We start from the raw sequence: 57,671 nt of genomic DNA, 5'->3' as shown, positions 1-57,671 counted from the left end.
TGGTCTAATAATTCATAGCGGTAATCACCAGTATATCCCGTAACTTCTAATTGTACTGTTCCATTTGTATCTCCAAAACACACCTGAGTAGGATCGAATGCTCTAGCTTCGATAAAATCAAACGGAGCAATGGTATATGGTGTATCAACAAAACATCCTGTACTAGTATCTGTAACTCTGAAGTTATACGTTCCAACAGCTGTTAAATCGTAATCGGCTGTTGTTGCTGTAGTAGCGGTTTGCGTACCGTTAGGGTTTCCTATTGGAAGCAATTCATAAGTATATGTTCCTGGATTCGCATCAGCAATTGTCTCTGTTACTGAGATCTGAATTTGTTCAGGGCGCGCACAGTTAATTTCTTGTGTTTGACCAATCGCTACAGTAAATTTATTAATCGGATCTAGATCAACATCAAATTGCTGCGGACAACTATTCGCATCGCGAACATAAGCTGTAATAGTTTGGTCAACACCAGTGTCAATAATTGTAAAGGTGTTACTTGTTTGATAATTTACATTATCAATACTATATAAATAAGGTCCTGTGCCTGATGGTGTTCCTGCTAGAGGGTCATTTAAAATAGAGACAGTAAGTATTGTAGAACCAAATACGTTATCTAGTGTACATGTAAATGCGGGAGCACTTGCATCAATAATTAACGGTGTTGGTTCACCAACAGTTTCATTTCTAGTCGCATCACATCCTTTAGCTGAAATTGCCCGAACTTGATAGTTTCCTGCTGGAAGTCCAGTAAATCTAGGGTCTCCTTGAGCTGCTCTAAACGCTGGTAAAATTGGCGCATTAAATGCGTCTAACTGATACAGTTCGTAGGTGTAAGGGCCGTCATTAGCTGTTGAAGCTTGTAGAACTGCTGTGATCGTTCCGTCTGTCAATCCGTTACAAGTTACGTTTACTACAATTGCCGGGTCTAAAGCAGGATTAATTGGTGCCGCAAGGTTTTGCGAAATTGTCTTGCTACATTGAGTTAAACCAGCCGCAGTTACCTGCGCATCAGTATCAGTAATAGTAAAAGTATAAGTGCCAGGAAGTGTTAAGTTAGCAAATACTCCTGTTGCATTACTTTGAGTTGATAAATCAGGAAGTAAAACCTCATAATTAAATGTTCCTGAACCACCAGTTTGTGTTACCGTAATTTCTCCTCCAACAGGAGCGGTACATGTAATTGGTTTCACAACGGTAACGGCAGGTATGATTTCATCATAAATGATGATGGAAGCTGTAGTTACAGAACAATCCCATTGATCGCTTACAACGACCTGATACGTGCCACCTCCAAGGTTACTAAATGTATCCGATGTCTGTGCTGCGCGGAAATTAACAAACGTTCCTGAGCCAGCTGGATTTTCGATTTGAAGTTGGAATGTTTCGTTTCCAACACCTGGCTGACCACCAGTAATATTGGTCACTTGGATTTCGCCTTCCTGGCCAGTACAATTTGGCTGTGTAAGAACTAGGTCAGCAGCTAGTGGAGTTGGATCTACTAATACCGCATTTGCCAATTGCTCAAAGCAACCCATACTATCGATTACCCAAATTTCATAAGTACCAACAGGTAACCCTGTTTCTCTAATATTAGAGGTATAATTAGCTGGGTTCGTCGGGTCAGGGTTCGGTGTTGTACTAATGTAGTATAGATAACCTCCGTAGCCTCCAATAAGATCTCTGATTTCGATAATACCATCATTACCATTACAAGTAAGCTGTGTTACATCTCTATCGCCAGAAATACCTGCTGGTGGTTCTGCTATGTTGAAAAGCTCTGTTTGTTCACATGTTGGCACACCTACTTGTGTAACCACCACTCTGTATTGACCCGATGCTAAAACAGTACCCGTTGTCGGAGAAGCCGAGGTCCCTGTTGGCCCTGCAATATCATCAGCTAAATTAGCCGGTGTTCCATTGGTATCAAATACCGCCCAATTATATACACCTGCATATCCTCCAATAGGATCGGTAAATGTGAAGGTTGCGCTTCCATTACTATCACCTAAACAAATTACAGGTGTGGTCGCCACCGCAATATCAAAGGTGTTTGGATTAGTTATTTGGAACGTTGTTTGGACGAAACATCCTGTAACATTATTAGTAACCGTTATGGTATAATTGGTAACTCCAGTGGTTATATCAAAACCGACGCCAGTAAATGTACTTGTTGCCGTGGTTTCGTTTTGAGAAACATTATATCCATTATTATCACCAACTACTTGATAGGTTAAATCAGGAGTATTTGGTCCTGGGTTATTAATCGTAACTCCTATTTCAACCACTGCATCATCATTTGCACAAGTTACAGGTGTTGTAATATTAACCGTTGGAGCAACAATTTCAATAAATGGTATAATCGTTTCAGTAGTGGTACCTTGACAACCATTATCATCATATACATTAATCGTAACGTCTCCTCCGGCTGGATTGCTTACAGTAAATAAGGTAGCTGATCCATCTTGTGTAATATCATCACCTGGTGCTGGAGTTCCATTGTCATAAATGAACTCATATCGAACATAATTTGAGCTACCACCTACTGCACCTGTAACGGCAATTGTAGCATTGTTCAAGTTGTTTCCTGATGTACATGCAAATTGAGTGACATCTGTTGTGATTCCATTAATAACTGCTGGCTCGGTAATAGTAGCTGTATTTGTTGCCGTACAACTGTTAGCAGCAGTAACTTCAATAGTATAGGTAATTCCTACTGCACTACCAGGTAAGTTGATAAAGGTAGCAGAAAGTGGAGTGTCCTGCACTGGGTTAGAGGCATAAGGGAATGTCAAGCCACTACCTGCACCGCCGTCTCCAGTAATTACAAAGGTATAAGGACCGATTCCGTTATCTGGTGCACTAACAGTTATTGTTCCATCATTATCACCATTACATGTAACGGGATCTGTATCATCTATATTTACTGTTGGTACAATTGGCGGTAATAACTCTTGGTCAATTGTCTTAAAACATCCTGTTCCGCCAGCATCAGTAATTGTAAAAGTATAAGTGCCCGCTGCAGTTAAACCAGTATAAATTCCAGTAGCGTCTCCTGTTGTATTGATAACGGGTCCTGCAGTTATTGCATAGGTATAAGCACCCGTTCCGCCCGCTGCAGTTATGGTAATTTGCCCTCCTGGATCAGTTGCATCACAATCGATAAGTTTAACAACCTGAGCTTGCGGTACTATTTCATCGAATATCCTTCTTTCCGGAGTATTGATTGCACAACCCCATTGATCCGTTACCACTACACGATAATTACCATCTCCTAAATTAGAGAAGGTATCGTTTGTTTGTGGTGCTCTAAGATCAACGAATGTTCCTGAACCAAGTGGTGTTTCAATTTGTAATTGGAAGGTTTCATTACCCAGTCCAGGTTGACCTCCTACGATATTAAAAACCTGAAGAATTCCTTCATTATTGGTACAGTTTTGTTGATTTATTTGAAGATCGGCAGCCAGTGGTACGGGATCACTAAGAGTAACAGGTCCAAATGGCTCTTCACAACCCCTTGAATCTCTTATTCTAATTATATAATCGCCAGCAGCCAAACCTGTAAATCTTGGGTTGGTTCCGTTAGTAGTATAATCAACAAGTATTCCTCCAACTCCATCTTCAAGCTGATATTCATATCCGCCCCATCCGCCAGCAACATTAATTGCTTGTACGATCCCATTATTTGTCGGGTTACAGGTTATGTCTTCAGTATCTAATGTAGCGGTAATTGCAGCTGGTGGGCCAGCTATAGCAAAGGTAGTTTCGGTAGCACAGAAAGGTGATGCTGTTTGTGTAATTGTTACGCGGTATTGACCTTCTGGTAATGGTATATTAGCAGTTGGGCCCGCGGTTGGAGAATTTACTGGACCTAGAACTGGGGTATCATCGCCAGTAGCAATTGTTCCTTGCGTGTCAAATATTTGATAATCAAACCCTCCTGCATAAGCGTTCACTGGATCGGACACCGTTAGACGTACTGCTCCGTCTGTTCCAATACAAACTACATCATCAATATCAGCAGCAACTTCAACATTATCAGGGTCAACGAGCTCAAATGAAGTTTGAACCTCACAACCTGTTGGAATATTTGCAATCGGATCAAAGATTGAAATGGTGACATCAAAATTACCTTGAGGGAGCCCTGTAAAATTGTTAGACGCTTGATTTACTGAAGAGAATACATTGTCCGTTCCTACAACAGAATATCGCACATTAGCAGCAGGTGGTGCAATTGGATTTTGTGTAAATGTGATGGTTACATCGCCATCATTATTGTTACAAGTTACTGCTGTGTTTATAGTTACACCAGGATCTGTTACTTGAATGTAAGGGTTAATAACAGCAAAAGCTTCAACTGTACATCCATTATCATCGATTGCAACGACACGGAAACCTCTTCCCGCTGTATCTGTTTCAATATATTGAGTGCCCAATCCTGATTGTAATAAAATATCATCTCCAGGAACTGCTGGCGTACCATTATCATCATAAAACTGATACGTATATGCTCCTGGTGTAGCTACAGTTCCTCCTGTTACTCCAGAGGCATCAACCAATGCATTTGTAAAACTATTTCCTGTTCCGACAGCACAGACAAATTGGGTTGGCGTTGCCACTAATCCCGCAACAGCGTCCGGTTGTATTATAGTTTGTGTAGCGGTATCAAAACAGCTGTTTTGACCTTCTACTCTTATAGTGTATGTTATGCCTGCTCCAGTTGCGCCTGGAAGCGCAGTGAATGTTGCAGATAAATTGTTAGCAGTCGAAGGAGCGTATGGAAATGCCAGCCCGCTACTTCCAACAGGGCTATCCGCAATTATTGTAAAGGTATATGGTGCTTGACCATTGTCTGGCACATTTACGATAATAGTACCATCATCAGCACCGTTACATGTCACATTACTGAAATTGGCAACATTTAAAATAGGATCAACAGCTGCTGGTACAACAACATCAATCGAACGCTCACAAGGGGTAGTGCCGTCTGCTTCGAATGCATTATTGTCAGTTATAGTTACCGTGTAAGTATCAGCTGCACTTACATTTAAGGTAAATGGATCGCTCGGTACTGGAGTCGATGCAATAACCGTACCTCCTCCTGAATCAAAAACTTCATAAGTATAATTTGCTAATCCTGAACCAGCTAGATTGCTAACTGTGATTTCAGCATCTGTGGGAATACAAGTTAATAAATCAGTAAGCGATGCATTAAATTGTAATGGAGGTTGTATGGTTAGTGATCCTGGAGTAGGACATCCATTACCGTCATATAAAATATAATTATAAGCGCCTGAAGTAAGGTTTGTTACTTGGAACTGGTTAGCCCCATTTAAAACAAATGTTTGTCTTGGTCCCCCATTTAGCTCAATTGAAAATGGTCCTATCGCTGTTGCAGGATTTGTTAGTTCTATTATAGCAGCAAAATTACCCTCAGTAATTCCGCAATTATTATCTAAGGTTACAGCCCAAGTAGCAAGGGGATCAGTATTTACAGTAATTGGATCAGAAGCTACACACCCAAAATCATCTCTGACATAGACTACATAATTACCTCCAGCCAATCCTGTTGCTGATGAATTTGATATCCAGCCTGCATCAGTAGCAGTAGGTGGTGGATCAGTAGCTAATAAGAACTGATAAGTATAAGGAGGAGTACCAAAACGGCCTTGTGCAGTTATAATACCAACTGGATTACAAGTTGCATTTGCAGGTGAATCCGCAATAACTTCAACTGTTCTAAGCGATTCTACAATTGTAAAATTAGGTGATGCTACGGTACATTGATCAAAAGCCCCGCCTATTTCTCTAAAAAGAATATAATAAATACCTGGGGGTAAGGCACCCGCATTGTCTATATCAAGTCCAGTACCTGGAGCAGGAGGATTTACAGGAACACTAGTAATACCACCAACCGCAGTGTTCGACTGAGAGGTGAAAATTTGATATTCTATATCAGTAGCGCCAACATCGTAATTTGTAAGTGTAAATGATACATTACCATCACCAGCACCTGTACAGCTAACATTTGCTACATCATCAACTACAGGATTCATATTTGAAGGAGAATCAATAGGTGCTGTTGCTTCTTCAAAATAATAACACTCCGTAACTGAATCATAAACAACAAAAGTGTATGTTACGCCTGGAATCAATCCAGTAAAAGTAGAAGTATATGGGTCTACTCCTGGGTTATCGGCAGGCTGATAAATTGCATTTGGAAACGGTGGTAAGGGGTTTTCGTAGATCGCAAAGAAAAATGGTCCTCCACTAACAGGGTTACCAGATGGTGGAGTTGGGTTTATGCTCACAATAGCAGTTCCGCCAAGTGCGCAATTTGCAGTGGCGGTCGAAACATCAATATCTAAATCATCTGGTGGAGATGCAACAATGTCAACTGCGTCAGAAAAACATCCATTCGCATCTTCAATAATAACTCTATATACACCAAAATTTAATATATCAAAGTCATGATCAATCCCTGCGGTTGCGGCAACAAATGTATCACTATACCCATTATTTCCAGTAATATAATATGTATACGGTGCTGTACCTCCAGCAACTGTTCTAATTTGAACTTCTCCATTAGTTGTAACAGCTCCTCCACCTCCAGGAGTACATGTAATAGGCACGACATTATTTGAAAATGTTATGGCATTGGGTTCTGTAATAGACGCTAATTCATCAGCAAAACATCCATTCGCATCAGTAACACGAACGACGTAATCATCGGCAAAAAGATTTGTTGTTTGCGTTCCAAATGAAGTTCCTGGGACTCCCCCTCCAGTATCTTCAAAGACTTCTATAGAATAAGGGGCGATACCAAAATTTGTATCAATATCAATATCTAAAACACCCGTGCTATCACCATTACATAAAACTGTATTTGGTGTAACCGTAAACTGTGGGTTCTGTGCTGGCACAACGACAATAGGATTTGAATCTACTGTACACGCCGTCGGGTTGGTACTATCAATAACTCGGAAAATATATGATGTTACTACTCCGGTTATTGGTGCATCAAATGGGAATGTACCAGCTCCATAGGGGTTAAACGTTGTTCCTCCATCGGTACTTATTTGAAATGTATAAGGTCCGGTTCCACCATTAACAGCTAAGTCAATTTGGGCAGCTTGAGGTACACTACACGTCTCAGCTTTCACTAAAGTAGCTAAAGCTGTTATTTGCGGATTAATAACCACTGTTTGTGTTGGTGTTGCCTCACAGCCATATTGATCTTTTACCTCAATTACAAAAGTCCCAGCAGGTAAATTATCAAGAGTAAACACAAAAGGAGGGGGGTTAGCACCAACCCCGTCATAAGGTCCAGATCCTGAAGGTCCAGCTGGGCTAGGTGTTAGCCACGGGTTTCCTGCTCCTCCATCATTTACTCGGTATTGAAAACCGCCATTACCATTAGTGATAGTAATAGCAATTTGTGCATCATTATTTCCTGAATAGCAAGCATCTACCGCTGCTGCCGAAAAAGCCACATCAACTGGCGGAGCAATTGTAACGGGCACGGTGTCTTCACAGCCATTTGTGTCACGAACACGTATGATGTAATCTCTTATGACTCCGTTAAGACCAAAAAAATTAGGGGAAGTTTGAAAAGCATCTACAACTGTACCGGCAGGAACTGCCTGTTCTAATTGATAGCTGTAAGGTGGTGTCCCCCCTTGAGCATTAGCGGTAATATCAGCATCTTCAATACATGTATCTATCGAATTAATATCTACCGTTAAGGCTTCTAAAATTGGAGGCTGAGTAATGGTTATAGGGAAATTAACTTCACAATTAAATGTACTAGGTCCTGGATTATAGTCGTCAAAATCACGGACGACAATATTATATGTTCCAGCAGCAAAACCTCCTCCAAAAACAGAAGATATTGTTACTGGAGAAGTTGTAATTGCTCCAGAAAATGTCGTTCCGTTATCTGTAGAAATTTGATATCCCCCTGAGCCAAAATTTTCTGCAATTATCTCAATATCTCCCGTGGATTCACCAAAGCATTCTACATTTGTTAAATTACTAAAACTAGCTCTAAATTCATTTCCAGGTTCAACAACTAAAGGTATTGTAACATCACAACTTGTTCCTAAAGCTGCAACTCCTGCACCGTAGTTTATACGAATTTGGTATGATCCAACAGGCACGTTTGCTAGTACATTATTAGTTCCCTGCGTGGCATAATCGTAAGTAACAGGTGCTGTTATTATCGTTCCTGTATTATCTTCTAATTGATATTCATAAACATCCGGTGCTATTGCTGTTGGCAATACCGTTATGTTACCTGAGCCATCACAATTGTATACTACTGTTTGAGTAAAAGTTGGTTCTGCTGGAAGCGGGTCGACAGTCACGTTAACACTAAAATCACAATCTGGAGCGTTAAAATCTCGAACACGAACGGTGTATGTTGCATCAGTTAATAACTCAGCAAACGTATAAGGTACAGTTGCAGTACCTGCCGCTGGTTGCCAATTGGCCACACCATCGATACTAAATTGATATGTACCTGAACCACCACCTACTGCGTCAATTGTAATTTGAGCTTCCGCCGCACACGTATAATCCGACGCTGATGCTGTAAGGCTTAATCCAACAGGTTCAACTACTGTTTCAACGCTTGTTGTTGTACAGCCATCGGCATCTCTAATAACAACAGTGTAGGTACCTTGAGGTAGATTGTTAAATGTTGTGTTTGTGCCATTCGTAGCAAAATCCAATCCACTAAAAACGGTTCCCGCAGGACTTTCTAATTGATACTCATAAGGTCCAGATCCTCCTGAAGGTCCTGGTGCTATAACAAAAACTGATCCTGTGCTATCTCCAGCACAATCAACATCAGTTTTATCGGTATTTAATATTAATGGTGGGTCTTGATTTACTGTTACATCAAATGTTGCTTGACAATAATCAACACCTATTGTACCTGGGTCTGGTGCATTGTTATCTCTTACATATACTCTATATACCCATGGTCCGGCTGTAGTTTCAGTAGTAACCGTCTGTGTGCTTCCTGCTGTAAATGCACCGTCAGCAGGAACTGGGTCAGTCACAAGTGCAACAGCGTATTCATAATTGGTATCTCCACCAACTGCACTAATTGTGAAGTCGATTGTATCAGTTCCTAAAACTGCACAAGTAGAGACATCAGGAGCTGTAGCAGAAACAGATAATTCTGGATCAATTATAATGGTATTTGTTGTTGCTGTACATCCATAACTATCGGTTACAACCACCGTGTAAGTTCCCGGGTTGACTGTAAAAGTGTTACTAGCCACAGCAGGTGCGCCATTTAAACTATATGTATAGGGTGGTACTGACGGGATTGCTCCATCAGTCGTTGTTACTGTAAGAATTACTCCACCTCCTGCTGTTGTGTAACAGTCGTTAGGAGTTGCGACTGCCGCAGTGAATGAAGGGTCAGGATCAACAACTACATTTGCACTTACCTCTTCGCAATTGTTTGCATCGCGTACACGCACACGGTAGGTACCAGCAGCTAGGTTAGGAAAAGTGTCATTGTTTCCATTCGTAGCAAAATCCAATCCACCAAAAACGGCGCCAGCGCCATTTTCAAGTTGATAGGTATATGGTCCTGTTCCATCACTTGCAACGGCAGTAATGGTAGCATCCGTTAAACAAGTATTAGGCGCCGTAACTGAAGCTATTATTGTAACAGGATCAGGTTGCGAAATTGTCTGTGGCAGATCGATAGCACATCCTGCTAGTGGAGTTGCCAAGGCCGCATTGTCAACATCTCTTACACTAACTGTATAGTTCTGCGATGTTAAGTTAGTTGCAATAACAATTGGCGCAGTGCTTGTTGAAGTTCCTAATATTGTGGTGAAATTATCAAGAGAATATTCAAATCCACCTGGACCAAAATTCTCCGCTTGTATGGTAATACTACCATCATTTCCTGGAGGATTACATGTTATATTAGTAAATGCAGTTATTGCCGCAGTAAACGTATTTCCTGCATCTACTGAAACCGGAATAGTTAGGTTACAGCTTGCTCCTAAGGTTGCGATTCCCGCTCCATAATTTACTCTTATGATATAATTACCAACAGCAACATTATTAAAGACATTGTTAGTTGTTTGTGTGGTGTAATCTATTAATACAGTTCCTGCCGTATCTTCTAATTGATATTCGTATACATCTGGTGCAATTGCCGTTGGGCTAATAGTAATATTTCCGCTTCCATCACAATTATAAGCAACTGCGGGCGTAAGTGTTGGTGGTGTTGGTAACGGATCGATTGTAATGGTTCTAGTAATAAAACAATCAGTATCTGCGGTATCGCGAATATCGACTGTATAAGTACCGTCATCTAAATCGATAAACGTTGTGGTGGTTCCCCATGCTCCTCCATCTATTCTATATTCAAATGACCCTGAACCAGTCGTCAAAACTGGCGTTACTGTAATTTGACCAAGCTGAGCACATGTATAATCTTGTGTAATTGCTAATGAAGCATCAAGTGTGTCTGGTTCTAGGATAATAATGGTTGCTGTTTCTTCACAATTGTTATTATCTCTTACTCGTACTTGATATTGTTCACCTGCGTTATTTGCAGCGAGATTATTAAATGTTGTTGTTGTTTGATAAGGAACTTCAATACTAAGTACGGCATTGCTACTATCAATAATTTCTAATTGATACTCGTAAGGCGCATCCCCACCAGTAACTCCAGGCGCTGTAATTGACCCTGAAGAATCCCCATTACATGTTACGTCAACTTTTGTTAAGGGATCTATGTTTATAGGCGGATCTTGGTTAATTACAAGATCAAATTGTGCTTCACAAAAATCGTCAGGCTCTGTACCGCCAGTAGGCAAATTACCGCCACGATCTCGCACATAGACATCATAATTTCCTGGAGCTGTAGCTGTTGTCGTTGTCGCAGCACTAAAGTCACCATTTGTCGGTGTTACTCCGTCTCCAACAAGTGCAAAAACGTAGTTTCCATCACCTCCAGCACCACTAAAAGTAACTAATGAGGTAGTACCACACGCCGTAATTGTAGGTGCTGAAGCCGTAACAGTTAATTCGGGATTCACTGTTAAGGTTTCCTGAGCTGTGCAATCGTTTCCGTCGATCACATCGATAACAAAAGTGCCTGGAACCAGACCTGTAAATATGTTATTCGAACTTGTTACCGCAGTCCAAGGACCAGAGTTAATTCGGTATCTATAATTTCCATCTCCACCCGATGCCGTTGCGGTAATATTTAATCCGTTGGCTATGGTATAACATGGGCTGTTTGGAACAATAGCTAATGTTGGAATATCTGGTGGTGTAAGTGTGAATGTATCCTGTGCAGTACAACCATTAACATCAGTAACTGTTACAGTATAATTACCATTAATAGTAAGTCCAGTAAAAATTGTACTTGTTTGTGTTACTGGAGTAAAACCTGCTGGACCTGTTAACTCAAATGAGTAACCTCCCCATCCGCCAGCTGGCGCTACATCGACAGTACCTTGCGCTGAACATGTTGGTTGCACCAAAGTAGCCACTACAGATAATGGCGGCGCAACCTGCACCACAACTGAAGCGGTATCTGTACAGTTGGTAACATTATCAGTTACAGTTATGGTATACGTGTCCGCTGGAAGTCCTGTTAATGAAATTGTATTCCCCGTTTCCGTTGCATTATTCTGTTCCAAGTTATTCGCTGCATCACGAACCTCATAGGCATAATCGGTTGTGAAGCCGCTTATGGTAAATGTTATCTCACCATCAGAATCGGTAGCACAAGTTGTGTTACTGTCTAATGCGCCAACTACATCAATTGGTGTAATCGGATTTACAATAAAATCTTCTCTGTAGGTACAACCTTTATCATCTGTTACCTCAAAGGTATAAGTGTCAGGGGCAAGGCTTGTAAATATTCCTGTTGTTGCACCTGTGGTATTTCCTGTTGCGCCTGCTGGAGCAACTATGGTATAAGCAAATGGTGGGTTCCCATTTCCTGTTGCTGGAACTGATACCGTAACGTCGGCTGTTACTGCGGGACAAGTTGGTGTCGATGCGGTAAATTCTAAGTCAGTTGGTTCATTTAGTGGGTCAATAATTATGGCATTCGAAGTTACCTCACAGCCAAGTGCATCCCTCACAGTAATTGAATACGTTCCATCCGTCAAGTTCGCAAAAGTTGGTGAGGATTGAAAGGTGGTTCCGTCAATACTGTATTCATAAGGAGCTGTTCCACCAGTAGCCGTTCCACCTGTTACAGTTATTGAGCCTTGTTGCAAACATGTATAGTCATCTTGAATCTCAGCGGCAAGAGTTAAGGGTGTGGGGTTATCAATTACAACTTCAAATGGGTCAGAATCACATTCAGAACCTCCTTTTCTTAGTCTAAAAATTGCTTGATATGTTCCAGCGGATAACCCTGTAAACGTTCCAGAACTTTGGAATGTAACTCCATTGTCGATACTGAAGCTTACCTGATAGCCATTTAAGGAGGACCCGGAATCCAAATTAAACGTTATAGTACCATCATTAGTGGTACAAGTAATATCAGTATGTGTAATAGTATAGGTTGCTGTTTGCTCAAAAATAATATTTACTTCATTAGAGATAGAAGTACAATTATTACGATCAGAGACAATAAATTCATAGCTTCCTGGACCCATTTCATATGGGTTTAGGGAACCGTCTCTTGAAATATCAAATATCACGCTAGTCTGCCATGCTCCTAATGGAATACTGGCGGCGTCCGCATATAAGGGTGTTCCATTAAAACTCCAAATTGCATAACTGTAAGGTGTTTGTCCTCCCGTAGCATTCACTTGGATGTTTCCTTCTCTACATGTAACATTTTGTGATACCACTGCTGTTAATGCAAGATCGGAAGTTACATCGATAGTGGCGGGCTCTGTAATATCGCACCCACGATCAGTTTGCACACGAACATCATAAGTGCCTGGATTGACATCGTTAAACGTATAATCATTTGTCGCAACAGGTCCGCTAGAAGCCACCGTGCTTGCACCACTTAATAACGTGTAGTAGTACTGAGGGCTTACATTGTTTGTCTGAACCCTAATTGAACCACGGGTGTCATCACAGGCTGCATCAGTAGTAATAATATCGATATCAATATCCCTGTCTTGTATAATGATATCATCTAATGTGTAATTACAAAGGTTTGTTACATCTAAAGTGCCTGTTGGATCAATCTGACGAACAAAAACGGTATAGTCCCCCGCTTGTGTAATATCAAATGAATTACTTGGTTGGAATGGCCCTTGAGCATCACCTTGACGTTGCAAACTAAATTCATAATCAGATGACACATTAGTTACTGTAATATTTCCTGGATCATTACATTCAATGTCTTGTGAAGTGACCATTGGGTCAAATTCATTCTTAAAAACATCGAAATAGAAAATACGGAAACACCCACCATCATAGGTTACGATTAGTCTATATTGTCCAGCATCCTGAGCAGTAAATTGATTAGCAGTAGAAATTGTGTTCCACTCTGTCGGACATGCCAGTTGTGGACAGTCAAAATCTGGATCTGGTGCCGTGCAGGTAGTTTCATCTAGCTGTTGCCATTCAATACTATCAACATTGTTAAGATTAGTAGGAATAAAACGAGAGGCATTTGCTCCACATAAATAAATTTCTGCTGTTTGGATTCCGTTATTCGGGCAAACACGAACGTCATCAGCCACATCGAGTACTGGATTTGGTACGCCGCCATCGAAAAACTCAACAACAATTGTTTCAGTAACATCAATACAAGGGTCAGGTAATGTTTTATCTATTGTATAAGTACCTGGTTGTGTTACCGTAATTTGAGGCCCAGTGCCAACCTGATTACCATTTAAAAACCAAGTGTATGTAGTATAGCCTGTGCTAGCAGTAAGCGTTAATTCCTGATCACATAAAATTTCAACACGACTTTGGTTACAATCATCAAGGTCAGTTAGGAAGTTAGTAGAACCTGAAATACCAAAATTACAAGCATCAATACTATTAAAACTAGGATCATCTGTTATGGTGTTACCGCTAATAACCCCTTGGTATGATGAGAATGCCGTGTTTTGGATGACATTATTACAGGCGTCGACGATAGTAAAACAGTCGGGAACTACCTGTACTTGAAAGTTAATTTCATATTGTGCTCCTCCTGTTGTCACAAGGCTTTCGTCGACATTAAAAATAATTTGTCGAGAAATGTCATCATAGGTCCACTCAATAAGATCGGTTGTTCCGTCGGTTGAAGGACCTATTAAACCAGGAGGGTTTGATGTAATAATTGCTGTTGCTGGGTCAAAAATTGTATTGATTGGTAAATTATCCGTAATAACATAGTTCGTTGCGGAATCGTTACCTAAATTTTGAAAAGCTAGGTTGTAAAAAATCTGCTGCCCTAATCCAACATCAGTATTATTTATATTATTGCCTAGGGCATCTTGTGATTCCTTGATTAATTGAATTTGTGGTTCAATAATTTCAATAGCGAAAGCAGTATGAAACACAAAATAAGAATCTCGATCGGTATCCAGTCGCAAAGTTACCCCTGTTTCTCTGTTACCAATACGATTATTTGAAGGGTTATCAACAGTAAAAAGATCAGAGTCAAAACCTAGTGTATTTAAACTAGCTGGGCTTCTAGTAGTGTTATAAGCTCCGTCTTCAGAAATATTACTATTAAAAAAATTGGTTGCTGGGTTAACGGCGTCTGACAGTCTATAAAAACCTTCACCATCATCTCCTCCGGTTGTTGGGGCATCATCGGCTCTAAATCGCAATTGATCTCCTCCAAGGTTCAAATCGCCCTCTAAAGTAGCAACACCAATTCGCGCTCTAACTGGACCAGTAGGTATTGTTTCAAAACCTGAAATAGCGAAATCAACTTCGCCGCCAATGGTGTTATTAATACCAGCAAAACCATCAAAAACGGTAATGTTTTTGTTGGTTTGTGTTACATCTTGATATACTACGACGAGTGTCCAACCTCCTGAGGCTCCTCCTCCTGCTGGGCTTCCTAAACTTGCGTTAATATTCGCAACAGTATACGTTCCTGATTTGCCGATACCCAGTGCTTGAATATCTGCTGTTACATCTTTAAAACAGGCATAAGGATCGGTAATAAAATTACCTTGTGCATTACCAAAATTAGGGGTGTCAAAAATGATTTCATCAGCTGTAATATCTCTATAAGTTGCATCACCTGGGTATCGAACTTTTATTTGGTTGTAGTCAGTATTTGCAGCTCGATCTCCGTCTCTTAAAATAGCGGACCAATATAGCCCTGCGAATTGTATTGTTTGACATTGATCGAGATTTAAATCTGCTGAACTTGAACTAAAGGTATCATCATTACCGTCACCATCTTCATCAACAGTACCATCAATATCGATATACTGCATGTTTTCACTATCGTTGAAAAAATTATCTACAAAACGAAGATTTCCAAAACGGTTAAAACGCCATTCTGAAGCCCAGTTAAAGTCGTCATTTGGATCAAGCCCTCCAGCTGGAGCAAAGAAAAAATTCCCATTAACATCTCTGACAACATTGGTAAAACCAGGGTCGCTTGCACTAAGAATGTTATTGGCAATTTTGGCGTAATCTCCCTGAACAGATGTGGTATATCGAACATCAAAAGGATTGGCAACTTGTGCTATTGAAGTCGTACTGTAGAATAAAGTAAGTAAAAAAACTACCAGCAATGGTTTGATCCGCGCCAAACCAAGCATAATTTTAAGTAGCTGTCCTATCATAAGTTAAGTTTTAGGTGTCACTTGTGCCGTTGGGTGCTCAAATAACGCAGGTTAGCTTTGGGGGCTGTTGTTTAGTTACTTTAAGTTTTGGGTCTTAATGGTGTGTTAAATATAATAATTAATCTATTATAAGCTAATGGTATTCACTTTATAAGCTAATGGTGTTTACTCTCATAATCCAAATATTGTCAAAATAGGTTTCATCAACATTTGAGTAATACGACGTAAGCGCATTGTTCCAAGATTGATGCTTTTTTAAATACACATATCTAAAGTTGTTTTTAGGATTAATAAAATATCCAGCATCAATACCTTCACTCTTTAACTTCTTTATAAACCTATCTGCATATAACTTTTTAGAATACACATTAGCAACTATATAAAAACCACCATCAACCCCTTTAGCATTTAAAACTTTTGGTTTTGCTATCTTTTTACGAGGAGATGAAGTGCTAGTATAGGCATCGCTTTTATTTATAACATCTTTACCCGACTTTTCTTTACCTATAATCGATGAACTACCATCTTTTTTGGCTAAATCATTCTTTTTTACTGTATTATCATTATTCGCAACAGCGTCAAATTGATACTTGGGTCCTGATTTTTGAGCAACACGCACATCAGTATCATTTACAACATCCATTACCCAAAGTTCATTTTGGTACGAATTATCGAGGTTCGACTTATAAGATCGTATGGCATCGGATCGCTTATTATGCTTGCGCAAATAAACATATTTCATTCCATTTTTAGGGTTGACGAAATATCCTGGATCAAGCCCTTTTTCTTTTAATTCGTTAAAGAATTTATTAAAGTATTTATTGTCTTTTCCTTTATACACGTTTGCAATAAGATAAAATCCTTCGTCAACACCATTAATTACTACAGCACCTTTCCTCTTATTTGATTTAGGTTTACTTGCTGAAACTGTTCGCGTATTAGTTTTTGGAGTACCAACATTAGTATTGTCCTTTATTCGATTGTTTCTGTCCTTATCGGCATTTGTTATAATACGGTCATTAGTTGTTGATGTCCCATTATTGCCGTCGTTTCCATCACGTCCATCCCTACCATCACGAGGTCGGTTATTTTGCATTTGAGCTAACATAGTCATCAGTCTATTAAATCGGCCGTCATTAGCTCGGTTAATAGAATCTTGTCGAGCCATAAAATCTTCTAGTAATTGCATATTTATGGCAACATTATCCTTTAGTTCCTGCATTTCGCGAGCAGAAGTAGCTAGTACTGGTTGTTCCTCTTCTGGATCCTCCTCCTCTTCAGCTAACTCGCCATTGTCAGTACTTGGATTGAACCTATATGCCAAACCAAATTCATGTGTGGCTCCTAAGTTACTTCGATCTCCATTAAAGGCCTTCTCAATATTATAACCAATTGAAATATTTTTAGATAAATTAAGTCCTATTCCAGCATGAGCTCCATAAAACTGATCATAACCACTTTGAATCCATCCAATTTTAGGTAAGTCTAAAATAATATTTCCTGAAAGCTGATAATCTACATCGCTAGCATCGTCTTGAAAGGTTGGTTGTCTTCTTCCACGAGCCATTAGGCGAAGTTGAGCATTTTCAAACATACCAACTGCATCTTTACTCAGGCCCGTAGTATACATAATGTGACCTGAAAAGGTTTTATCGGCAAAATCAGTTAGCATTTCGCTACTCTTAAAATCGTAGTCTACCAAGTTTTCTGCATAAACTCCAATGTCAAATGCTCCTACTGTTAAATTTATACCCGGCTGAAAGCTTAAAATAGACTGTTGATCTCTATTAAAAAGGTTTGGGTCTGTTTGATCACCTATAATATCACTTGTACGAATATCCGATCGATAGTATGAAAGATTGGCTCCAAAAGAAAGCTTGGCCTTTTCGCCAAGGCTAAAACCATAAGCGTAATTGGCAGTTGCACCATAAAAACTTAGTATTCCTCTATTTTGTTGAAACAATCCGATACCGATACCTGTATTTTCTCCTGATTTACCAGAATAGTTTAATAATAAAGTGTTGGTGTTATCACTAAAATCTAATGATTCGTTTCTAGTAAGTGGGCTTATAAAAGTGCTGTTTTCTCTAACTAATGAAAAGGTTGGGTTCAAGAAATTACGATTGTATTTCAAGAAGTTTTGAGACTCTAGCGTAAACGGCAATTGGTTGCTCTGCTCAGGCGTAGGATTCTGTGCATGCAAGCTTTGCCAGCCGGCCAGCAATATCGTTATGTAAATAATTCGTTTCAACATTTTTGCAGGTTTTTGTTGGTTTTGGTGAACCAATAGTTTTCGGGTCTTCTTGGTTATTTTAATATTGTTATAGTTCCTTTTTTAAATAGGACATTTTCTTTGGAAATGGCATAATAATATAATGTGCCATCTTTTACATTATTGATCATTGACGCATCTGGCCAATCATTATTATAGCGATTGGTATTTAAGACGTTCTTTCCGTTTTGGTCATATATAAGTATCTCTACCTTTTCGCTATTAAAGCCTCCAGGTAAAATCCAAGTGTCATTTTTGTTATCTCCGTTAGGACTAACCACATTAGGTATTAATCCGCTTAGATTAAATTCAACGGTAATTATTTTGGTAACAGTACAACTGCCTACTGATGCTGTTAAAGTGTAGGTTCCTTCTTCAGACACTGTAATACTATCTCCAGTTGTTGTAGCCCCACTCGCGTCATTCACCCAAGAATAACTATCTGCTCCTGTTGCAATTACTTCCTGTGTTGATCCTTCCGCAATTGTTACAAACTCTGAAGGGGAAATTACTACAGTATCAACGTCAAAATTGGTGATTTCTATCTCATTAGAATTTGAAGTACATCCAAAAGCAGATGCCACAAAATGATAGGTTCCTATTTCATTAATATCGATTGTTGCTGTATTTGCACCAGCTATTGCCTGGCCATCTTTAAACCACTGATACGAATAATCAGTATTCAATGCTCCATCATTTGATAGTGTAATTGAATCACTTGATCCAGGACATAGCTTACTTTGTGTTGCACTTATTGTTATGGCTTCTAGGCCTAAACTAATTGCTACAGTATTACTCATACTGGTAAGGTTGCCATCACTTACTTCTATTTCGTAATTCCCGTTTTCCGTTCGGTCATTTACTGTAAATTCTTGTTGTGTGGCTCCATTTACAGTGGTGTTGTCTTTAAACCATTCATAGGTAAACAAAGAGAAGTCGCTACTGTTTACTGAGACTTTAAGGCTTCCACTATTGGCAACTGCATCAATTTTTGTAATACTTAATGTGGTAGGAGGATTGCCGCAATCGACATAATTTGCATCTGGAGCTATTGTTATTTCGTAGGCTTCGGGCGCATAAATATTAAAAACAGGCGATTGTTTTACATCGCCGCATGCACCAGAGCCAGTTACTGTTGCTTGGTAGGCGCCAGGTGTACTAACTCCCAAATCAAATGTATTTCCTACTGGAGTTGTACCACCATTTAGGAACCATTCGATTGTGCTTCCACTTTCAGAGCTTGTTACATTTAATGTCGTTGACTGCGTTGGCAATAAGATCTGGTTTTCATCAGTGTTTGTTGAAACAGTAATCTCAGTACCTGCATTCGTCACGTTTACTTCCTCAGAAGTATCCTCGCAACCATCGGCATTGGTGATACTAACGCTGTAGGCCCCAAAAGGGGTTGTTGTTGAAACGGTATATTCATCTAAACCCTGTCCTCTTGCAACCTCGGTACCATCTTTCAACCAGGTATATTCAAAACTCGGGTCAGATGGGCTTGCAGTCATTTTAAAAGTATCGCCTGAGCAAATTGCAATATCCGATTCGGCTATAGTTGCAGTCACACTGCTGCTACTTAAGCTTACAGACACCAATCTTGAGTTAACCCCTGCACTTTGCGTACAAGGACCAAAATATACTGATGCAAAATAATTGCCCGAGCCTGTAACCGTAACTGAATTTCCAGTAGGATCTGTACTACCATCCGGATTCCATGGCACAAAATCTCTAAACCATTGGTACAATGGGAAATCGCTATTATTAAGCTGAAGTGTTATTGGAGAGCCTCCACAAATAGTATAGGAGGTAGGCCCTTCTATTTGTAAGTTCACTGTACTAGGGTCTGGCGTAAAATAAGCCGGAATCCCAGGGTCGGATGCTGGGCTTACAATTGCCGGGTTAGAAGAATGTACTCTTAACTTATAGTTATCACCGTAAACATCGGTCGGTAATTGCACCGCTGTGGTAAACCCTTCGTTTGGGGCTCCTGTAGGGATTGTCTTATTTTCTCCTGTTATTCCAGTTGCAACAAAAATGGGGTTGTTATCGTCGAAGTTTCCATCCGCATCAGAAATCTCGATGCTGAATTCATTTGGGTCAGAAAACCCTGGTGCTGTATATTGCACCAAAACCCCAAACGAATTAAAGCCTGCGCCTATGTCGTTGGGACATGCAAAACTAACTGTAAACTGCGGTGGAAGAATACTCTGTCCATAACATACAGCACATGCAAAAAACATCATCGCCGATAGCATCGGCCTATGTCGTTTTAGGTTAAGCATAAAGAGTTGATTTAGGGCTAATCAAAACAAATGTAATGAAACAATATGTTTTCAACAAATATGTAGTCGAACAACCCAAATACTGGTTTAAGTGTAATTATTTGATATATTGATGTTTAGAGTGCTTCTTCTATATTAAATATTCAAATCGAAGCTCTTAATAGAACAGCATGGTGTTAATAACTGTTGAGTTTAATGTAAAATACTGATTTAAAGATATTTACAGTAAATTTAAGCACGAAAGCAACAAAAACAATCTGAGAGATAGTTGGTTACTCAACGTTTAAATCGATCCTGTTGAAGAAAAGTTGAAGAAAAATTAGAAAAGAGCTATTTATTGCCTCCAGGAGGAGCGAAATGATGTATTTAAATTCTATTAAATCAGAAATTAATACAAAACTTAGGACTACTGTTTTACTCTAAACTTGTGTTAATTAAGGTGTTGATACGATTGATTTTTTTAACTTCAAGCTTGCTGAATATTACGGTTTTCTCTAACTGATTTATAGACCACTAATAACAACAAATGGGAAAAACTTTCTTTGTTGCCCTGCTTCTATTTTTAAACACACACTTGTTCGCGCAAAAAAACAAGAAGATTAATGAGGTTGGCTCTATTAAAATGTTTAATTCAGAGTCTCTTGGTGATCTTAGGGAAATTCAAATTTTTCTGCCTGAAGATTATTCTAACTCCCAGCAGAACTATCCTGTTTTGTATGTCTTAGATGGACAGCGCTATTTTTTGCATGCGGTAAGCCTTCAGAAGTCCTTTATTCAATTTCGTCAAACGCCAGGTTTTATTATCGTTGGAATAAACAAAAAGCAATCTGATAGAAACCGGAACTATAATTCAAACTCAAAAATATTTTTAGAATTTATTGAAAATGAGGTGATACGCTATATAGATTCAGAATTTAGAACATCGGACATCAGAATGTTATTTGGTTGGGGCTATGCTGGCGGCTTTGTTTTCGAGACTATGACATCCAACCCAGAACTATTTGACGCTTATATTGCAGCAAGTCCGTTCCCTTTGGAAAGCAAAATAAGTAAAATAGATGGCCTAATTAGCAATGTCCCAGGTTTTGATTCATCCATATATTTTACTTCCGAAATTGAGGAAGGGGGTGTTCTAAAAGGCTCAAGACAGCTAAGGGATCTTTTGTCTACCAAAGCCTCAAATAGCCTTCGTTGGACTTTTAAAGAATTAAAAGAAGAAGAACATCGCTCAACTCCTTTCACAAGCTTATATCACGGAATAACGAAGTATTTTGAATACTATCCTGAATTGCAATTTAAAAATCTAGAAGAATATGAAAAAGAAGGGGGATTCGATAACGTATTAAGCTATCACAAAAAAAGAGCTTCCCAATATGGGTTTGCTGAGGAATTAAGTGATTGGACTATGTTTAGTTTAACAAGAAATGTGATAAGAGCAAAAAACCTTGATCTATTTGATTTCTTTATGAAGCGATTTGAGAAAAGTGGTTTTATCGAAAGGTTGAACGTTAGTCGATCATGTTTAATTGCTGAATTTTATTTAGAGAATAATAGGCCTGAAAAAGCAATTGAAATATTTAAACGAATATCCAACGGAAACCCTGCTAGTATTAGGCCGTTACAAGGCTTAGCAGAGAGCTATTTAATTTTGAATAAGAAAGCTTTAGCAAGAAAATTTTTTAAAAAAGTAGAGAAATTAAACGAGCAAAATTAGATGAATATAATTTTTTAGGTTTTTCTAAAATTTAATTTAGACATCTATTTAAGAACTGTAATAGTGCCCTTTTTAAATAATATATTGTCTTTTGATATTGCGAAGTAGAATAATGAACCATCTTTAACCGCATTCATGTTCATTGATGAAGATCGCGGCCAATCATTTGCGTAGCGATTAGTTTCTAATACCGCATTTCCGTTCTTATCGTAAATAACCACGTTTACCTTTTCGCTATTAAAGCCTCCTGGCAATGTCCATGTATCATTTTTTCCATCTGAATTCGGACTAATTACATTCGGGATCAATCCGCTTAGGTTGAATTCGACAGTAATCGTTTTAGTAACCGTACAAGTACCTACCGAAGCTGTTAATGTATAGGTGCCTTCTTCTGAAACTGTGATATTGTTTCCTGAGGTTATTGCTCCTGTTAAATCATTTGTCCAAGTATAACTATCTGCTCCACTTACGGTAACAAGCTTTGTTGCACCTTCGGCAATTGCTATATAATCAGATGGAGAAATACTAACTGTATCCACATCAAAGTTTGTTATTACAATCTCATTTGAAGTTGAAGTACAACCAAAAGCTGAGGCTACGAATGTATAGGTTCCTATTTCATTAATATCAGTAGTTGATGCTGTTTCACCTGTAATTATCTGGCCATCTTTTAACCATTGGTATGTATAAGCCGGATTCAAGCTGTCATCACTTGATAAAGTGATCATATCGCTAGAACCTGGACATAATTTACTTTGTGTAGCGCTAATATTGATTGCTTCTAAACCTAGGCTAATTGCAACATTATTACTAGTTGCACTTAGTCCGTTGTTAGTCGCTGTTAACGTATAATTCCCATTTTCAGTTCTATCGCTTAATGTAATCTCATTGTGTGTGGCTCCTGCTAAGGCTGCAGCATCTTTAAGCCATTGGAAGGTGAATAATGAAAAATCAGCGCTATCAACAGGCAGTTTTAAAGCACCACCATTAGCAGTGGCTTCTAATTTTGTAATACTTAATGTTGTTGGCGGATTCCCACAAGCTTCATAACTAGCATCTGGTGCAATGGTTACTTCATACGCTTCTGGAGCATAAATATTGAATACTGGTGATTGTTTAACATCCGCACACGTACCTGAACCAGTAACTGTGGCTTGATAAGCACCTGGAGTATTAACCAATAAATCAAAAGATGTTCCGATTGGGGTCGTTCCTCCGTTTAAGAACCACTCTATAGTGCTTGAAGAGTCTGAACTTGTAACACTTAAGATTGTGCTCTGACTTGGTAACAATACTTGGTCTTCTGCAGTACTAGTTGAAACTGTAATTTCTGTTCCCGCATTATTTACATTAGTTGCACCTGAAGTGTCTTCACAACCATCTGTATTGGTAATGCGTACAGTATATTCTCCAAATGGAGTGGCATTTGAAACTGAGTAATTATCTAAACCTAAACCTCTTGCTACCTCAGTGCCATCCTGAAACCAAACATATTCGTAAGTAGGATCTGATGGACTTGCAGTCATCATAAAGGTATCGCCTAAACAAATTAAAGTGTCAGACTCAGTAATTGAAGCCTCAATACTATTGGCAGACATTGAAACTGTTACCAAACGGCTATTAACGCCAGCAGTATCAGTACACGGTCCGTAGTAAACCGCTGCATAATAATTTCCAGGTTCGGTAATCGTAATTGTATTTCCTGTTGGGTCTTGACTCCCATTTGGGTTATAAGGCACAAAATCCTTATACCATTGGTATAAAGGAAATGCATTGTTATTCAATTTTAAAGTAACATCGCCACCACCACAAATTGTATGACTGGTAGGTCCTTCTATTTGTAAGTTAATATCCGAAGATCTAGCGGTAAAATACGCTGGAAACGCCTCTGAAGCTGGTCCAATTTCTCCACTTTCGGATGCATGTAGTCTTATTCTGTAGTTTTCTCCATATACATCGGTTGGCAGTTGAATATTGGTGGTAAATGCCTCATTCGCACCTCCTGTCGGTATTGTTTTGTTCTCGCCCGTAATACCTGTTGCAACAAAAATCGGATTCGCATCATCAAAATTTCCATTTTCATCAGAAATTTCAATGCTAAACTCATTAGTACTACCAAAACCAGGTGCTCCATATTCAACATATACGCCAAAATCATTAAAACCACCACCATTATTATTGGGACAGGCAAAACTCACAAGCATATCCGTCGTCACAATACTTTGCGCATAGGAAGAAACGCTAATAGCTAGCGTCGCCAGAAAGATTAATACTTTGTTGTTTAGTAGATTGTACATGTTTTGATTATTGGGGTAATCAGCTGTAAGCATTTTACGATGCTTTCACCTATAGAACAATTAAAAGCCATTTTACCCTAACAGCATATCCCATTTTTAACACTTATTATGACTTGGTTAGCCTTTTGGTTACAATAGCTTATCGATTAAATACCGTTTTGGTAATTCACTATATCCACTACTTGAGATTACCTTATAAAATCCTACCTTTGGCGATTCAAATTCGATTACAATGTCAGAAGAGTACGAATCGCTCAATTTTTTAGAACAGATTGTTGAAGAAGACCTTAAAACAGGAGGCTATGAGGGGAAATTGCGTTTTCGTTTTCCGCCAGAACCTAACGGATATTTGCATATTGGTCACGTAAAAGCCATTTGCATTAATTTCGGGCTCGGAGAACGCTATAACGCACCCGTAAATCTTCGTTTTGATGATACTAATCCAGCAAAAGAAGAGCAAGAATTCGTCGACGGAATTAAACGAGATATTTCTTGGCTTGGTTTTGAATGGGATAAGGAATGCTATGCATCAGACTACTTTCAGCAGCTATATGATTGGGCCGTTGAACTTATAAAAGATGGTAAGGCCTATGTCGATTCTCAAACTTCTGAAGAGATAGCAGAGCAAAAAGGAACACCTACAAGTCCAGGTACTAATAGTCCATACAGAGATCGTAGCGTTGAAGAGAATTTAGCACTTTTTGAAGGCATGAAAAATGGCGATTTTGAGGAAGGAGCACATATCCTTCGGGCAAAAATCGATATGACAGCACCCAATATGTTGCTTCGCGATCCTGCAATGTATCGAATATTAAAAAAGACACATCACCGTACTGGTGATGATTGGTGTATTTACCCAATGTACGACTGGACACATGGTGAATCTGACTATATAGAGCAGGTTTCACACAGTTTATGCTCATTAGAATTTAAGCCACATCGTGATTTATACGAATGGTTTGTAGACGAAGTTTATACCTCAACAGACTTAAAACCAAAACAGCGCGAATTTGCCCGTTTAAACATGAGTTATACCGTAACAAGTAAGCGAAAACTGGCAAAATTAATTGAAAATGGTGTCGTTACTGGTTGGGATGATCCTAGAATGCCAACAATTTCTGGTTTACGAAGAAGAGGATACACTCCTACCGCATTACGAAAGTTTGTGGATACTGCAGGTGTCGCTAAACGAGATAATGTTATTGATGTTTCTTTATTAGAATTCTGTATCCGTGAAGATTTAAATAAAACATCACCTCGAGTAATGGCAGTTTTAAATCCGATAAAAGTTGTTATCACAAACTATCCTGAAGGCGAAGAAGAATGGCTAGAGGCTGAGAATAATCCAGAAGATGAGTCAGCAGGAAGCAGAAAAATTCCTTTTTCAAGAGAAATATATATTGAAAAAGAAGATTTTAGAGAAGAAGCGAATCGCAAATTCTTTAGATTGAAATTAGGCGGAGAAGTACGCCTTAAAAATGCATATATAATCAAGGCAGAGTCGGTTGTAAAAGATGAAAATGGTGAGATTACTGAGATTCATTGCACTTATGATGAAGATAGCCGCAGTGGAAGTGGTACCGAAGCTAGCTTACGTAAAGTAAAAGGCACCTTGCATTGGGTTTCTATAAAACATGCAATTCCTGCCGAAGTTCGCTTGTATGACCGTTTATTCTTAGATGAAGCGCCTGATAGTCATAAAGACAAAGAGTACATCGAATTTTTAAATCCGGATTCATTAGAAGTTATCACCGCTCAAGTTGAGCCAAGTTTAGCGAATTTAAATCCTGGTGATCGCGTTCAATTTCAGCGCAAGGGATATTTTAACGTTGATTTAGATTCGTCTAAAAACAAACTCGTCTTTAATAGAACGGTAGGATTAAGAGATAATTGGGCTAAGAAAAAGTAGAAGCCTACTTCTTCTTTTCCTTTTTAATAAGATAAGCTGTTTTTTGAAAAATGGTATTGGAAATAGCAACCCAATAGCGGTCTAATTTTTCTTGTTTATTAGTAGCTAAGACTAGCCTGTATTCTATATTAGTTGGATTAGTGCTTACACCAAGTACCTTCATTCGAACAAAACTTACTTGAATACTAGGAGGTCCTGTAAAAGGAGATTTTTGCCAATCGTCTTTGATTGGAGTTCCAATTGAGGTAACTGTCAGGTTCTTCTTTTTAAATTCTTGTACGATTTCTGGGGAAAACTCTTTACCATAAGACCTGTATAAGTGCCTAATGCCTGACATCGTAAATAACGCCAATAAAAATAGAACCAATATGACAAAGAATGTGTTCAATTTATTAAGAAATTATTCTTGCATTAACAAATAGGAATCATTACCATGTTCGCAAAACCATTCGAAAAATACATGTTAAACTTAACTGCTCAAAATGGAGTCGATAAGATGAATTTACTGCCAACTGGCAACTGGCAACTGCGGACTGAAGACTAATTCGTTACTGCGGTGTCATTACATCCGCAGGAATTACCATTTTCGTTTCGAAATCAGGAAATAATTGGGCTTTTAAAGGGCCGTTTAGCTGACTTGCTTCTATAAATGACCAATGCTTTTTGTCTTCTAGATAAATGCCCAACAAGTGGCTAGCGTTTTTCATTTTTTGTCCAGAGATTGACATATTTACTGTAGTCGCCACTAGACATCGATACTCCCCTTGCTCATTTACAAAGTCCTTAACACTATCTACCTTGTAATTATCAATTGAAACACCGTTGGTTTTCATCATATCTTTTAAGCTTTGCATTTGCTTTTTGATGTTTTCTTCACCTCCACCCATAGCAAATACATTGGGGTGTACATATTTCATCATACCATCAACATCCCAAGCCATTGTGGCCTCTCCAGATGCTTGAGCATCTGTTAGCGCTTGCGCTTTTAATTCATCTTCGGACTGAGCAACTAATGCACTTACTGATATAAAAAGTGCGCATACAAATAATGTAATCTTTTTCATGTGTATTTTTTAAAAAGAAGCAAGGGTCAAAAAACCCTTGCTTCTAACATTTGTTATTATTTAAACGATTTTATAGGTCGTTATTGTTCTTGCCTTTAGCTTTTTTCATCGCCTCGCCGATTTGATTACTAGCTGTAAAACTAGCAACCATGTCATTTAGCATAGTACTTCCCGCTTGTGGAGAGTTAGGCAGTAAGATTAAATTACTATTGGTTTCCTGACCTATAGACTGTAAGGTGTCATAGTGTTGCGTAACAACAATAAGGGCTGAAGCCTCTTGGGAGTTGATCCCCACTTTATTCAACACCTCAACCGACTCTTCCAACCCACGAGCAATCTCACGACGCTGGTCGGCAATACCCTGACCCTGTAAGCGCTTGCTTTCAGCTTCCGCTTTTGCTTTTTCTACAATAAGAATACGAGCAGCATCACCTTCAAACTGAGCAGCGATTTTTTCACGCTCTGATGCATTAATTCGGTTCATCGCTTCTTTTACTTGCGAATCCGGATCAATATCCGTCACTAAGGTTTTAATAATATCATAACCATAAGTCATCATCGCATCATTTAATTCCGATTTTACAGCGATCGCAATATCATCCTTCTTAACGAATACGTCATCTAATTTCATTTTAGGTACCTCAGCACGTACCACATCAAATACATAACTTGTAATTTGATCGTGTGGATAATCTAGCTTATAAAATGCCTCATAGACCTTATCACGAATTACTTTGTATTGTACCGAAACCTTTAACTTGACGAATACATCATCAAGGGTTTTTGTTTCTACAATGACGTCTAATTGTTGAATTTTTAAGCTCAATCGCCCTGCAATACGATCAACTAAGGGAATTTTTAGTTGTAAGCCGGAATGGCGAATACTCTGAAACTTACCAAAGCGTTCAACAATCACAGCCGTTTGCTGTTTCACAATAAAAAAGGCAGCGAAGAGAATAATCGCTCCAAAAAAGATAATAACCGGTAATAAATAAGATCCAATCATGTATATAATAGTTAGTGTTAGTAATAACCTAAGGAAAGGTACAACTATTTGTAGTATTTTTTGCGGGTTTGTTACAGTTGAAGTCCAAATTTGGACTAAAGATTCTCTAAGAATGCCTGTGTGTCGAGAATTGTGGCAAACTCATCTTTCAAACTCGCCATTGCTGTTTGATGCATAATTTCTGCATCAAATTTTTGTCCGTTGATGCCTATCATAGCAAAGGCAGCTGTAGCATCGGCAATAAGTGTCACATTAAATCCAATATTTGCTCCCATTCGTACTGAGGTCGATATGCAATGATTGGTTGTTAGTCCGACAATTACAATATTAGAAATATTAAGTTGTTTTAACTCATTTTCGAGCCCAGTTCCCACAAAAGCGCTATTGACGTTTTTAGTGTAAATAGGCTCGTTTTCGGCTGGTTTTACTTCATTTTTGATCTCAAAACCTACTTTTGTGGCTAATAATGGTGATTTTTCGTTTGTCGAACCATGTCGAACATGAAAGATGGGAAGATCCCTTTTTCGGAATTCAGATAAGATCAAACCAGCATTTTTCTCCGCATCTAGGTTATTCCGATTTCCCCCATAATAATCCCATTCGTCCAATCCCTTTTGGATGTCGATTAGGACTAGGGCTATGTTGGTATTTTCCATCTTAATAATCTCCATATTTTTCAAGTGTCAGTTCGAGTGTTTTTTAGTTTAAGCGGTAGCGCAAAGTAAAAAATGTATCGAGAACACTTATATATTAACAAGGTTCTCGATACAATCCCGATCGCGATCGAGATCACTCGAACTGACATTTTAGAACTACTACCCTAGTCTTTTGATCGCATTATGAATTCTATCTATAGATTCTTCTTTACCTAACATCGAAACAATCTCAAACACGTCAGGCCCCTGCAAAGAACCTACCAGACTCAAACGCAACGGCATCATCACTTTACCAAAGCCAATTTCTTTAGAAGTAATCCAGTTTTTAATAGTAGGCGTCACATTTTCTGATGAAAAATCATTGATTCCTTCAATAACCGAAATCAATTCTTGCATCAGCTCGTTTGTTCCTTCTTTCCAGGCCTTTTTGGAGGCTTTTTCATCATAACTTTCTGGTGCCTGAAAAAAGAAAGACGATAACTCCCAAAAATCACTTATAAATGTTGCTCGCTCTTTAAGCATTTGAACAATATTTTCAATGTTTTGTTCTGTTTTGATGCCTTTTTCATCCAAAATCGATGAAAATTGAGCAGAAATGATCGAATTATCTAATTTTTGCAAATATTGATGCTGATACCATTTGGTCTTATCTGGATCGAATTTTGCGCCTCCTTTATTCACCTTTGAAAGATCAAAAGCGGGTACCAATTCTTCTAGACTAAATAATTCTTGCTCGGTACCAGGATTCCAACCTAAAAACGCTAAGAAGTTTACAACAGCTTCTGGTAAATAACCATCTTCTTTATAACCTCTTGAAATATCTCCTGTCTTAGGGTCTTTCCATTCCATAGGGAATACCGGAAATCCCATTTTATCACCATCTCTTTTGCTTAACTTCCCTTTCCCAACTGGCTTCATGATCAATGGTAAGTGGGCAAATTTTGGAGCTTGCCACCCAAAAGCATCGTATAGTAATTGGTGTAATGCTAATGATGGTAACCACTCCTCACCACGAATTACATGGGTGATCTCCATTAAATGATCATCTACAATGTTTGCCAAGTGGTAGGTTGGCATACCGTCACTTTTAAAAAGCACCTTATCATCTAGGGTATTACTATCTATTTTAATTGAACCTCGAATTTCATCTTCTAACCTAACTGTTACTCCTTCTGGTGATTTAAAACGGATAACATATTCCTCTCCTGCATCAATTCGTTTTTGAACCTCATCCGCCGATAATGAAAGTGAATTGGTCAGCTTTAAACGATTATGCCAATTGTAAATAAAGGTCTTTCCTTTCGCTTCATGATCTTTTCGATGAAAATCAAGCTTTTCGGCAGTATCAAATGCATAATACGCCTTTCCGTTTTCAATTAACTCGTCCGCATATTGTCTGTACAAATGCTTGCGTTCACTTTGGCGATAAGGACCAAAACCAGCATCTTTACCAACGCCTTCGTCAAATGGGATTCCGCACCAATTTAATGCATCAATAATGTATTGCTCTGCTCCAGGAACATATCGCTTTTGGTCGGTGTCTTCAATTCGCAATACAAAATCACCACCGTGTTTTTTAGCAAAAAGATAGTTGAATAATGCGGTACGAACACCGCCAATATGTAAAGGTCCTGTTGGGCTAGGCGCAAAACGAACGCGGACTTTATGATTCATTTTTTATTGTTTATGAGCGGCAAAGATAGGCTATGATTTATGATTTACGAAGTGCGATTTTGGGAATTAAAATTCAAACAATTGAAAGAGTCAATTCCCTCGTGAATAGGATATCTACCAAATCAAAACAATTAACTCCCTTCCCTTGAGGACGACACAACGGGAGTTGGGGGCGAGGTGATGAAATTGCAAAGGGATGGGTGTTCACCGGTGCAGACTATAGAATAACATCTTAATTAGAAATTTTGGGCCAGTTACACCCCTCTAAATCTCCCCTCAAGGGGAGACTTAAAATAGAGAAGTTCTAAAAACAAAAAAACCGACAGCATTGCCATCGGTTTAGTAGTTGAATTTTGGTTGGTCTTCCCTATTTATCCGGGAATTCATCGTCTGCTAGCAATTCTTCTATTTGAAGAACGTGGCGCTCAGAATGTGCTGATAAAAACAGTACCATCTGGTATGCGTCTAATGTGCCAAATGGCATTTGCTGAAAGCGACCTCTAAGGTCGGCATCAGTGGTTTTTATAAACTCGATATTCGAAGTTCTTTTGGTTTTAAATGCTTTTAAAGTCTCATCGTATGATCCGAAACGGCCACTTGGTTTAAAAGGCTCGCTTGTTTTAACTTTATTACTACGGTCGACCATCATGGCAATTACCTGATCGTCTGGTGTCGCTTTTTCCGGCTTTGTAGTCGCTGCCTTGTCATCTGATTTTAAAAGCCCTTTCATTAAATTGAAAATAGAATTTTCTGAAATCGCAATATGCTCAACGCATTCTGCAATAGACCAAACGTCATTTGATGGTTTATAATTTAATTGCTCTTCCGAAAGTCCTTCAACAGCTTTTAACAAATGATCATGTGTTTTAGTTAAATACTCGGTAGCTTTAGCTCGTTCGGCGTCGGTTAATTTTGTGTCAGCATTGGTAAAACTTAGCAAAACGATTGCCAAGATCGGTAGGATTAGTTTTTTCATGATGAATATATTGGTTGGTAATCTTTTAATACAAGGTAAAGATATACGTTTTTGGTCTTAAATGCGAAGTTATCTTTTGTCTAGCTTTTCAGGCTGACTTGAATTGCTATCCACTTTCCAGAACTCATCTTCATAAATGGAGGTATACACCGCATGCACCTGAAATGGTGGGTCATCATCAGGTCCTACATTCAAATAGTAAAAAACACTGTCAAGCTTGGCAACCGGAATATTATAGGTAGAAAGTGAACGTTCTTCTCCAGGCATTAGAGTAGATCCTCTTCCTAAGGTTGCGTGCTGGGTTAAATAACCATAGTCCAGTAGCTTGGGAAATTGATCTTCAAACAAATTTTCAGTATCCAACGGAAATGTTTTTCCTTTATAAGTAAAGTAAATAGAGTCGATTATTGCTGGGCCCAATCCTTTATTTTCAAGTACTTGTTGAAAAACCACAAGGGTATCATTCCCGCCTTGATTAATGGTAAAATCTAAACGCGGTTTTACAGAGAGCTTACTTTGCTCCCTAATAATTCCGGTCTGGTAAATAAAAATGATTAGTGTTAACAAACTGATGATCATTGCAGAAATTCCCAACAATCTATCTGTTTTGATTTTTTTGAACTTCATTTTCCAAGTTGGTTTAGCTATTTACTATCTCAAAAGATAGCTAATCTTTTCCTACTTGTCTTAAAATTAGCGAAGTTGTTACAAAGGATTGTACACTCCTAAAACTAGTTACGGCATTTTTCTACTGAAACATCATTTCAAATATTAGATAGTGTTTTATCCCAAATTCTTTTCCCCAATTCGCAACATCTTTTCCACTAGTATCTACTGCGCACCAATATTTAAAATCGCCTTTTTCATAGGGCAAGATATAGGCGAAGGCATAGAAGTTTTTCCCATATGCTATTGATTCGCTTACACCAACATCCCTTAAGCTGTAATCGTCAGATTGGGTTGCTTCATATTTTCTTTCAAACCCAAAATTTGGAAAACGAAACCATAATTTAAGTTTGGATTCATCGGTGCGCTTTGCATACACCTTTAGGTTCAGTGTATCAGACGTAGTTTTTGGTATTTTCTTGAAGTTAGACGTATTGACTATGGTATCTATCCGCCTCACAGCACCATCCCACATTTCTTTACAGATAAGTACATAATCCTTTCTGGTAATTTCTTTTCCTATAAACTGCACTTTATAGAAATCAATTTTTTCGAAATACAGCAAATCGGATAATTCTTGATTTTCAGTGGAATATTCAGTCGTCATTTTTACATCTTGACCATATATTATGGTGCTTACTAATAGGCATATTAGTATGCTTATTGTTCTTTTCATTATGTAGGTTTTTTGTTTTGTGAGTACCGTTATTCGGTTGCAGTAGCTTTCTCAACAGCCTCTCGAATTTGTTTTAGGGTCATTTCTTTGAAGTCGAGATCGAGTTGAAGTCCTTTGGCAGTTTTCAGCTCTTTTATTGCCAGATATAGTTTACCATCTATTTTTTTAATGGCTAGCAAAAGTGCAGGTATATTTGAAGGAACAGATCCAAAATCAACAGCATTAGATAGTACTCTTCCAGGTAAAACAGATCGTATGTTTTTAAATACAAGTTTGATTTTTGAGCCTTTCGCATCTTTTATTTTTACGATCATCTTCTGGTTTGCTCCTCGGAATCGATCGCAATTAATCCAGCCTAATTTAGTGCCACTAAATACATAGGCGTTAATCTCTGGGGTCGATAATGTTGATGGATCTCTGTTTTCAATTCTTGCTTGGAATGTTGCTCGCGTAGCAGAATCAGATTTCCTTTTTCGAAAAACCTGATCCGACCCTAAAATTACATTTTTGGTATTCACATTAAAATCGATCGGTATAGAAAACGGCACATTTACATCTCGTCCCCTTTGTCTGCCTGGTATCATTCTAGGTATTAATCCAATAACACGCTCCGCTTCTTGATTTAAAAATGTGTAGTCTCCCCTCGACCGAATTCTTGAGATGCTTCCTGTGCTGTCAATAACAAAATTCACATAAACTGTTTGCCTTCCCACAATTCCAAGTGACTCAGGAAGATCATTATTTAAATTAGCCGCAATAAATGACTTGAGTTTAGATTGGAAACATGCCCGTTGCTGACTTTCTACCACATCTTCGCAACCAGGAAAAACTGGCACCTCATCAACTACAGCAAAAGGAACGTCAACATTTTCAAATTCCTCTAAAATAATAGCCTTGGGCTCAAATGGAATAAGTGAATCAATTTCACTTTTCTCTATTTCACTTAAAACCCAATTAATCCCATCCTCATTCTCCTCACCATAAAACAACTGCATTCCTTCCTTATTCTTCTTTTTTGGGAATTCAATAGTCATCGGTTTAGTTTTGTCCAACTCCAATTCTTGACCGTTTTTCTTGGCGGTTATACGAAGCATGCCACCTGTTTCAAGTAGTTGCCCGTTAGAGCTTGTAGAAAGATCAGCCAGTACGATATCCGCCAATTTATAATATTCTTCAACTTTCAAGTCCACCTTGCCGCGAACCAGTTTCTTAGTTTTTTTATTGATAAACGAATGCTTTTTAAAGGTCAGTTTTGTGCCTTCTTTGCATATAATAGTGATTTCCTTTTCGGTATTGACCAGATAGGTTTCTGGTGATTTTCTAATCGGATCGAAATCGGGTTTTTCAATCGCAATTGCTACCTCTTTTTCCTCTGAAACAGTTGCTTCTTCAGTAATAATATCAGTTTCCTCGACAGCTGATTTCTCATTGGAAATCTCCTCAACAATGCTTGATTTTTCAACTAAAATTATCTTGCTTTTATCAGTAATACTGTCGGTTTCAGTGTATAAAATTTCTTGTTTTTCCTCTTCAACTTTCAGAGTGTCTTCTACAAAAACTGATTCTTCTTCCACGACTGGAGGAGTAATTACCGCTTCTTCTTTTTGTGTAATCTGAAATGCTACAACACCTAAAACAATTACCAATCCGGCAATAAAAATGCCTTTAATCCATTTTGCTTTTATATAGCCGCTTCGTGCATTTGAAATCTCATTTTTTAGTTGAACACGCTCGAATCCGCCAAGGAAAATAAGCTGATCTTCATAGGCTTCTTTTAAGTCTGTGTCTGTTTCTAATTTCTTTTTAAAATCCGATTTTTCTGATGCCGAAAGTTCGTTATTGAGGTATTGATTTATATAAGTAATGATGTCGTTATACGTTTCCATGATGTGCTCGAATTAAGATTGAACGGTTTGATTGGTTCTAAAGATGTCTTTTGCTTTTTGCAGGCATTTGTACTTCTGGTTTTTTGCAATTTTTTCTGATTTAAATTGCATTAACTCGGCTATCACTTTAAACGGTTGTTTTTGGTGATAAAATAGCTGCAAAAGCTGTTGACATCGCGCTCCTAATTCTCGGAAAGCGGACTCGGCTTGTTGAAATTTCTTTTCCTCTAAAATGGAATGAAAAACGGAAACCTCATCTTGTTTTAGGTTGTGTAATTCCTGTTTTGAAAATTGTTTTTGCATGTCTTTCCACACAAATCGCGATACGGAATAGAGATAAGTGTAAAAACTTGCTGTTAGTTGAAAGTCTGATTTTTGAAGGTTACGATGCAGTATGATCAGTGCTTCCTGAAACACATCTTGTGCATCAATTTTACTGCCTCCTTTGGCGCGGATTAATTTTTCAATTTTTGGGTATAGTTTGTACAGCTGTCGAAACGCTTTATCCCGCTTTCCCGTCTTAAATAGCAATACAATATCCTGATCACTCATAAAGGTTGTTTACCTCTTAATGGTGTTTTTTAGAAAAGGTCTCCAAAAAAATTAAAATGACTCTTGGTTGTGCAAGATAATGACTGATTAAAAATAAGAACACTATTAATCCTTTAAATCAAGAAAGCGAACTGCAATTTCTCTCTTGTTTTAGGGCGCTTATCTCAACTGACGGATATCATTTTAGCATCACGCCTTTATTTCGTATCTTATCTAGGCACTTGAAACCAGAAAATATCCCCAACTTCTTCTTTTTCGGTAAAGCATCCTAATAAAAAGTGTCAATGGCACTTTTATCTCTTTTTGTTATTTGTAATAACACTTTAAAACTCATAGTTATGAACCCTTTACTATTAAGCGCAATACTCTTTGGTATCTTTTTACTAGCCGGAGTACGCATTATTTTTGAATACAAACGAGCCTTAAAATTCCGATTTGGTAAATACATTAAAACCTTGAGTCCTGGCTTCAGATGGATTATTCCCATTGTAGAAACGGTTCAAATTGTCGACGTGCGTGTGATTACCATCAATGTCGTATCACAAGAAGTAATGACCGAGGATAATGTGCCCTGTAGTATTGATGGGGTGGTGTTTTTTAAAATTAACGATCCTGAACGGGCGGTCCTTGAAGTTGAAGAATATGCCTTCGCCATCACACAACTATCGCAAGCGGCACTTCGTGATGTATGTGGTAAAGTAGAGTTGGATACGATATTGTCAAAACGCGAGGAAATGGGTAAAAACATTAAATCGATTGTGGAGCAGGAAACCCAGGAATGGGGAATTGAAATTATCGATGTCAAGATCAAAGACATTCAGCTACCCGAAAATATGAGACGTATGATGGCTAACCAAGCCGAGGCCGAACGCTCAAGAAGAGCACGTATTATCCTGGCAACGGCGGAAGAGCAAGCGGCTGACATGTTGTTGCAAGCCGGTAAGAAAATTGACCAATCGCCATCGGCAATAAAGCTTCGTTTATATCAAACCTTGTCGAATATTGCGGCTGAGAAAAACTCAACCATATTGTTCCCATTCCCGGAGGAAGTACTGCCAAGAAATACAAAAGAGTGATATATTAAATCGGTTTGTTTCTCCTAACTATAACAAAAAATATCCCGACCAGAATAACATCTTTAGGCCGGGATATTTAATAGTAGTATGCTTTCAAAACCTTATCTGCTTTGTTTGCAACACCAGCGTTCGCGTCCCGTTCTACCTGCCCAAAAAGGCTTGAGCTTTTCATCTCTTAAAACAGTTAGCTTATCGTTGATTATTAATTGCTTCGCAATATAATGTTCTGCGGGTAGCATCTCGGTACGAAAGCCTTTTACGATAATACTTTTGCCCTTAACATCGGTTACAAATTTTGAAACCTCAACGGTTGGACCTAAGTGAATATTCAGTGTTTTTTTGTCTGCTGTTTTTATAAATAGATGGGTTCCTGAAAGCGATCGCCCACTTGTATATTCGCAAGGACCCTCTTCCAAAGATGTTACCTCACCTTTCAATTCAACAACTTCAGCATTGATGCCTTGATTGCACATTCCTTTCTTTTCTCCGACTCCTTTTTGCGCATATCCTGTCGTGGCAACAATCATTAGCAGTGCGAAGCCAATTAATTTAATTCGTGTTTTCATTATAAGTGTTTTAGTAATAATTATTCTTAAAGTGCGATACAGATATCGACTAGGTGTTTTCCTTCCGGATGTGTGCTTGGGTCGTTTTTATAAGACTCATACATGACTTCGGATGTTGGCTTCATGTTGTTTTTATGTATAAACTCATACATTTCCTTCCAGGCATCACCATATTCGCTAGGGTCGAGTTCAAACGATCCTACTACATATTCTCCTCCTGGAAGTTCCATCTTTTTAATGGGGCCTTCCGTTTCTGTATCCTCTGGTACGGTAAACCCGACCTTTATGGTTTGTTGATCTTCGGGAATGTTTTTTTCATCCTGATAAATACTGACTGATTGTGTATGCGGGTTTTGAAGAATGCCTTTGGGAGCCGCCCACTCCATAACCTTATTAAATAAGTTTCCAAAAAGCTCGGTGTCGCCTTTATAAGGTCCGGTATGACTAATGTATGCTACCGTATGTTTTGGTAGTGTTGTTTTTACGATGTTGGATGTGATTACTGCCATGATTTCTTATTTTTTGAGATTGATATACTTGGTGAATATCCCTCAAAGAAATGGCAGTTAGTAAGAAGGGGCAATGATATTGGTCAAGTCAATTAAATAGATCAATCTTTAATAAGGCTTTATAAGGATCTCCGCTTAAACCTAAAAGTTTTGCAAATGCGGGTTCTGTTTTTAGCCCCTCTGATTTTAGCTTTCTTATTTTAGATCTAAACGCTGGGCCTTTTGATTTTAAAATGTTGTCTTCGATGATCATGTGCCGGTAGGCATTCTGTTCTTTGACAGGAATATCTTGTCCGAAAATCTCAATTTCAAAGTGCTTGCCTCTAAATTTTGCGGTTGTGCATTCCACTCCATGACGATCGTATGTCCTGATTTCAAAACCTGTTTTGTCGGCAAATAATTCTGAGAGTCTTGTTGAAAATTCAATGTGGTTTTTGCATTGGCATATAATATCTAAATCACTATCGCGTATGTCAATATCAATGGGGATGGTACCTGTTAAAATGGGATGGTAGGTTTTAAGGTTCTCAAAAATTTTCAATGCTTTGAGTTCTTGATATGCTTTTTGTTGCCTTTGATTGCCCAATTTTAAATATTCGATGGTTGTGAAGTTAGTCATTGGGGTTATCTTCTATTTAATAGACAGCCACCGTCGACAATAAAGCTTCGTTTGTACCAAACCTTGTCGAATATTGTAGCAGACAAAAACGCGACCATATTATTCCCGTTTCTAGCGTAAGTGTTATCTAGGAAATGAACTATATACTTGTTATGATCCGCCTTTTATGTAGAATTAAGACAATAATTCTCTTAATGAGCTATAGTTAATTAGGTTCTTATCAACATAACTATAAGTTTGAGGAGGCATAAACCCCGGAATCATGTTTTTAATATTATCAAGTTTTATTGAGTGTTTAAACAGGTTTTTAACTTCAAGTAATTGAATCCCGAAAGCACTGGTGTTTTCCTTATAGTAGTCATTAAATTCTTGCTTTGAAATTCCTGTTTTCTCGCCAAAATTTTTCCATAATGTGTTCGGTTTTTCTTTTATTATATTTTCAATTTTATATACTCCCCAGAGTTCTTTAACTGGAGCGGTAACATAAATTAAGATAAAACCATCTTTCCCAACTTTTTTTGGAGCACATTTGCGCAACTCAATAGTTTTTTCTCCTTTCAGTATTTTCTTAGCATATTCTGGCTTGACAGAAATAATTAATAAATCATTATTGTAAATCATATACCCATTCCTAATTTATAAAAAGATAAGTATGTTTCGCTTTTGATTTTTCGCGGAGAGACTAACATAAACTTTTTATTTTCTATAACTTCAAATTGATCACAAATATTTTTCAAAGAAATAGAACTTTTGAACAATTCTGTATCTGAAAAAACAAATGCCATTAATTTATCCTTTTTACCCGCTGTTTGGACAATATGTTTCCATTTATAAATTCCTAACTTTTCAAATTGTTTGAACAATTTTTTTGGATTGTCAATGAATATTTCGTCAATATATGAAGAAGCTATTATACTCCCTTTTTCATTCGTTAACTTATTTTCACTAACATACCATAAAACTCTTGCAGGTGCATTTAATATTCTGGGTGAGGAGGATCGATAGTAGACATTTTCCCGATTAAGTAGAAGTTCGTATTGGGGTTCAAACAAAGCTAACTTCTGTTTTGATCTATCGTTAAATAATTCTTCTGCCCAATGTGGTTTAATCGGTACAATAAAGTTTGGTATTTCAAGGTCTTTAAGTTTTAGAGGAGATAGGAATCTTTCAAACTGATATTTTTTTAGAAGTTTTTGTCCATTATTAAATTCATGGAATATTTCTTCAATTTTTTCAATCACTTGTTTTGTAAAAAAATCTTCTTCTAACTCTTTATGAATTTCACTTGAATCTAGCACCCCATTTATATTTATTTTGTGCCATGAAGCTCCAATTTTTATAAATCTCGCTTCTTGAATATTTGTTTCGATGTCATTATCTAAAAATTCTTCGGTTATTTCAATAAACGTTCTATTCTCTTTAATTGAAGTCAAAATTGATTTAAATAAAAGATGTTTTGACAAAGTTGTTTTCAGGTTGCTATTTAAAAATCTAAAGGCTGGAATTCTTAATTTATCATCCAAACTTCTATCAAAAATTAGAAAAGCTAACAAAGTATCCTCTTTTGAAATCCTAATGAGTTCAAATTTATCGGGAAAGGATAGCGAATCTCTTACTATTTTTTGAAAACGACTTTTTCTTTCTGTAGGCTTTAAAAAAGTATCTATAAATTTATTGATATTACCACTCTTTATTCTAGTTGAACTTATATTTGTTCCTATTAGTGTTTGTGGCCTGTATTTAGAAACTTGAATATTCTCGTCTAAATGAGTAATAAATTCGCTTGGTCTGTAAATGATTAAATTATATTGTTTGAAAAACTTTTTATTGCTCAATATAACCCCATCTCGAGTGATAAAAAATTTAGCGCCTCCAGCGATTGAGTATGCTATATGTTTCAGGTCTGAATTATCATTCTTATGTTTCAGAGGGAACTCTGATTTTAATTCTTGGTGAATTCTTGAAAATTCTTCTTCATCCCTAAAGGGTAATTCTTTGAAATATCTTAATAGTTTTCTACTTGATTTTTTTAATTCTGGAGTACTTGCCTTGTTAATTTCATTATGGATTTCTCTGGTATAAAAGAGAATTGCTTCGGATAATAACCAATCACTTTTTAAGGCTAAGCTTTCCTTTTCTCTACCTTCTTTTAAATCGAGAAAAATGTTCATGTCTATTACAGCAACAATTTTGTTGTTTAGCTCATATTCCGATATTTGGGTAAGGAGATTCTCTTGGTAATGGGGAAACCACCAAATCGTTAAAGGTAAACCTCTTTTACTTCTACCCGTTTTTTCTATAATAGGAACGAAATTGAATTTTTCCCAAACTTTATCAATTCCATAATCATTTCGACAACTTAATTTTATACCATCATATTGCCTAGTGTGCTTTTTTAAATAATCTACAAGTTTATTTGCGGTACTACTCTTCCTTCTATTCTTACTAATACATAAATGAACAATAGTAACTTTATTGTAAGAAATTCGATAAAGAAGATATCCAAGTAATTCATTCGTGCCTTTTTCAAATGCACCAATCAACTGATTTAGTTTGGCATATTTTTCAAATGCTATAAAAGGTAAAAAACCAAGAGTTTTAGAGTTACTGTCGCCTAATTTAACCGCATTTCTAAATTCTTTAGAGGAGGCGTTATTAATTATTCTTATTATCAACTAGAAATATTTTACAGAATGAGGTTATAACTTTGTAGATGGTTTAGGCTTTCTAAAGGCCTTAAAGGGTTATATTCCTTCCAGCTACGGTTTATATGTGTATATTTTATTTAAAAACTCACGAATAGTTCTCACAAAAAACCTAATTGATTTATCATCATTAAACTCGATTTTATAGTATTCAGATCGCCCAAGAACTTTTATATGCTTGATTTCCTTTATAGCATTTATCCTTGTTTTAGTTTCAGTTATTTTTAATCTAGAATTTGACGAATGCACAAATACATTTCTCAAATGGTTAAGTTTAGTAATTTCTTTCCATTCGTTATTCATTTCTTCAAAGTCAATTTTAGATACTTTTTCTAAATATTTTTTAAATTTAAAAATTCCTTTGCCAGATATATCCTCAATTTTTATTCGTTCGTTTGTCTCAGCTATCCTACAAAGACGCAGCAAAGATTGCTCTAAAAAAGAATAAATTGATATTATAATTGTGCTATAATACAGCTGCAAGTTCTTTTGTTTTATATAAACATCTATTGGGTCAAAAATGATCTCTTTATCAATTTCAGATGCACCATTGTATTCGTTTAGGTATTTTTTTATTTTAAGTTCTATTTGTTCATTCGTTAAATCTAGAAATTCAATGAACGAATCTAATTCAAAATCAATTTCAGAGTAGTGGAAATCATCCGTTATAAATATTTTTCTTATTGGTCTTCCTAATCCCATTTTTTTATTTTACCTAGCCGCCGCGGGTTTTATTATTTGTCTTTCTTTTAAATGCCAAAACTGTTATTTTTTAAATGCTATGTTAGGTGCGGGTCTTTCAAGTAAAAACATCTGCAATCAGTTTTTTTATGGTTAAGTTCTCCAATTTGGCAGCGATAGGTGAAACATTATCTTGGTTTAACTTCCAATGCATTCCTTCATTATATATGATTCCTAATAAATAGTGAGATTCAGGTGAAGTAAAACCCATTTCTTCTGCTTTTTCTAATTTACTTCTAGTTTTATGAGTACCTAGAAAGGCAGTTCGGGCACTAAGACTTTGAAGTTTGTTGTAAGCAATTTCTTCTATTCTTATTCTTAAACCACCACATACAGCAAAAGGGTCGTAAGGTTGGTCGGATAAATAGTTTTGTGCCTCGTCGTTTAAGTGGTTTTTGAAATTGTCATTTTCTCCCCAAAGTTCTGGTATATTTAATGCTCTAAATTCATTCCGTTTGTTAATTGTTCCTGGGTCGTAATGAAGTAAATATTTAGACACATCATCTTTGATAGTCAAATCTTCTCTATTTCTTAAAAGGTTAATTATTCCTTGTGCAACTTGAATAGTGGACTTGTTGAGATAATATACCTTTTGATTACTAAATGTGAAATTTTTAAAATAATTAGGATTTAAATGTGTTAGTATTAAAGGATAAATCTTTTTGTCGGCAAGCTTGAAATCCTTTATAAATTGAGTAATGTAATATTGAGCTGCTGTTAGATTTGCATCATCTAAATAATCAAATACTTCATCAATTATTAAAATATTTGCACCTTTTTTTAAATGTCTTTTAGCTCTAAATAGCATTGATATAAATGTCAAAATATCCCTTTGACCATTTGAAATATGTATCGCATGTGGAAATTTTACTACTAGTTTTCCACCTGTTTGACTTGTACTAATATTTCTCCAAGTGCAATTAAAAGTTGTAAGAGTTTGGTCAAAACGTTGTTTGTCTAAACGGTAATTACTAAAAGTACAAGCGGCTTTAAAATTATTTGGGTTATTGTTATAAAGTGAAATTATTTGAATAGCTGCCAAATAACTTTTGGTTTCACAATTGTAACCAATATCAAATTCATTAATTAATTTCCCAATTGTGTTTAAATAGTCAATCTGTTTTAAGGCGTCTAAACAGTTTAGAGAAACCCAATTATTTAAGACATTAGCTGTTGCTGCTGAATCTTGAGCATTTATTGAGGCGATTATAAGATTTAACCTTTGTTGTATTCTATTTCCATTTGCACGTTGTAATGCTTGGTAGTTCTCACTCAATTTTTCTACCAAAATCAAATTTGTCAAAACAGAATTTGCATTTGGAAGAACTTTACCACAATTACCGAAATCAGCTTGCTTAGTTCTATATGAATAACCGAATTGAGTATTTGCAGGAATTCTATCAACTAAAACAACATCCTTTATTTCCAACCTTGCTGTTGCATTGCCAAAGCGAGAACCAATTCCTTTTGGTTTAGTTAAGTTATTTATTACGAAATAGTCAAAATGTAAGCTTATTGTGTTAGAATTGTTGGTTGCCTCTATATTATGTGTTGTTCCATTTACATCAACATATTCAATTGCTATTCGCGGTAGATTTGCAGCATTTTCAGCATGTAAATCATCTTCTGCAAGTGTAATCCTTCTAGTATTCATTGAATTAAATGCAGTAGCTAACGAGCTTTTTCCAAATCCATTCGGCGCAACTAATAAGCTTGGTTTATTAGGATGAATTCCAAGATCAAAGGTTTTTTGTTCTATCCCTTTTATATTTTCAATTTCAATTATCTTAATCATAAATGGTGGTAAGTCTTTTCGGTTTGAACCTAACGTGTTGTTATATGGCTAGTTGCGTGTGTAAGTAACTAAATTAGCAAAGGAAAACGAGCCTGAGTAAATTCCTACGAAATTTCCAAAGTAGGCTAGAACAAGCAATTACTTATAGCCATTGTTAGCGGTAGTTATTATTCCCGAATTGTTGATGATAACTTTCCATTTGCAATTAACAAAACTTCCATTCCGTTTTGGTCAACATAAATACCCGGAACATTCAGATTCTCCAAAACTCCATTAATAACAATATTGTCAACTACAATTTCTTTCAATTCTTCGTTTATGAGGTTTGTGTATTTTGTGTGCTCTTCTAAATACGAGAATTTCAATTTTTCTTTTAATTCATCGTAGTAATAATTATCTATCAAATATGGCAATCCATTATTAATCAAAAAATTGTTTGTGTTTGCCTCTATTTTGAAATCGGAAATTGAAGCTTCTTTTAATTCATCGTTAATACTTGGTATGGCTGTAAAATATAAATTTCCTTTAAAACGACTAGTGAATTTTGTACGACCTTTTACATTTATTTTGATTAACAATGCTCCAACATTATTGAGACCTACACCTTTAACCTCAATGTCTTTGATTTTTAGTTTTACACCATCTTTTTCATATTGAACTCCAACAACTTCTTCTTTTGCAAGCAAGCTCAGAGTATTAAAAGTTGTGCTTGCGGGGACATAAATATTAAATTTACCCTCAGTTGATTGGGTTAATTCGAGGTTCGGTAACGGATTGTTTTCAATTGTTGGTTTGGTGTCAACTACTTCTAATTTTGAAGCAAAACCTACGCCTATTCTTAATTTTCCATCTTGAGCATTCAGATTTTCAAAAATTACTTTTTGAGGTTTTATGCTTAACCAAAAGTCTCCTAAAGCAACAGGCTCTTTAACGTCATTCCAAAAATCATTTACCTCTGTTTTTAAGTCATAACTATCTACAAGTTCGGTAACTTTTTTATCAATTTCTGCGGAATAATCCCTTATAAAATCTTGAAGTGGGTCTTCTAATTTATCTTTTATGTCAATATTAATTCTTATCAAATTTCCAATTAGGTCGATATGTAAATGAGTGTCTCCGCTAATTTCTCCTTTCAAATATGTATCAGCTTTGACCGAATAATCTTCTTGAATTTTAAGTTTTACACCTAATTCCACAATTACTGTTGGTGATGCATCTCCGTGTTCGGTTTGTCGAAGTCCTGGTGTTAAACAACCATTTCCGATTGGATTACAAGTTGAGCAACAATCTCCATCACACCAAACACCAACACAAGCGGTATAACTTCCACGAGCATTAATGTCAATAGGAATTCTAAAAATCAGCTCATTCCCTTTAGCGGTAAACGATGCAGGTTTATTTCTATATACTTGATAATTATATCGGGTTGTATTTCCACTACTACCGTTACCACTTGCAATTTGACCTTGTGGAAGGTTTTCATTGATGTAATTTTGTATCGTTTTAATGTCAATTTCCATCGGAAGACTTATTTGTGAATTAAGTCTTTCAGGTCTTTCAGGTAAATTACCCACTACAGGTTCGTCAGGTAAAATTCTCGTTGTTTTACAAGATGACATTAGTATAAAACTAATTATACCTGACATCAATAATAATTTAGTTTTCATATTCGATTGGTTTTGGTTTTTCGATTAAACGTATATTAGTTAGTAATTGAAAACAATACCCATTATTAGGTATTTTGATTTGGGGAAGAGTGTTTGTTCTAAATATCGCTAACTTGTTATATCAATTATAGATATCCTGTTATCCCGGCATAGCGACCAGATAACAAGAAGCTTTGCTCCTAATTATAATTTTCCTATAAAAGGGCATAGAAGACCTATTAGCCATCTACACAAGAGCCATTTATTTAATACATCATAAGGATAAACAGACCGAAAATAGTCTGCGTTAAGGGATGTTCTAAACTAAGAAAATAATCTTTGTTAAAAATGTGGTTTTCCGTAAGTGGTGGGAAATACTCGTTGAGGTGTAATAATCAAGGTTGTAGTAAAATTTACTAGGGCTAATGTGGGAGGTTTTGGCGTAGAAGCATCTCGATACAATCCCAACCTATGGTCGGGATCACTCCCCGCCAGAATGACTTCGTCGGGCAGGGATGTGACAATTGGGATGGGAAGTGACGTTGGGAGTATATGACTCTGCCGTCATGCTGAACTTGTTTTCAGCATCTCATCTCCATGGTTGGTGAGATTAATTTGATGAGACCCTGAAATGAATTCAGGGTGACGAATGGCCTTGAACTCGGGTTTGCCGTCATGCTGAACTTGTTTCAACATCTTATCACCACAGGTTTATTTCATAGCATTTGGTGCGGGTTTAAAAACCAAGCGTACATCAAACTCCACCGCATCAGAAATTGAATGGTCTTTTAGCTTGTTGTTGTATGTGATTCCCCAACGGGTGCGGTCAATTTTAAGCTTGGTGTTAAAGGTGTTTTTAGTGCCATCAAGGTTTGCGTAGAATTGCTGTTGTTTGGTAATCCCCTTAATGGTAAGGTCAGCCATCATTCTATGTATATTTTCCTCTGGTAAATATTCCACTTTTGTGATTTTTAAACGAGCTTCTGGAAACCGACTAACATCAAAAAAATCTGAGTCTCTTAAATGTTTTACTGGGCCTTTCCCGTTGCGGTAATCCTCATTATCAATACTTGTCATATTGATTATGAATTCTCCGCCAACGACATTGCCCATAAGCGTTTGCAATGTTCCCTTACTAAAATGTACCGTTCCATTATGTTCAGAAAATTGAAACGCATAAGTGCCTTTCCAATGAATAACACTTTTAAGAGTGTCGAGCTCATAAACAGGAACGCTTTGCGCGTTGATGTTTGAATACATTACTAAGGCAAGAATAAATACTACTGTTCGCATGATTTTTTGATTTTTGTGTAAAACTAGAGCGGGACTGGTCTAGGAAATGTCAAAAGAGTGTAAAAGAAGTGTCAACGGTTGTAAAATTTCGCATAGAAATCGGTTATTTGCAACTACAATGAGTCAAAAACTGCGTTATATCATTCCAGCTATTATTTGTTTGTTCACAATTTCGTGGGCAATCCCTTTTGAACAGGAAAAAAGCAATCCTAAGGCAGAACGTGTAAAAATCGCATTGCGTCAGGTGGGTAATGAGTTGTTACTGTCGAATAAAGACAGCTCATCGATAATTATGCCTGTGGTTCAATTGGACCCGCTTAGTTATCGGCTTTCTTTTGAGGGTGAACTCACTTTTTTACCGGATTCACTAGTGGCTATTGTCGATAAAAATTTTGAAAAAGCCGGCCTTTCTAAAAACTATATTGTTGAAGTGATTCGATGCCAAGATCGAGAGGTGAGCTATAGTTTTGAAATGAGCCGAAATCGGGATAAAACCATCGTGCCGTGTATAGGTCGCAAAGTACCAAATGCTTGTCATACCATTAAGGTTCAATTTATAGAAGGAACGACTGCTTTATCTGGGAATAAACTGGCAATTGCCGGACTTGCAGCCGGATTATTAGTCTTTTTAATTGTAGGGTTTCGTAAAACGAAAAAGGGAATTCCAAATCCCGATTTAGATGAAAACCAACTTGCAAATGAAGATGTTCACCTAGTGGGAAGTTTTCATTTTTACCCGAAACAGAATAAGCTTGTAAAAGAAACGGAAGCGATCGCACTTTCTAAAAAAGAATGTGAGCTGCTAGTCATTTTTGCAAGCCGTCCCAATGAGATAATCAAGCGTGAAGAACTAACCAAAACTGTTTGGGAAGATCATGGCGTTATTGTCGGTAGAAGTCTTGATACCTATATTTCAAAACTTAGAAAAAAGCTAAAAGAGGATTCGTCCATCAAAATCACGAATGTTCACGGGGTTGGGTATCGGTTGGAGGTTGGGTGACTTAAATGTCGACATGATCTTTCTAAGAATCTCGATACATTTTTCATTTCCTTATCAGTCAATGAAAAACACTCGATCTGACATTATTAAAGCGAGGTGTCAGATCGAGTGGTTTTAGTTTGAACGATAGTGAAAACAAAAATTGTATCGAGAACTTTTTTGGTCAAATTTTTTCCTCGTATAAAAATCTAGCTCCCTTCCCTCGAGGGAAGGGCTGGGGATGGGTGTAAAGCGCAATCTTTTTAATACATCTTTGGCTTCACACCCCTCTTTTCCACCGCATCACCTCGCCCACAACTCCCGTTGTGTCGTCCTCAAGGGGAGAACTCTTTATGAATAAACAATAACACTAAGCCGCCAACACCTTCATCTCCTCCGGTACGCGCTTATTCATAATATAAAACCAAAGTGGCGGAATTGTAGAAAGCACCATCGAAGTCGGGTAACCAAATGGCATTTGCGGACTTTGATCGTGGTGGTCTAAAATCTGATATTTTTTAGACGATTTATAGTGATGATCGGAATGGCGAGTGAGTTCATAGAGTACTACTCGACCCACTACATGATTCGAATTCCAAGAGTGAATTTCGCGAACACGCTCATAGCGACCCGACTCTTTTTTGGCTCGACGCAATCCGTAATGCTCTATATAATTGATGGTTTCTAGTAATAAGAGTCCGACAATTCCCGCTGCAATAGCTAAAATTAATCCGGGAAGTCCGAAAGCAAAAAAGATAACGGTTAGGTAAGTCAATTGAAATAGTACATACCAAGCCATATCGTTTTTAATACTGAAAAATGACAGATTGTTATTCTTCAACAGTTTTCGCTGAATACTCCATGCACTAAAATATTGTCTAAACACCGAAGTCACCCAAAATGAATATAAGCTTTGGTTGTATCTCGCAGTTGCCGGATCTTCTTCCGTTGCAGCGAGTAAATGATGCCCAAAATTATGCTCGATATAAAAGTGCATATAATGCGAAGGCATTAATAACAACTTTCCCAAAAATTGTTGATGTTTTAAAGTCCGATGCCCTAGTTCGTGAGCAACATTAATCCCGTTAGAGCCTAGCACAATGCCAAGAGAGAAAACCAGACCAGCAATTTCCCATAATTGTAATTGATTTGTGATTAGTTGAATTAGTGTAAAGACAATCAGACCAAATACAATCGGCACATTTAAATACAGCAACCAGTCAAAAAGCTTGCTCTTTTTCTTGTTTTCGCGTTCTTCATCATCAAGATTATCTGTATCCACAGGTAGCAATGTTTCCATAATCGGTATCATCCCGAATACATAAACTGGGGTCAAAAAACTCCATATTCCCTGTTGAGAGATTCCAACGAATGCAACTAGGGGAATGGAGAATGCTGCTAGGTATTTTAGGTCTTTCATTTTTTGTTCTCTATAAGGTAATTTTGGCTTTACACCCCTCTTAATCTCCCCTCAAAGGGGAGAAACTCATTCTCTTGTTTTAACTAAAGATTCTTTCTCATACAAAATCCAAGCTCCTTCCCTCGAGGGAAGGGATGGGGATGGGTGTAAACTGCAATCTTTTTAATAAGTTTTGGCTTTACACCCCTCTTAATCTCCCCTCAAGGGGAGAAACTCATTCTCCTGTCCTACTTCAAAAAAATATTTCCAAAACAGGCTCCCTTCTCTCGAGGGAATGGCTGGGGATGGGTGTAAAGCTCAACTTTTATTTATATTCCTCTATTTCCTTTTTCAATCGCTCTAGTACAAAATCAATATCATTTTCAATTTCCTCATTCGTAAATCGAATAAACCGTATGCCTAGTTCTTCTATTCGACCTTGTCTTTCTGCATCTTCCAAAAATTGGTTTTCGTGATATCCTCCATCAACTTCGATTGCCAAACCTATGTCCTTTGCATAGAAATCCAATATATAATCTAAAACAGGAAACTGTCTTCTAAATTTAGTTCCTAAGGCATTTTTACGTATTCGCTTCCAAAGTATCTTTTCTGCAAATGTCATTTGTTTCCGAAAAACCCTTGACAATATCCTCGACTCTTTTGAATATGGAATTATTCGCCTCACTTTTCTTCTTTAAAAACTCCATTATGATTTACACCTCTCTTATCCTTCATGTCGCCTCGCCCACAACTTTCGTTGTGTCGTCCTCAAGGGGATAAACTCATTCTCTTGTTTTAACTAAAAATTCTTTCTCATACAAAATCCAAATTCCCTTCCCTTGAGGGAAGGGTTAGGGATGGGTGTAAAAGCCCAAGCCTACTAATATTCCTCCAATCTCTTTTTTAACACAAGCTTACCAAAATAGCCAATTTGCGGCTAAAAATAAAATTGTAAATTTCAGATTAGCAAAGTCGGAGTTGGCTCCACACAATTTTTATATCTCTTTTTTTGTTATTTGAAGATGACGCAGTTACAAATCGTACAACAAAAATTATCGCAATTCATAAAACGCTATTACACCAATGAGCTTATTAAAGGTGGGATTTTGTTTTTTGCAATTGGGCTGTTATACTTTATCGCAACACTCTTAATCGAACATTTTTTATGGCTTGGACAAACCGGTCGGTCTATTTTGTTCTGGTTCTTTGTGGTTGTAGAGCTGGCGCTACTTTTCAAGTTTGTTTTAATGCCTTTGGCCTATCTTTTTAACCTAAAAAATGGAATAAATCAGGTGCAGGCTTCTAAAATAATTGGTAGTCATTTTCCCGAGGTTGACGATAAGTTGCTGAATTTGTTGCAGTTAAAAAATACCAGTGCCGATTCGGAATTACTGCTTGCCAGTATCGAACAAAAAGCAGCGAATTTGTCACCGATTCCCTTCAAGCTTGCGGTTAATTTTGCATCCAATAAGAAGTATTTAAAGTATGCCGCCATACCGGTAATTGTCTTTTTACTGTTTTTGGCTACAGGAAACTTAAACATCTTTTCAGATTCTTATACTCGGGTTGTGAATTATCAAACGGCTTATGAGCCGCCAGCGCCTTTTCAGTTTATTGTCGATAATTCTGAATTAAAAGCGATTGAAAATTCCAATTTCACTTTAAATGTCTCAACAACCGGATCGGTAATTCCTGATAATGTTACCATTCACTTTAATAATCAGTACTATTATTTGAGACAAACAGGGCTTAATCAATTTCAATATGTGTTTGATCAGCCGACCAAGGACATCGATTTTTATGTTTCTTCTAACGATTTCTCCTCAAGAAACTATACGCTAAATGTGGTAAAAACACCCAATGTCAGCGGATTTGAAATGCAACTTGATTATCCTGGCTATACCAAAAAACGGGACGAAATCATTAAGAATACTGGGAATACCGTTGTTCCTGAGGGAACAAGAATTACTTGGGGTTTAAAAACGAAACAAACAGATGTTGTTAACTATCATGAACGCGATACCACATTGCTTTTCACTAAGGTTGACAATCTGTTTACCCTAGAAAAACGACTTTTTAATGATACCGACTATGAAATTACCACAAGTAATAGTCAATTAAAAGATCATGAGCGTTTAGGATATTCTATTAGTGTTGTAAAAGATGCATATCCGGAAATGAATTTGCAATCACAAAAGGATTCGGTTGATAATCGCACACTTTATTTTCTTGGTCGTGTTTCAGATGATTATGGGCTGTCTAAATTAAGACTCGTCTACTATCCAGCTGGAGATGATACCAAAAAGGAACGATATCCGCTTCCTTTAAACAAAGGCACTTTTGATGAGTTTGCAACTTCCTTCCCTGGAGATTTACCATTAACTGGAGGTGTTGACTATGAGTTTTATTTTGAGGTAGTCGATAATGATGCGCTTCGAGGAGGAAAATCGACCAAAAGTCAGGTTTTTAACTATACCAAGTTGACTACTGATCAGTTAGAGGAAGAACAATTGCAGCAGCAAAATCAAATGATCGATGATTTGAATGATTCCTTACAGAAAATGGATCAGGATCAAAAAACATTAGAAGAGCTCAATAAAACACAGAAAGAAAAGAATCAACTCAATTTTAACGACAAGAAAAAGCTTGAACAATTTTTGCAACGTCAGCGCCAGCAGGAAAAGATGATGAAGCAATTCAACAAGCAGATGAAAGAAAACTTAGAGGAGTTTCAGCAAGAAAAAGAGGAAAAAGATGAGTTTAAAGAACAGCTTGATGAACGTTTAGAACAGAATGAAAAAGAGCTGGAGAAAAATGAAAAACTGTTAGAGGAAATTGAAAAGATCGCCGAGAAAATCAAGAAAGAAGATCTTTCACCCAAATTAGAAGAGCTCGCTAAACAGCAAAAAAATAACAAACGCAGCTTAAAGCAGATTCTTGAACTGACCAAACGATATTACATTTCTAAAAAAGCTGAAAAGTTAAATCAAGAAATCAACGAATTGGCGAAAAAACAGGAAGAGCTATCAAAAAAAGAAGGTGAAGAAAACACAAAGGAGGAGCAAGATAAAATCAACGAAAAGTTTGAGGAGCTTCTAAAAGAGAAAGAGAAATTAGAGGAGGAAAATCAAGAACTCACAAAACCAATTCCACTTCCAAAAGATAGAAAGACTGAGGAGGAAATAAAGGATGCACAAAAGGAAGCTTCTGAAAACCTTGAAAAGAAAGAAAAATCTGACAATCAACAACAAAAGCAACAGGCCCAGCAAAAGGCAAAGCAGAAGCAAAAGCAAGCAGCTCGTAAGATGAAACAAATGAGCAGCGAAATGCAGCAGTCTATGATGGGTGGTGGAGGCCAACAAATGCAGGAAGATGCCGAAATGCTGCGCCAGATTCTGGATAACCTAGTTATTTTCTCATTTGAACAGGAGGGAATCATGGATCAATTTAAAGCTATCGATAATCGTAATGCTAGTTTTGGTCAAAAGCTTCGCCGACAAAATGAGTTGAGATCATTGTTCGAGCATGTCGATGACAGCCTCTTTGCATTATCCTTAAGACAACCTGCTATAGGTGAAACCGTCAACAAAGAAATTATCGATGTCTATTTTCATATCGACAAGGCCCTTGAGCGTCTAGCAGAAAACAGGATGTATCAAGGTGTGGGTAGCCAACAATATGCCTTGACCTCGTCTAACAATTTAGCGGACTTTTTAAGTAAGGTACTTGACAATATGCAAAATCAAATGAGCATGGGTCAAGGTCAAGGTGATCAAGATCAGCAGTTGCCAGATATTATTAAAAGCCAGCAACAGCTAAACGAAGAAATGCAAAAGATGATGGAGGAGGGCAAAAAAGATGGTGAGAAGAAGGATGGTGAACAGAAAAAGCCGGGCGAAGACGGTCAAAAACAAGATGGCGAGCCAAAAAAACCTGGTGAAGGCGAGAAGCAAGGTGAAGGAGATCCGAAACAAGGAGAGAACGGTCAACCAAAAGAAGGTGAAGGTCAGGGTCAAGAAATGAACTCAGAGCAACTTTATGAAATCTATAAAAAACAAGCTCAGCTAAGACAACAGCTAGAAGAAAACTTAAGAAGAGCTGATGAGCAGTTGGGTGAAAAAAATGGTAAAAAAGGAAAAGGCGGCAGGGCTGGTGACAAGTTGGTCAAGATGATGGAACAAATAGAGCAGGAGTTGCTGGAGAAAGGGTTCACCGAACGCGCCATGCAAAAAATGACTCAGCTACAGCACGAATTGCTCAAGCTTGAAAATGCGACTTTTCAACAAGGTCAGGACAACAAACGCAAATCGAAAACCAATCAGCAGCAGTTTAACAACAACCTTAAAGATCAAAGTAATGCGATAAAACAATATTTTAACGCTACTGAGATATTAAACAGACAAGTATTACCTTTGCGGCAAATTTACCAACGTAAAGTACAAGAGTATTTTCGTGTCAAAAAGGAAGAATGATCACGTTTAATTATGAGACTGATTTTGAGGTAGAAAATGAAGAGCAGATTAGCAATTGGATAGGCGAGGTACTCTTATCTGAAGAAAAGTCTGAGGGAGAAATTAGTTATATATTTTGTGATGATGAATACCTACACAACATTAACCTCCAATATTTAAACCACGATACGCTTACCGACATTATCAGTTTTGATTATGGAGTAGGCAATCAGATTAACGGTGATATTTTCATTTCAGTAGAACGTGTTCAGGAAAATGCCAAGCAATATGAAGTCTCATTTGAAGATGAATTGAAACGGGTAATCATACACGGCATACTTCATTATTGCGGATACAAAGACAAAACGGAAGCTGACCAAGCCGAAATGACGCAGAAAGAAAATGAGAAGATAGCAATGTTTCACGTGGAACATTAGTAGTCAATGCTCCCTTCCCTTGAGGGAAGGGTTGGGGATGGGTGTAAATCGTCTAGTTCAAAAGGTCAGGTCACTTACACCCCTCTAAATCTCTCCTCAAGGGGAGACTTAATTAGTAATAACAAGAAGGCAGTAAAACAAGATATGTTCAATTCAGTATACGATGTAATAATAGTAGGAGCGGGTCATGCAGGATCAGAAGCGGCAGCGGCAGCGGCCAATATGGGTTCTAAAACCTTATTGATTACTATGAACCTACAGAACATTGCGCAAATGTCTTGTAATCCTGCAATGGGAGGAATTGCAAAGGGACAGATCGTTCGTGAGATTGATGCCTTGGGTGGCTATAGCGGAATTGTTTCAGACAAGTCGGCTATACAGTTCAAGATGCTTAATAAAAGTAAAGGGCCTGCTATGTGGAGTCCTCGAGTACAATCAGACAGAATGCGTTTTGCTGAAGAGTGGAGAATGCTTCTTGAACAGACCGAGAATCTAGATTTCTACCAGGAAATGGTGTCTGGATTGATTGTTGAAAATGGGAAAATTGCAGGCGTAAAAACCTCACTTGGACTTGAAGTTAGAGCAAAATCTGTAGTGCTTACCAACGGAACTTTCCTAAACGGACTCATTCATATTGGAGAAAAACAATTTGGGGGTGGTAGAGCAGGAGAACGTGCTGCAACCGGCATTACCGAAGAACTCGTTGAACTAGGCTTTGAATCAGGTAGAATGAAAACAGGAACCCCACCTAGAGTTGATGGACGATCGCTTGATTACTCCAAAATGATTGTACAACCTGGCGATGATAATCCAGAGAAATTCTCATACTCAAACATTACTAGCTCGTTGACTGAGCAACGCGATTGCCACATGACTTACACAAGTCCTGAGGTACACGAATTGTTAAAAGAAGGCTTTGACAGATCACCAATGTTCAACGGTCGAATTAAAAGTATTGGGCCTCGTTATTGCCCATCAATCGAAGACAAGATCAATCGATTCGCAGATAAAGATCGTCATCAAATTTATGTAGAGCCTGAAGGGTGGGACACCGTAGAAATGTATGTCAACGGATTCTCTACATCGCTTCCTGAAGATGTTCAATACAAAGCACTAAAATCTGTAGCTGGTTTTGAGAATGTAAAATTCTTTAGACCTGGTTATGCAATCGAATATGACTACTTCCCACCGACACAGTTGCGCCATACTCTAGAAACAAAACTTGTTGATGGATTGTTCTTTGCTGGTCAAATAAATGGAACCACAGGATATGAAGAAGCCGCTTCTCAAGGATTAATGGCCGGTATCAATGCATCCTTAAAAGTTCAGGAAAAAGATGAATTTATCTTGAAAAGAGATGAAGCCTATATTGGTGTTTTGGTAGACGATTTAATTACCAAAGGAACTGAAGAGCCATATCGTATGTTTACGAGTCGAGCAGAATACAGAACGCTACTTCGTCAGGATAATGCAGATTTTAGATTAACCCCTAAAGGACATGAAATAGGCTTAGCAAAAGATGATCGTCTTCAACGAATGGAACAAAAACTAAAAAAATCGGAAAGTTTAATTACGTTTTACAAAAAAACAAGTGTAAAACCTGAAGAAATTAATCCTGTTTTAGAAGAAAATAACTCTTCTACAATAAAACAACCAGATAAAATCTTTAAAATATACTCTCGTCCTAATATTAATTTAGAAGACATTCTTAAAATAAATGATGCTAAAACATTTATCGAAGAGAATAAACTAGATTCTGAAGTTTTAGAACAAGCAGAAATTCAAGTAAAGTATGCTGGTTATATAAACAAGGAAAAGAACAACGCTGACAAACTTCAGAAACTAGAGAATATCTCAATACCTGAAAACTTCGATTATTCAAAATTGAAATCGATGTCTTTTGAAGCTCGAGAAAAACTTTCGAATATTAAACCAACTTCTGTTTCTCAAGCTTCAAGAATTAGCGGGGTATCTCCTAGTGATATTTCTGTACTTTTGGTTTACATGGGTCGCTAATGAAATCTGTATTCCTTAAACAATCAAAACCAATAAAAGCTTTAGTCCTTGGATATTTCCTTTTGACGCTTTCAGCATTAATGCTGATTGGTAACCCGAACCAAATTCCACAAATTGTTTTTCTAACGCTCTTTGGTTCTCTAATTGTTTTCGGTTCTGTTTCTATGGAAATCAGAAAGGATTACAAAAACAAAAAACATTTTCAGCTTTTTGGTATCACGATATTTAAATACGGCTTCAACATTCCTCCTCCCGAATACATTGTAATCTTCTTCACCAAACAAAAATCAGATAATGATTGGGGTCCCGTTTCTGCTATGGGAACTACATCAAAAGATCAATTATTTATCCTTCGCATCTTTTATAAAAAACTTCATTTTACACTTCTTCGAACTAAAGATGCAAAGCTTGCCAAACAAAAAGGAAAAGAACTTTCTTCTCTCCTCAACGTAGAATTATTTGACAAAACTATTTAGCGTTCCACGTGGAACATTGGTTTCTTGTTTTAATTCATTTTAGATTTCTTCTATTTGACAATTGTTTTTCTCGTTTAATCAAACTGAATAGAAACACAAATCCTATAATCAACTATAACTCTAAATGACATCCAAATTATTTACCTAACCAAGATTAAAGCCACCCCAAAAAATCGTTCATTAATAAATAGTTCTCGACTGCGCTCAACCAGACAAGAATGAAAATTTCGTGTCTGTCCAAAACAAACTTCAAATACTGACTCCTCCATTTTCCAATTATATCACTTCACCTTAACTTTGCCATCAAAACGTTCCACGTGGAACATTAGTTTAATGAAGCAAATCGATCTTAACGAATTCCATTCGCAATCACTTTTCACCTGTAAAGACCATCTCGTTACCAAGGAAGAATTTACCCTCCATCAACATTCTGATCTGGATATTCTAATCACCAATCCTAGGCCCAACGAAATGGATTTACCCTCCTATTACGAAAGCGAAAATTATATATCACATACGAATTCGACCAAGGGTTTATTTGATAAATTGTATCAACTAGTCAAGTCCATTTCTCTAAGATCAAAAACCAAGCTATTGTCCTATTATATGAATAGTTCGGATTCACATCTAGACATTGGTGCCGGAACTGGATCCTTAATTGAAGCGATGAAAATGAAAGGGTATTCATCAATAGGAATTGAACCTTCCGATCAAGCAAGATCGGTAGCTAATCAAAACAACCTAGAACTACATTCTTCTATAGCTTCCATTGACCCAAAATCATCCTTCAAAACAATATCCCTATTTCACGTATTAGAACATCTTCCGAACCTAAATGAAGACCTTCAAAAAATCACATCACTATTACACCAAGATGGTAGACTAGTAATTGCGGTTCCAAATTTCAACTCTTATGATGCCAACCATTATAAAGATCATTGGGCCGGTTTTGATGTTCCAAGACATCTATGGCATTTCTCGAAAACAGGAATATCTCAACTAGCAGAATTACACAATCTCCAACTTGAAAAAGTTAAACCTATGTGGTTCGATTCATTTTATGTGTCCTTATTATCCGAGCAACATAAATCCGGAAAACGAAATTGGGTCAAGGCAATTTACATTGGATTGCGGTCCAATCTAAGTGCAATAAGAACAAAAGAATACTCTTCTATCATTTATATACTGCGAAAGGCTAAATAATCATTCAGGTGACCAATTTTAAACCTTAGTATTAGCACACATCGATTTACCTTGCTTTAAAATTATAAGCCTTCTCAGGGCTTTATTTTAATCCATTTGTAATAAGAAAATACTATTCAAAAACTACATTAATAAGAAAAATCTATATTTAAAATACACATCAGTATTCCTATCTAAAATCATATTTCTATTTTTACCACCTGAAAAAACAAATCATGAAAAAATTACTTCTTTTAGGTCTTGCCTTTTTATCTTTTTCTTGTGAGCAGCAAAAAACTGCTTTCGTAGATATTTCAAAATTGGTCGATGACTACGAAGAGATGAAAGATGTTAAATCTGAATTCGAAACCAAAACGGCAGATTTTA

At 37.3% G+C, this 57,671-nt stretch carries 35 protein-coding genes (2 of these 35 only partly in view); 10 read left to right on the top strand and 25 right to left on the bottom strand.

Features of this window, described 5'->3' with window-relative positions:
- The 3 genes from GWK10_RS09420 to GWK10_RS09410 form a co-directional block, all read right to left on the bottom strand.
- Positions 1–15,761: the 5' portion of a T9SS type B sorting domain-containing protein gene (locus GWK10_RS09420; protein ID WP_164031900.1), read on the bottom strand. 2,506 nt of this gene lie to the left of the window's left edge; only the first 15,761 of its 18,267 coding nucleotides appear in the window; it begins with the start codon at positions 15,759–15,761; its stop codon lies beyond the left edge, outside the window.
- Between the two features lie 148 nt (positions 15,762–15,909).
- Entirely contained in the window at positions 15,910–18,015 is a 2,106-nt protein-coding gene (locus tag GWK10_RS09415; protein ID WP_164031899.1) for a PorP/SprF family type IX secretion system membrane protein, read from the bottom strand.
- A 53-nt stretch (positions 18,016–18,068) separates the two neighbouring features.
- Complete coding sequence (locus GWK10_RS09410) at positions 18,069–20,318, bottom strand: T9SS type B sorting domain-containing protein (protein ID WP_164031898.1); 2,250 nt, start codon at positions 20,316–20,318, stop codon at positions 18,069–18,071.
- 526 nt (positions 20,319–20,844) lie between these two features.
- On the opposite strand from GWK10_RS09410, the gene GWK10_RS09405 reads away from it, so the two are divergent.
- Positions 20,845–22,032, top strand: coding sequence for an alpha/beta hydrolase-fold protein (locus GWK10_RS09405; RefSeq protein WP_164031897.1), 1,188 nt, complete (start codon positions 20,845–20,847; stop codon positions 22,030–22,032).
- Positions 22,033–22,076: 44 nt separating this feature from the next.
- Here GWK10_RS09405 and GWK10_RS09400 read toward each other — a convergent pair whose 3' ends face one another.
- Positions 22,077–24,329, bottom strand: a complete 2,253-nt coding sequence (locus GWK10_RS09400; protein WP_164031896.1) for a T9SS type B sorting domain-containing protein — start codon at positions 24,327–24,329, stop codon at positions 22,077–22,079.
- 232 nt (positions 24,330–24,561) lie between these two features.
- Here GWK10_RS09400 and GWK10_RS09395 point away from each other — a divergent pair, with 232 nt between their 5' ends.
- The gene (locus GWK10_RS09395) at positions 24,562–26,238 is read left to right on the top strand and encodes a glutamine--tRNA ligase/YqeY domain fusion protein (RefSeq protein WP_164031895.1); all 1,677 of its coding nucleotides are present in this window, start codon (positions 24,562–24,564) and stop codon (positions 26,236–26,238) included.
- A gap of 4 nt (positions 26,239–26,242) precedes the next feature.
- Here GWK10_RS09395 and GWK10_RS09390 read toward each other — a convergent pair whose 3' ends face one another.
- The 10 genes from GWK10_RS09390 to GWK10_RS09345 form a co-directional block, all read right to left on the bottom strand.
- Positions 26,243–26,626 carry a hypothetical protein gene (locus tag GWK10_RS09390; RefSeq protein WP_164031894.1) on the bottom strand — a complete coding sequence of 128 codons (384 nt, stop codon included), beginning with the start codon at positions 26,624–26,626 and terminating at the stop codon, positions 26,243–26,245.
- A 160-nt stretch (positions 26,627–26,786) separates the two neighbouring features.
- Positions 26,787–27,302 carry a hypothetical protein gene (locus GWK10_RS09385; protein ID WP_164031893.1) on the bottom strand — a complete coding sequence of 172 codons (516 nt, stop codon included), beginning with the start codon at positions 27,300–27,302 and terminating at the stop codon, positions 26,787–26,789.
- A gap of 70 nt (positions 27,303–27,372) precedes the next feature.
- On the bottom strand, positions 27,373–28,308 hold the full coding sequence (locus GWK10_RS09380) for an SPFH domain-containing protein (protein WP_164031892.1): 936 nt from the start codon (positions 28,306–28,308) through the stop codon (positions 27,373–27,375).
- 95 nt (positions 28,309–28,403) lie between these two features.
- Positions 28,404–28,979: a cysteine hydrolase family protein gene (locus tag GWK10_RS09375; RefSeq protein ID WP_164031890.1), complete on the bottom strand. Its 576-nt coding sequence runs from the start codon at positions 28,977–28,979 to the stop codon at positions 28,404–28,406.
- 144 nt (positions 28,980–29,123) lie between these two features.
- Positions 29,124–30,638: a glutamate--tRNA ligase gene (gene gltX / locus GWK10_RS09370; RefSeq protein ID WP_164031889.1), complete on the bottom strand. Its 1,515-nt coding sequence runs from the start codon at positions 30,636–30,638 to the stop codon at positions 29,124–29,126.
- A 367-nt stretch (positions 30,639–31,005) separates the two neighbouring features.
- Complete coding sequence (locus tag GWK10_RS09365; protein WP_164031888.1) at positions 31,006–31,614, bottom strand: DinB family protein; 609 nt, start codon at positions 31,612–31,614, stop codon at positions 31,006–31,008.
- Positions 31,615–31,683: 69 nt separating this feature from the next.
- Positions 31,684–32,241 carry a hypothetical protein gene (locus GWK10_RS09360; RefSeq protein WP_164031887.1) on the bottom strand — a complete coding sequence of 186 codons (558 nt, stop codon included), beginning with the start codon at positions 32,239–32,241 and terminating at the stop codon, positions 31,684–31,686.
- A gap of 121 nt (positions 32,242–32,362) precedes the next feature.
- Positions 32,363–32,956, bottom strand: coding sequence for a hypothetical protein (locus GWK10_RS09355; protein ID WP_164031886.1), 594 nt, complete (start codon positions 32,954–32,956; stop codon positions 32,363–32,365).
- A gap of 29 nt (positions 32,957–32,985) precedes the next feature.
- Positions 32,986–34,842 (bottom strand): energy transducer TonB, encoded by a 1,857-nt coding sequence (locus GWK10_RS09350; RefSeq protein WP_164031885.1) that lies wholly within the window; start codon positions 34,840–34,842, stop codon positions 32,986–32,988.
- Between the two features lie 12 nt (positions 34,843–34,854).
- A complete protein-coding gene (locus GWK10_RS09345) occupies positions 34,855–35,394 on the bottom strand; it encodes an RNA polymerase sigma factor (protein ID WP_164031883.1) in 540 nt (179 codons plus the stop codon).
- A gap of 338 nt (positions 35,395–35,732) precedes the next feature.
- On the opposite strand from GWK10_RS09345, the gene GWK10_RS09340 reads away from it, so the two are divergent.
- Complete coding sequence (locus GWK10_RS09340; protein WP_164031881.1) at positions 35,733–36,470, top strand: slipin family protein; 738 nt, start codon at positions 35,733–35,735, stop codon at positions 36,468–36,470.
- A 101-nt stretch (positions 36,471–36,571) separates the two neighbouring features.
- On the opposite strand, the gene GWK10_RS09335 is transcribed toward GWK10_RS09340, so the two are convergent.
- From GWK10_RS09335 to GWK10_RS09295, 9 genes are all read right to left on the bottom strand, one after another.
- Complete coding sequence (locus GWK10_RS09335) at positions 36,572–37,036, bottom strand: hypothetical protein (RefSeq protein WP_164031879.1); 465 nt, start codon at positions 37,034–37,036, stop codon at positions 36,572–36,574.
- 26 nt (positions 37,037–37,062) lie between these two features.
- Positions 37,063–37,545, bottom strand: a complete 483-nt coding sequence (locus GWK10_RS09330) for an AraC family transcriptional regulator (RefSeq protein ID WP_164031877.1) — start codon at positions 37,543–37,545, stop codon at positions 37,063–37,065.
- Positions 37,546–37,633: 88 nt separating this feature from the next.
- Positions 37,634–38,164, bottom strand: coding sequence for a DUF4269 domain-containing protein (locus GWK10_RS09325; RefSeq protein WP_164031875.1), 531 nt, complete (start codon positions 38,162–38,164; stop codon positions 37,634–37,636).
- A gap of 174 nt (positions 38,165–38,338) precedes the next feature.
- The gene (locus tag GWK10_RS09320) at positions 38,339–38,785 is read right to left on the bottom strand and encodes an ASCH domain-containing protein (protein WP_164031873.1); all 447 of its coding nucleotides are present in this window, start codon (positions 38,783–38,785) and stop codon (positions 38,339–38,341) included.
- The gene (locus GWK10_RS09315; RefSeq protein WP_164031871.1) at positions 38,782–40,839 is read right to left on the bottom strand and encodes a PIN domain-containing protein; all 2,058 of its coding nucleotides are present in this window, start codon (positions 40,837–40,839) and stop codon (positions 38,782–38,784) included. The genes GWK10_RS09320 and GWK10_RS09315 overlap by 4 nt, the downstream gene beginning before the upstream one ends.
- A gap of 84 nt (positions 40,840–40,923) precedes the next feature.
- Positions 40,924–41,571, bottom strand: a complete 648-nt coding sequence (locus tag GWK10_RS09310; protein ID WP_164031869.1) for a hypothetical protein — start codon at positions 41,569–41,571, stop codon at positions 40,924–40,926.
- A gap of 97 nt (positions 41,572–41,668) precedes the next feature.
- Positions 41,669–43,405, bottom strand: coding sequence for a hypothetical protein (locus GWK10_RS09305; RefSeq protein WP_164031867.1), 1,737 nt, complete (start codon positions 43,403–43,405; stop codon positions 41,669–41,671).
- A 167-nt stretch (positions 43,406–43,572) separates the two neighbouring features.
- Positions 43,573–45,072 carry a DUF4403 family protein gene (locus GWK10_RS09300; protein ID WP_164031865.1) on the bottom strand — a complete coding sequence of 500 codons (1,500 nt, stop codon included), beginning with the start codon at positions 45,070–45,072 and terminating at the stop codon, positions 43,573–43,575.
- Between the two features lie 690 nt (positions 45,073–45,762).
- Positions 45,763–46,344: a YceI family protein gene (locus tag GWK10_RS09295; protein WP_164031862.1), complete on the bottom strand. Its 582-nt coding sequence runs from the start codon at positions 46,342–46,344 to the stop codon at positions 45,763–45,765.
- Between the two features lie 118 nt (positions 46,345–46,462).
- On the opposite strand from GWK10_RS09295, the gene GWK10_RS09290 reads away from it, so the two are divergent.
- Positions 46,463–47,344: a winged helix-turn-helix domain-containing protein gene (locus GWK10_RS09290; protein ID WP_164031860.1), complete on the top strand. Its 882-nt coding sequence runs from the start codon at positions 46,463–46,465 to the stop codon at positions 47,342–47,344.
- Positions 47,345–47,693: 349 nt separating this feature from the next.
- Here the strand turns inward: GWK10_RS09290 and GWK10_RS09285 are convergent, their stop codons facing one another.
- Positions 47,694–48,743, bottom strand: a complete 1,050-nt coding sequence (locus GWK10_RS09285) for an alkane 1-monooxygenase (RefSeq protein ID WP_164031858.1) — start codon at positions 48,741–48,743, stop codon at positions 47,694–47,696.
- Positions 48,744–49,047: 304 nt separating this feature from the next.
- The gene (locus GWK10_RS09280) at positions 49,048–49,407 is read right to left on the bottom strand and encodes an endonuclease domain-containing protein (protein ID WP_164031856.1); all 360 of its coding nucleotides are present in this window, start codon (positions 49,405–49,407) and stop codon (positions 49,048–49,050) included.
- 337 nt (positions 49,408–49,744) lie between these two features.
- On the opposite strand from GWK10_RS09280, the gene GWK10_RS09275 reads away from it, so the two are divergent.
- From GWK10_RS09275 to GWK10_RS09250, 6 genes are all read left to right on the top strand, one after another.
- Complete coding sequence (locus GWK10_RS09275; RefSeq protein ID WP_164031855.1) at positions 49,745–53,194, top strand: DUF4175 family protein; 3,450 nt, start codon at positions 49,745–49,747, stop codon at positions 53,192–53,194.
- A complete protein-coding gene (ybeY, locus tag GWK10_RS09270; protein WP_164031854.1) occupies positions 53,191–53,610 on the top strand; it encodes an rRNA maturation RNase YbeY in 420 nt (139 codons plus the stop codon). Before GWK10_RS09275 ends, ybeY begins: the two co-directional genes overlap by 4 nt.
- Positions 53,611–53,754: 144 nt before the next feature.
- Positions 53,755–55,626 (top strand): tRNA uridine-5-carboxymethylaminomethyl(34) synthesis enzyme MnmG, encoded by a 1,872-nt coding sequence (mnmG, locus tag GWK10_RS09265; protein WP_164031853.1) that lies wholly within the window; start codon positions 53,755–53,757, stop codon positions 55,624–55,626.
- The gene (locus GWK10_RS09260) at positions 55,626–56,102 is read left to right on the top strand and encodes a hypothetical protein (RefSeq protein WP_164031852.1); all 477 of its coding nucleotides are present in this window, start codon (positions 55,626–55,628) and stop codon (positions 56,100–56,102) included. Before mnmG ends, GWK10_RS09260 begins: the two co-directional genes overlap by 1 nt.
- Positions 56,103–56,435: 333 nt before the next feature.
- Complete coding sequence (locus tag GWK10_RS09255; RefSeq protein WP_164031850.1) at positions 56,436–57,305, top strand: class I SAM-dependent methyltransferase; 870 nt, start codon at positions 56,436–56,438, stop codon at positions 57,303–57,305.
- 215 nt (positions 57,306–57,520) lie between these two features.
- Positions 57,521–57,671: the 5' portion of an OmpH family outer membrane protein gene (locus tag GWK10_RS09250; protein WP_164031848.1), read on the top strand. 359 nt of this gene lie beyond the right edge of the window; 151 of the gene's 510 nt are visible here — the first part of the coding sequence; it begins with the start codon at positions 57,521–57,523; its stop codon lies beyond the right edge, outside the window.

The sequence above is a fragment of the Spongiivirga citrea genome (genome assembly GCF_010671565.1).
Lineage (GTDB): Bacteria > Bacteroidota > Bacteroidia > Flavobacteriales > Flavobacteriaceae > Spongiivirga > Spongiivirga citrea.
The sequence above is the reverse complement of the archived record's forward strand: the minus strand, read 5'-3'. Positions and strand labels throughout refer to the sequence as shown.

What these genes read in the sequence shown, in the direction of transcription:
- GWK10_RS09325 (WP_164031875.1), bottom strand. Translation starts at nt 38,164, where the DNA reads ATGACTAACTTCACAACCATCGAATATTTAAAATTGGGCAATCAAAGG.
- GWK10_RS09300 (WP_164031865.1), bottom strand. Translation starts at nt 45,072, where the DNA reads ATGAAAACTAAATTATTATTGATGTCAGGTATAATTAGTTTTATACTA.
- GWK10_RS09335 (WP_164031879.1), bottom strand. Translation starts at nt 37,036, where the DNA reads ATGAAAACACGAATTAAATTAATTGGCTTCGCACTGCTAATGATTGTT.
- GWK10_RS09290 (WP_164031860.1), top strand. Translation starts at nt 46,463, where the DNA reads ATGAGTCAAAAACTGCGTTATATCATTCCAGCTATTATTTGTTTGTTC.
- GWK10_RS09320 (WP_164031873.1), bottom strand. Translation starts at nt 38,785, where the DNA reads ATGATTTACAATAATGATTTATTAATTATTTCTGTCAAGCCAGAATAT.
- GWK10_RS09385 (WP_164031893.1), bottom strand. Translation starts at nt 27,302, where the DNA reads ATGAAAAAGATTACATTATTTGTATGCGCACTTTTTATATCAGTAAGT.
- gltX (WP_164031889.1), bottom strand. Translation starts at nt 30,638, where the DNA reads ATGAATCATAAAGTCCGCGTTCGTTTTGCGCCTAGCCCAACAGGACCT.
- GWK10_RS09375 (WP_164031890.1), bottom strand. Translation starts at nt 28,979, where the DNA reads ATGGAGATTATTAAGATGGAAAATACCAACATAGCCCTAGTCCTAATC.
- GWK10_RS09275 (WP_164031855.1), top strand. Translation starts at nt 49,745, where the DNA reads ATGACGCAGTTACAAATCGTACAACAAAAATTATCGCAATTCATAAAA.
- GWK10_RS09410 (WP_164031898.1), bottom strand. Translation starts at nt 20,318, where the DNA reads ATGCTTAACCTAAAACGACATAGGCCGATGCTATCGGCGATGATGTTT.
- mnmG (WP_164031853.1), top strand. Translation starts at nt 53,755, where the DNA reads ATGTTCAATTCAGTATACGATGTAATAATAGTAGGAGCGGGTCATGCA.
- GWK10_RS09405 (WP_164031897.1), top strand. Translation starts at nt 20,845, where the DNA reads ATGGGAAAAACTTTCTTTGTTGCCCTGCTTCTATTTTTAAACACACAC.
- GWK10_RS09260 (WP_164031852.1), top strand. Translation starts at nt 55,626, where the DNA reads ATGAAATCTGTATTCCTTAAACAATCAAAACCAATAAAAGCTTTAGTC.
- GWK10_RS09310 (WP_164031869.1), bottom strand. Translation starts at nt 41,571, where the DNA reads ATGGGATTAGGAAGACCAATAAGAAAAATATTTATAACGGATGATTTC.
- GWK10_RS09395 (WP_164031895.1), top strand. Translation starts at nt 24,562, where the DNA reads ATGTCAGAAGAGTACGAATCGCTCAATTTTTTAGAACAGATTGTTGAA.
- GWK10_RS09380 (WP_164031892.1), bottom strand. Translation starts at nt 28,308, where the DNA reads ATGATTGGATCTTATTTATTACCGGTTATTATCTTTTTTGGAGCGATT.
- GWK10_RS09365 (WP_164031888.1), bottom strand. Translation starts at nt 31,614, where the DNA reads ATGAAAAAACTAATCCTACCGATCTTGGCAATCGTTTTGCTAAGTTTT.
- GWK10_RS09345 (WP_164031883.1), bottom strand. Translation starts at nt 35,394, where the DNA reads ATGAGTGATCAGGATATTGTATTGCTATTTAAGACGGGAAAGCGGGAT.
- GWK10_RS09350 (WP_164031885.1), bottom strand. Translation starts at nt 34,842, where the DNA reads ATGGAAACGTATAACGACATCATTACTTATATAAATCAATACCTCAAT.
- ybeY (WP_164031854.1), top strand. Translation starts at nt 53,191, where the DNA reads ATGATCACGTTTAATTATGAGACTGATTTTGAGGTAGAAAATGAAGAG.
- GWK10_RS09330 (WP_164031877.1), bottom strand. Translation starts at nt 37,545, where the DNA reads ATGGCAGTAATCACATCCAACATCGTAAAAACAACACTACCAAAACAT.
- GWK10_RS09305 (WP_164031867.1), bottom strand. Translation starts at nt 43,405, where the DNA reads ATGATTAAGATAATTGAAATTGAAAATATAAAAGGGATAGAACAAAAA.
- GWK10_RS09355 (WP_164031886.1), bottom strand. Translation starts at nt 32,956, where the DNA reads ATGAAAAGAACAATAAGCATACTAATATGCCTATTAGTAAGCACCATA.
- GWK10_RS09285 (WP_164031858.1), bottom strand. Translation starts at nt 48,743, where the DNA reads ATGAAAGACCTAAAATACCTAGCAGCATTCTCCATTCCCCTAGTTGCA.
- GWK10_RS09340 (WP_164031881.1), top strand. Translation starts at nt 35,733, where the DNA reads ATGAACCCTTTACTATTAAGCGCAATACTCTTTGGTATCTTTTTACTA.
- GWK10_RS09255 (WP_164031850.1), top strand. Translation starts at nt 56,436, where the DNA reads ATGAAGCAAATCGATCTTAACGAATTCCATTCGCAATCACTTTTCACC.
- GWK10_RS09400 (WP_164031896.1), bottom strand. Translation starts at nt 24,329, where the DNA reads ATGTACAATCTACTAAACAACAAAGTATTAATCTTTCTGGCGACGCTA.
- GWK10_RS09415 (WP_164031899.1), bottom strand. Translation starts at nt 18,015, where the DNA reads ATGTTGAAACGAATTATTTACATAACGATATTGCTGGCCGGCTGGCAA.
- GWK10_RS09295 (WP_164031862.1), bottom strand. Translation starts at nt 46,344, where the DNA reads ATGCGAACAGTAGTATTTATTCTTGCCTTAGTAATGTATTCAAACATC.
- GWK10_RS09360 (WP_164031887.1), bottom strand. Translation starts at nt 32,241, where the DNA reads ATGAAGTTCAAAAAAATCAAAACAGATAGATTGTTGGGAATTTCTGCA.